Below are 57,671 nucleotides of genomic sequence, written 5' to 3'. Positions count from 1 at the left end.
GTTATAAAATGGATTTCGTGACCACGTCTTGCCAATTCAAGACCTAATTCTGTAGCGACAACACCACTTCCTCCAAAGGTAGGATAACAAACTATTGCAATTTTCATCTATGTATTTTAATGAAACGAAATTAATAAAAATAGGAATGTGTTTTATGGAAATTTAAGTTAAATCTTTAAAGTCTAAAACTTAATACGTTGGATTCTTACCGCATTTAAAATCGCTAATAAAGCGACGCCAACATCAGCAAAAACAGCTTCCCACATCGTAGCTAATCCTCCTGCTCCCATTACCAAAACAATCAATTTAACGGTAAAAGCTAAAAAAATGTTTTGCCAAACAATTTGTTTTGTCTTTTTTCCAATATTAATTGCAGTATAAATCTTAGTGGGTTGATCATTTTGAATAACAACATCAGCAGTTTCAATGGTGGTGTCACTTCCTAAACCACCCATTGCGATTCCTACATTTGCCAAAGCAATTACCGGAGCATCATTTACCCCATCACCAACAAATGCAACGCTTAAATTTTGCTTCAATACAGCCTCTAGTTTTTCAACTTTGTTTTCAGGCAATAAATTTCCGAAAGCCTGATCAATATTCAACTCTTTGGCAACAACAGAAACTATTGATTGATTATCGCCAGAAAGCATAATGGTTTCGACATCTAATTTGTGTAAGTTCCGAATTGCCTCTTTTGCATCTTCTTTAACTTCATCAGCAATAATAAAATAACCAGCATATTTTTGGTTAACAGCAACAAGTATAATTGTAAATGGAATCGCATCAATTTCAGCATGATAAGTGATATTATAATTTTTCATCAACTTAGCATTTCCAACTAAAATCTCTTTTCCATCCACAAAACCTTTTAATCCCAATCCTGGAATTTCCTTTACTTCAGTTACACTAGTAGCTTTTGTATGGTCTTTGGCAAATTCTATAATTGCCGAACCCACGGGATGTGTGGATTTAGTTTCAATTGCGGCTGTATATCGTATCAAATCGGCTTCTGGAATTCCTACAGCTACTACTTTTTGAACTTTGAAAACCCCTTTAGTCAATGTTCCTGTTTTATCAAAAACGACTACTTTGACTGATGCTATTATATCCAAAAACGTAGATCCTTTGAATAAAATTCCGTTTTTACTTGCTGCGCCAATTCCCCCAAAATAACCTAACGGAATAGAAATTACCAATGCGCAAGGACAAGAAATCACTAAGAAAACCAATGCTCTGTACAACCAATCCTTAAAAACATAATTGTCTATAAATACCATTGGAAGCACACAAATTGCTATCGCCAGATAGACCACAATTGGCGTATATATTTTAGCAAATTTCCGGATAAACAATTCGGTTGGTGCTTTTTTTGCAGTAGCTTCCTGAACCATTTCCAGAATTTTCGATAATTTACTATCGGTGAAAGCTGTAGTTACTCCTACTTGAGAAACCGTATTGAGATTAATCATTCCTGCCAGGATTGTTTCTCCTTTAGATTTGGTATCAGGTTTGCTTTCTCCTGTTAATGCTGCAGTATTGAAAGTGGCATGATCAGAAAGTAGTTTTCCGTCTAAAGCTAATTTTTCACCTGGTTTCAATTCTATGATTTCTCCAATGGTTACTTCCGAAGCTTTTTTGGAAACAATATTCACTCCTTCAATTACATTTGCAACATCAGGTCTTTGGTCTAATAATGATTTTATATTCGATTTTGCTCTTCTTACGGCTAACATCTGGAATAATTCACCAATGGCATAGAATAACATTACAGCCACACCTTCGGCATATTGACCAATTCCAAATGCGCCTAACGTAGCAATTCCCATCAAGAAAAATTCAGAAAAAACAGCTCCTTTGCGGATGCTTTCATACGCTTCCTTCAAAACTGGAAAACCTACCGGAATATAAGCTATAACATACCAAACGATTCGAATCCAACCATTAAACCAAGATTGTGGAACATAATTATCAAACAATAATGCAATCAGCAATCCTATAAAACTAATTATGGAAGGTAAAAACATTCTGAAAGTGCTTTCGTTTCCAGTAGAATGATCGTGATCTTCCTCATCATGATGTTCTGACTCACTGTGAGAAGAACAACATCCTGCATCTAGCTCTGCTTTGTTTACTTTTTTTCCTTCTAAAGCACAGCAAGCTTGTTTATCATTCATATCCTGTTTGTGTGTCATTTTAGATAATTTATTTTAAAAAAAGAAGAACTAATAACAATCAAAAGTGGTACTATTACTGTAAAGTTAGTTGAATTTAGTGTTTTATCTTTTGATATAGCACATAAAATTACCGTTAATAATAGCCTGATAATTATTTGTTTACAATAAAATGTTTCAGAATTGAATTCTTTTCGTTTTCAAACAATAATCATAGTGTTTAAAGTACTATTTGTCCTTTTTAGTACTTTTTTTATTAATCCATTTATTCACTTTATAACTAAGATAAGCCGAGCCAGTGCCGATAATTGCTCCTGCAAATACATCACTTGGATAATGAACCCCTAAATGTATTCGAGAATATCCCACTGCTCCTGCCCAAACAAATGATGGGGCAATAACATACCATTTAGGATAAGCCAAACTCAGTGATGTTGCTGTTGCAAAAACTAAAGAAGTATGTCCCGAAGGAAAGGAATTGCCAACAGACGATGTTGCTTGATCGATATCCGGATAGGTTTCAAATGGCCTGTCTCTTTTTATAGTATGTTTCAATGCAGTGGTAATAAATGCATTTACTAAGAATGCTTCTCCTATAAAAATTGCTTGTTTCTTGATGGTACTGTCTTTCTTAATTAAAGCAACCGAATATAGAATAATGGGAGTTGCTACACTGATTGGAACCGCACTATTTGTTACTAATTTAAAAGTAGGATCTAAATTCTTATTTCTATGAACATTGATATCCCGTAAAATATTTATATCACTATTTTGAGCATTTACAAAAGTCATGCAAAAAAGCAATACAATTAGATAGACTTTTGTAAAAACGGTATTCCTATTTTTCATCAAACAGTTTTTATCTCAAATATACTATAATACAGGCAAAATTTGTAATGAAATACTGCTAATAAAATCATTTTAACAAAAAAATAGTCCAAATGAAATTGTCTATAATTTCATTTGGACTATTCTATTATTCCGTCAAAGTAAGCTTAATTTATAATCGCTTCATAAATCACCTTTTGGATATCTTCCCGAATGTTTTCTTTGGATAATCTATTTTCACCTGCTATTGGAAAAGTTCTATTCGATAAAAACACATAGACAATTTGCGTTTCGGGATCAGCCCAAGCCATTGTTCCGGTGTAACCGGTATGACCAAAACTAGTCATCGAAGCGCAACCGCACGTAGGTCCTTCAGCACCTAATTGTGGTTTATCAAAACCAACACCTCTCCTATTTCCTGCCGCACAAAAATAACACGTATTAAAATCTTCAAATGTCTTTTCAGAAAAATACTGCTGATTGCCATAATTTCCTTTTTGCAAGTAAAGCTCCATTATTTTAGCCACATCCATAGCGTTCGAAAAAACACCGGCATGCCCGGAAACTCCGCCTTCTAAAGCAGCAGATAAATCATTGACATATCCTTGTAAAAGCTGATGACGGAAATACGTATCTGTTTCTGTTGGTGGAATTCTGTTTTTATCAAATTTTCCTAACGGATTGAAACTGGAATTATTCATTCCGAGTGAGCGATAGAAATTCTCCTGAATCAAAATATCTAATGTTTTACCCGTTGTTTTTTCTAAATAATCTTTCAAAATCATAAAAGTAAGATCGCTGTACTTGTATTCTTTTTTCAAGGAAAGCTTGCTCTTAACAATCATTTTCATAATGGTGTCGCTAAAATCATTTCTTATAAAAAGACTGTCTGTCATTCGTTTAGAAAACTGCTCTTCGGATGTTTTTCTAAAATAAACTTCCGAAGGAAATTTAGATTTATCCATTGTCGCTTTATAAAATGGAATTCCTGCGGCAAGACCTGCATAATGAGACAATAAATCTTTAAAATTAATATTGGCTTTATTGGAATCTTTAAAAATGGGAGACATGGTTCCTAATGTAGTTTCCAGATTTATTTTTTGCTGATCGTATTGCAACATAACATTCGGCAACGTAGCCAGAATTTTTGTCAACGAAGCAACATCATAAATATCTGAATCTTGAACTTTAATCGTTTTATCATACGTATGGTGCCCGAATGATTTTTGATAAATAACTTTACCTTTTCTGGCTACCAAAACTTGAATTCCAGGTGTCATTTTACCATTAATAGCTTTATTGGCAATGGCATCAATTTTGGATAAAATTTCAGCATTCATTCCCACATTTTCAGGAGTTGTAAATCCTAAACGATTTAATTTTTCAGTTGCTAAACCATCATTTACTTTGAAGCTTGTATTAATAGAAACCGGTAATTTTCCTTTGGCTTCAATCGCTCCAAAAATTAGTTCTGCAGAAACTATTTGTGCAATCGTACTGTTTTGATAAGAAACAACCAATCCTTCGAAATCATCAAAATTTGTAATGGGTAATAACGAATACGGTTTTGCAAAAACATCCAGAATTACATTATTGTTTTTAGCTAAAAAATTGATTTTAAACAATTCATTAGATTTTAAATCATCGTTTCTAAAAGCTACATCTGATTTATGATATCCAATGATTACAGTTGTAAACGCTTGCAATTTTACTTGTAAACTATCTAAATTAGTATCTGCAACTACAGTTACGTCAGCGTATTTTTTTAAAGTCGAAACAAAAGCATCATTACTGTCATCTCCTATTTTTACATAAGCTATTTTTTGTTTGTCCAAATTTTTTATTGGTAAAACAGCAGCCGTATTTTTTAGAACAGTAATTGCGTTTTCATACAACTCATATTGTAAAGCATCATTTTCAGATGAGTTTAAATCGTTATATAAATTTTCTGTTGCAATAGGTTTATAAGAGTTTAAACCTGCTTTGTATTTAAATTTCAAAATTTTCTTTACTGAAAAAGCCAATCTTTCGTCAGAAAATAAATTAGCTGAATACGCCAGCTTAAATTTTTCAATTGCTGAAGGAACATCTTCAGGAAATAACAGCACATCATTTCCAGCCATAAAAGCTTCAAAATTAATTTCGCTTGGTAATTTAAAGTTACTTACACTTTTCATATTCAAAGCATCGGTAAAAACAAGTCCTTTGAATCCTAATTCTTTTTGAAGAATATCAGTTACGACATTATAGGAAATCGATGAAGGATAATTAGGTCTTGACTCTAAACTGGGAACGTTTAAATGCGCCACCATAACAGAAGAAAGTCCTTCACGAAACATTTTTTTATACGGATAAAACTCTACATCCATTAATCTTTCTTTCGAAAAATTAATCGTTGGTAATCCTTTATGTGAATCCGTTTCAGTATCGCCATGACCAGGAAAATGCTTTCCTGTGGAGAAGATTCCTTGACTCTGAACCCCTTTCATTAAAGCAATGGCGCGTTCTGTAACTTTGAATTTATCTTCGCCAAAAGAGCGAAAACCTATTATAGGATTTCTGGGATTTGTATTAATATCAAGAACTGGAGCAAAGTTAAATTGCAAACCCAATCGTTTGCTTTGTTTTCCCATCTGAAGACCAACTCTCTCCAATAATTTCATATCCTGGATGGCTCCAAGTGTCATATTCCAAGGATAACGATAGGTAGAATCTAATCGCATGCTCAATCCCCACTCAGCATCACTACCAATAAACAAAGGGATTTTTGACTTCGATTGAAAACGATTGGATAATTTAACTTGACGAACAGGACCACCTTGAAAGAAAATCAATCCTCCAATTTTGCTTTCCTGAATCAGTTTATCAATGCCCTTGAAGTGTACAGTATCTTTATTAGAATAAGCGGCAACCATAAATAATTGCCCAAATTTCTCCTCTAAAGTCATAGCATTGTAAACACTATCAACCCATTTATTTCCTTCAGGAGATAATTCAAAAAGTGTGGGTGTATTACTCGATTTGATACTGTCCAAATTTTCAATTTTGGACGGAATGTTGGCTACAATTACTTTATTCTTATTAATTTTTGTCCCAACACAACTTGAAGCAACAAAGAAAATTAAGACATAAAATAAAACAATTTTGATGCCTATTTTTCTCATTGAACTGTTTTGTTTAAAAAAAGCGACTATGCCAGCTATCGATGGCAGGAACTTCCCAAGATTCATTGTATTCTTCTATATTATTAACTAAATTATTGAAAACTATAGTGTTTTCAGTAACCGCTTTATCTTTTACCATTTTCTTGAAATCAATCAAAGGCTTGTGGGCTATATGCTCTCCAAGTTTGAAAGTAACATTCATTTTATCCAATAAATCAACCGTGTATTTTTGTTCTAAACTTTGAATAAATTCCACAGATGAATCTATAGAACAACCTGTAGCTGCTTGTACATCCTGATTTACGGCAATAATGATAAATCGGTTGTATTTTAATTGATACGATGATTCTAAACTGGTACCGTGTGCAGCCCAACCTTCAAGAAAGGATTGCAAAGCGGTTTCTATTTCAGAAAACTCGGCATCCGAAAATTTTCTGTTTGATTGATAAATCCAGATTCTGGATTCTTCGGGTAAATTTTCAAATGGAACGTACATAATATTATTTTTTTCTAGATTTTCAGAAAATTAAAAATTTACTTTTTTGCTAAATCAGTTATAACTTTAAAATATCTAAATTCTTTATTTTTTGGATCAAAGAGTTCAATTTCAGTATAACTCACTTTTATACTATCTTTTTTATTAATCTCATTATTAGTTAATAAAGAGGCTGTTTCAAAGTAATCTAATAACAGAAAACTAAAATTTCTTCCATTTTTATCTTTTACCTGAAGTGTGATAAATTGTTCGGTTTTTATTTCGGTTACTTCACCTTCAATAAAAGCAATCTCTTTTACTTCCTCTATAGAATCATCTTCATCAATAGATCTTTTGCCCATTTCCATAATAATTTCGGGACAACTAACCATCATTTTCATTGCTACTTTTTCTCCTAAGTTTTGCATTCCTTTTTCATCATCAAAACTTATTTTATCTTCCGATTTAAATTCTGAAAGATGAGAAGAATAACTTTGTATCATACACACTCCAACTTGGGTCTGCATCTCCTTTTTATTCATCTTAAAATAATCTATCTTTTTTGCATTTAAACATTCACAAGTTTCTTTTCCAATAACATCAAAAATATCCTGAGAATATGACACTGAATTACAAAGTACAATTAGAATAAAAAATATTTTTTTCATAATTACAAATCTTGTGCATTAGCAATTAATTCAGCAATATCCATAACTTTTACTTCGCCTTCCTTTTCTTTGTTTTTAATACCGTCAGTCATCATGGTATTACAAAAAGGACAACCCGCAGCAATAATTTCTGGTTTTGTTTCTAATGCATCTTCGGTTCTTTCAACATTGACTTCCTTGTTTCCAGGTTCAGCATCTTTAAACATTTGGGCACCACCGGCACCACAACATAAACCGTTAGCTTTAGAACGTTTCATTTCTACTAATTCAGCATCCAATTTAAGAATCAAATCTCTTGGCGCTTCATACACATTATTGGCTCTTCCTAAATAGCAAGGGTCATGAAAAGTAATTCGTTTTCCTTTAAATTGTCCTCCTTCAATAGTCAATCTTCCGTCGTCTAACAACGATTTCAAAAACTCAGTATGATGAACAACTTCATATTTTCCGCCTAATTCTGGGTATTCGTTTTTTAGTGTATTGAAACAATGCGGACAAGCAGTAACAATTTTTTTTGCTTCGTATGCATTCAAAACCTCGATATTCATCATGGCTTGCATTTGAAACAAAAACTCATTTCCGGCTCTTTTTGCAGGATCACCGGTACAACTTTCTTCAGTACCCAAAACGGCAAAAGGAACATTGGCACGATTTAAAATTCGAACAAATGCCTTCGTTATTTTCTTTGCTCTATCGTCAAAACTTCCAGCACAACCTACCCAAAATAAAACTTCTGGTTGTTTCCCTTGAGCTAACATTTCGGCCATAGTTGGCACTATTAAATTCTCTGACATACTATTTTGTTGATTCGGTTATTTGCTTATTTGATTAATCACAAATTCTTAATTTATAAATCGGTTATTCGTTAAACAAATAACCAATTAAACGGTTTAACGACTATTCGTTTTTCCAATTCAATCGATCTTGCTGATTGTATTGCCATGGCGCACCATTATTCTCTATATTAGTCATCATCGCATTAATTGGCATTGGTGCAGCACTCTGCTCCATTACTAAATAGCGTCTCATATCCATGATAATTGAAAGCGGACTAATATTTACAGGACATTCCTCTACACACGCATTACATGATGTACATGCCCAAAGTTCTTCAGGAGTGATATAATCGTTCAATAATGTTTTATTATCCGGAATAAAAATACCTTTATTAGCATCAATATTTCTTCCTACTTCTTCCAATCGATCTCTTGTATCCATCATGATTTTACGTGGAGACAATTTTTTCCCGGTTATATTCGCAGGACAAGATGAAGTACAACGACCACATTCGGTACAGGTATAAGCATTCAATAACTGAACCCAATTTAAATCCTGAACGTCACTGGCTCCAAATTTACTTGGAACTGCATTTTCATCTACTGGTGCTGCTGCAAAAGGATCAGCATTTGGATCCATCATTAGTTTTACTTCCTTGGTAACGGATTCTAAATTGTCAAATTGTCCTTGAGGATTTAGATTCGCAAAATACGTATTTGGAAACGCTAACAGTATATGTAAATGTTTAGAAAAATAAAGATAGTTCATGAAAATCAAAATTCCGGTAATATGCAACCACCAGAATATTTCGGAAAGAAGCATCACTAATTCATTTGACATTCCATTGAATAATGGCTCAATAAATTGACTTATTGGAAATGAACCTGCCTTAATAAAATGAGAAAAACCTCCAGGCACATGCTGTAAATGCAAATCAGAAGCATTCATCAATAAAAACAATGTCATTAAAACTACCTCAAAATACAAGATGTAATTAGCATCGTTTTTAGGTGCTCCAGCCAAATCAGGATTAGCAAATCGCTTTAGTTTGATGATATTTCTTCTTATCCAAAAAGAAGCAACTGCAACTAAAACTAAAAGAGCCAAAATTTCGAAAGAAGCAATCAGTACATCGTACGTAATTCCTAAAAAAGCAAAAACACGATGCGTCCCAAAAAGTCCGTCAATAATAATTTCTAATAATTCTATGTTTATAATTACAAAACCTACATAGACAATAATATGCAATACTCCAGCAATAGGTCTTTTCACCATTTTAGATTGACCAAGAGCAATCATGGCCATATTAGTCCATCGTGCTTTGGGGTTATCTGAACGATTTACATCGGTTCCAAGATTGATATTCCTTCTAATTTTTTTAACACTGTTGAAAAAATATCCAAAACCAATTACCAATAGAATGGCAAATAAAATATTGTCTAAATAGCTCATAATTGCTAATTTTTTACATTAGGTATAGAATCGTTTACAGGAGCAACATAAGGCTTGTTTTTCTTTCCAAACAAAGAAATATTTACATATCTAGTTGGGTAAAGTCGAACATCCTGCAATAATAATTCTAATTCTTTTGTGGAACTTTTAATATTCTGGTAGAAAGCTTCATCGTTCAATAATTTGCCCATAGATCCTTTACCAGATTCTAAACCAGTCATAATACCATCGACTCTGGCTAAAGTTGCATTTAGATTTTTAACCGTTTTACCCAAATCAGCTTTATTCAGCGAATCAGATATTTTAGAAAAATTTCCGGATATTTTATTAAAATTAGTAACAACTCCATTGATTTGAGTTTTGTTAGCATCTAATAATGTATTAACGCTTAAAGAAGCTTTATGAAATTGTTCAATAGTCTTACTCAATTCCGCTAAAGTAAGTTTTAAATCCTGCTGTCCTTTTTGGTCTAAAACATTATTCAATCCTGAAATTAATTTTTCAGTACTTCCCAATAACTTTTCTAATTTTTCCTGAAGTGGTGCTAATTGATCTCCAACTTTATCTGTTAGTCCTAATTTTACTCCGCCTTGTAATTTTTGACCATCAATAGCTAATGTTTTATCATCAAAATTAGGAATGATTGCAATTTGTTTTCCTCCAATAAATCCTGGCTCATAAATAGAAGCTGTACTCGATTTAGAAATTGGAAAATCAGTTTTTAATTGTAATTCAACTAATAATACACCTGTGTTTTCATCAATTGTGATACTGCTAACTTTACCAATAACTAATCCGTTTAGTGTAACCGGCGCAGATGTGGCTAAACCTTCTACACTTTTATATTCGACATAAAATGTTTTGTAATTGGTAAAAAGGTCTCTTCCTTTCAAAAAACTGTAGCCCCAGATAAACAATAAAATAGATGCAATTACTAAAATAGCAGTTTTAATTTCTCGTGTTATTTTCAAAATTTAAGTATTTTTTACAAATTTAATATAAAATATTTGACTTGTTGTAATTATTTAAGTGCTTCTTGAATACTAATATTCTTTCCATCTTTAATTGCAATTATATACGCTGAAGTATACCCTTTGGATTTCACAACTTTCAAATCCTCTTTTGCAGTGTTATAGTCTGATGTTAAGCCATATGCATACTTATATAAAGATCCATTGCTTGTTGTCATCGAAACATTTTTTAATCCTTTAAAATTTGAAGGATTTAATTTAATATTTTTATTTCCGGCGGCAAATTGAACTTTAAAAACTACATCAGAATTTTGTGTTTTCGACTCTTGCTTTTGCGAAACTTGTTTTTCTATAACTCGTTTTGATTTAGTACTCTTTGAAGTATCTTTTATCTCATTTTCGACTACTTTTTTAGATGGCAGCTCTTCATAATCATCATTGGATGGTGTTCCAAAATATTCTTTCTTGTAAGCAATAATAGCTGATGCAATAGCTTCTGCCATATTATTTTGTCCTTCCTCTGAATTTAAATAAAGACCTTCTTCGCTATTGGATAAAAAACCCAATTCAATCAATACACTTGGCATATAAGCCGCATCCAAAACCCATAGCGGAGTCTGTTTTATACCTCTTGATTTTCGATGTAATTTATTTTTAAAATTACTCTCAATTTTTGAAGCCAGATTTATGCTTCGATCTAAATAATCTTCTTGCAGAATTTTTAATCCTATCAAGGTTTCAGGATTCTTGGGGTCAAAACCTTTGTAGGTTTGCTTGTAATCCTTCTCCAGTAATATCACCGAATTTTCTTGTTTTGCAATTTCTAAATTACCTTTACTTCTTGCCAAACCCATTACAAAAGTTTCTGTGCCAAAAGGAATTGGATTATCAACAGAATTACAATGGATAGAAACAAATAAATTAGCATCGATACTATTTGCTTTTTTTGGTCTATCCTTTAATTCTATAAAAACATCTGATTTTCTGGTATAAACAACTTGAATATTATTATCTTTTTTGAGGTATTTTTCTAATTTCAAAGTCGTTTTAAGAGCAATTTCTTTTTCAACAAAGCCATGATAGGAATTCCCCGGATCTTTACCTCCGTGACCCGCATCTAAAATAACCGTAAACTTTTGATTGGATTGAGAAAACGTGTTTGAGCAGAAAAATAGAAATAGAGCTAAAGTTGTGGTTTTGAATCCTACGGTTATTTTCAAAATATAAGTATTTTTTTACAAATTTAATATAAAAAAGATAAGCTATTACTATTTAATTACGTCTTGGATATTAACTTTCTCTCCATTTTTAAATGCAATCAAAAACGCAGAATTATATCCTTTTTCTTTCGCCTCGTTGAGTTGCTTTTTTGCTTCATCATAATCTGAGGTTTCACCATACATATATTTGTAAACCCTGTTTTCATAGGCTACAGAAATATTTTTAAGTCCATTAAAATTTCTTGGAACTAAATCTAATCTTTTACTACTGGCAGAAAGTTGCACTTTGAATAAAGGCTTAGCATTATCAACAGCTTTTTTTACTTGCAATGATTCTGCTGCGGCTTGTGGAATCATTTTTGGTTTCGCAGGAGAAACTGTATCTCTTATAGGTTTTTCGTTGATTTTTTGCGAAGGCAACTCTTCAAAAATTTCAGTTTCACCATTGCCAAAATATTCTTTTTTATAACTGATAATTGCATCAGCGATAGCTTTGGCAATTTCATTTTGACCGTCTTCAGAATTTAATATATTTCCTTCAATAGAATTCGAGATAAATCCCATTTCGATTAATACTCTAGGCATGTAAGCTTTATGAAGTACCATAAAAGGTGCTTGCTTTACTCCTCCTCCTCTTATTTTTTTTCCTAAATCTGCAAAAGAATCTTCTACCTTACTTGCTAATGAAATACTATTGTCTAAATATTCTTCCTGCATCAAAGTCATTCCTATCATAGTCTCCGGAGAGTTTGGATCAAATCCTTCGTATTTTTGTTTGTAATCTTTCTCTAATGTTATTACAGAGTTCTCTTTTTTAGCAGCTTCAAGATTTGACGCTACTTTACTTAAACCCATTACGTAGGTCTCAGTTCCATCGGCAGCGGTATTTCTATTGGCATTACAATGAATCGATACAAAAATATTAGCGTTAAATCTATTGGCAATATTCGCTCTTTCAATTAAATCAATAAACACATCTGTTTTTCGGGTGTAGTTGACATTAATCTGTGGTGTTGCTTCTAATATTTTTCCAACTTTCAAAACTACTGCCAAGGCAATATTTTTTTCTACACGCCCTTCATAAACAGCACCAAAATCATGTGCTCCGTGGCCTGCATCTAAAGTTACCTTGAAAATATTGGATTGACTAAAGCTCGATAAAGAAATTATCGTCAAAATAAAAGTTAATATTATTTTTATTTTATATGTAATACGCATAAATCCAAAAGTTAATTTAATTAAAACACTACCCTCATAAAATTTTTTATTTGGCTATTTTTGACAAAAAATTATATGTAAGTTTGACATGTCAAAAAACAGGCCATAATTTTACAAAAATAGCATTTAAACCTTTGCATACAAACTTATTTAATATCGTTTTATTATCATTTTTCCTGTCATTGGGGTGTGGTAAATTATATTCTCAAGATATAACAAAAAAAAAGACGGCTATATTCGCAAAAAAACAAGCAGACACTACCAATTTAGATACTAGTAAAAAAAATACTGCTCCTTTATCAGTTAAAAAAGAAGCTGACTCCATAAAAAAAGACAGTGTAAAACCTCAAAAAGCGTTTCTTGATGGAAAGGTTAAATACAAAGCAGATCAATATGCTAAAATTGACCAAAAGAAAAAGCTCATCACATTGTATGATAAAGCGGAACTGTATTATCAAGATGTCGAATTGAAATCTGGTATAATCGTAATGGATTATGAGAAAAACGAAGTCTATGCGGGCCGTATTAAAGACTCCACTGGTGCTTATACTCAATACCCAAATTTCAAGCAAGGCGCAAATGTAGTAGAACCAGATTCTATTCGTTTTAATTTTAAAACAAAAAAAGCTTTAATCTGGAATTCCAGATCAGATCAAGGAGAATTTAAAATTAAAGCTTCTATAACAAAAAAAGAAAATGACTCTGTTTATTTTTTAAAAGGAGCTCGTTTTACCACTTCAAAAGATGTTGACAACCCTGAATATTATTTCCAAACCAACAAAGTAAAATTTATTCCGGGCAAAAAAGTAGTTACCGGATTGACTAATATGGTCATTGCAAATGTTCCTACTCCTATAGCTTTACCGTTTGCTTTTTTTCCAATGAGTAAAGAAACCAGCATTTCAGGATTGATTTTACCCAGCTATAACGACTCTAACAATCGTGGATTTTCTCTTCAAAATTTAGGATATTATTTTGCCCTTAGCGACAATTATGATTTAACCGTTTTGGGAGATTATTATACTAATGGAAGTTATGGATTGCGTTTTGAATCCAGTTATGCCAAAAGATATAATTATAGAGGAAACTTAAACGTTCGATTTGAAAATTTGATTACCAGCGAAAGAGGATATCCAGATTATTTGAAACAAAATATTTATAACATTCAATGGTCTCATTCCAAAGACTCTAAGTCAAATCCTAATTCGAGTTTTTCAGCATCTGTGAATCTTGGAAGCAGTAAATACTTCAAGCAATCCATCAATCAAGTTAATATTGGATCGAATCTTAATAATACATTAAGCTCTTCCATTTCATATTCAAAAACATTTACTTCAGTTCCACAGGTTAGAATGTCTTTGACAGCATCACATTCACAAAATACTCAAACGGAAGAAATTAATATGACTTTACCAACACTACAATTGAGTGTGGACAGAATTTATCCTTTTGTAGGTAAGGACGGTGTCAAAAAAGGTTTTTTCAAAAACATCAATTTACAATATAATTTAAACGGTAGAAACAGTATAGTAACAACTGATTCTTTATTCTTTAAACCGCAAATGTTTAGAGATGCAAAAGTTGGTTTTCAACACAGCATTCCATTAAGCACCAATTTTAAATTATTTAAGTATTTCAGTGCATCAACCTCTATGAATTATGAGGAAATTTGGTATACCAAAACAATTGAAAGAAGCTATGATGTTGACCAAAGTAAAGTTGTTGATAAAACCATAAATGGATTTGACGCTTTTAGAACATACTCCTTTTCATCCAGTATAGGAACAACCATATATGGAACTTTTAATTTTGGCAAAGACAAAAAAATAAAATCCATAAGACACGTCATGAGACCATCTGTTTCGTACGGCTACACTCCTAGTTTTGAAAAGTATTATGATACTTATGCTTCTGATGCAACCGGGACCATGATAAAGCAATATTCAAGATTCGAAAGTGGAATTTTTGGTGCTCCGGGATTAAATAATTCCAATACGTTAGGTTTTGATTTGAGTAATACTTTTGAAGCAAAAGTTACAGACAAAGACAGTACCAAAGTAGAACCTAAAAAAATAATGCTGCTAAATAACTTGAACCTTTCCACTAGTTATAATCTTGATGCAGATGGCGTAACTACACTTGCTTTTTCTCCAATAAGAGTTAGCGGTGGTACAACATTATTAGACAATAAAATGAATGTGAATTTTGGAGCTACATTAGACCCTTATGCCATTGACAATTCAGGAAACCGAATAAATGTGTTCAACATTGATAATGGCGGAAGTCTTTTTAGAATGACCAGTTCTAATATGACTTTAAATTACTCTATTTCGAGCCAGGGCAAAGACAAAACCGATAAGGACAAGAATACCCAAAGTCAACGAAATGGTGGTCGTGAAGATGATTTATTTGGGACAAATACTGATTTAGGTGACAGCCGAAGAAGTCAATTTGATGAAGAGGATGAAGACGAAGGCGAAGATAAAATCTCAGAATTTTTCAATTCAAAGTTACCTTGGGACATGACATTTGCTTATTCCCTGACATACGGAAATAATAATAGAGAAAATAAAATCATTGGTAATTCTATAATGATTTCAGCAAATGCTGACATAACTCCAAAATGGAAAGCCGGTGTATCTACAGGTTATGATTTTGTACAAAAAGGAGTTACTTTCACACAGCTTCGTTTTGAAAGGGATTTATTGAGTTGGAGAATGGATTTCAACTGGTCCCCATTTGGAACAAATGCAAATTGGGGTTTCTTTATCGGAATAAAATCTGGTGTTCTTAGTGATATCAAATGGGACAAACGAAGCACAATAAACCGATAATTCATTCTTAACCTTTAACTAAATAAAAAAACAACTGTTTTATGAAAAAAATAATTTTTACAGAAAATGCTCCGGCACCAATCGGGCCTTATAACCAAGCTGTTCTTAAAGGAAATACGCTATATACTTCCGGTCAGATTGCAATTAATCCTGCAACTGGAGAATTGACTACGGAAACTATTGAAGCGGAAACTGAGCAAGTAATGCAAAACATGAAAGCCGTACTTGAAGCAGCAGGAATGTCATTTGAAAATGTTGTAAAAACAACCATATTCATCATGGATATGAATGATTTTGGAAAAATAAATACCGTTTATGGTTCTTATTTTAACGAAAAAACCGCTCCAGCTCGTGAAACGGTTCAAGTAGCTTGTTTGCCAAAAAATGTAAATGTTGAAATTTCAATGATTGCAATACTTTAGTTAAGTATTCAATCATTTAGATTTTTATTTGTTGGCAATATGATACGCAATAAGTCCATCAATTGGTCTTCTAAGTACATTACCTAATTGTAATTCATATTTATCGAAAGTCTCTTGCAATTCATCTTTCAAATAAAACGCAATAGATCCAACAAAGTGAACAGGTACTTCCTTGCAATTATCAAATTGTTTAATATAATTTTTTACAAAAGATTTCATTCCTTTTAAAATTATTTTTCTACAGAACTCAGTGTCTTTATGTTGAATTAAGAACTTTGCAAATGTTGCTAAGTAAGCATTAGGATTTGCTTCTTTGTATAATTTACTTTTAATAGCATCAGGATCTAAATCGTATTCTTTCTCAAATTCTACTGCCAATTCTTTTGGCATTTTATTGAAATAATACTTTCTGATTAATTCTTTTCCAAAAACATTACCACTACAATCATCCATAACGATATATCCTAATGATTGTACTTTTTGATGCAATTCTTTTCCATCAAAATAACTACAGTTAGATCCGGTTCCTAATATGCTGACAATAGCTTTTTCACCTTTAGGCGTTGTAGCGTAAACTGCAGCGTAAGTATCCTCTTCAACTACAATAATTGCGTTAGGAAAATAGTTTTGAAAAATTTGTGAAAGTGAAATTTTCATTCTATCAGTTCCACAGCCTGCACCATAGAAAAATAAATGAGTGGCCTCTTTTTTATTTTGCAATATATCAAAACGATCATTTAGACGTTCAATAATTTCATCTCCATCTAGAATTTCTGGATTTAATCCTAATGTTTGTGTGGTGAACAATACTTTTCCGGCATCATCTATCGCAATCCAATCGGCTTTAGTAGAACCACTATCAACTAATAATCTCATTTTTTTTGGTTTTTTTGGTTTTTGTGTTTCGTTTTCTAGTTTAAAATGTGAGCAGTATAAAATTTACATTCAAAAAAGTAAACAAAAAATAAAATCCCGTTAAATATGATATAACGGGATTTGTAAATATAAAGAATTATTTTAAACCTGCAATATGTACAGATAAATCAATTAACTTGCTAGAATAACCATATTCATTATCATACCAAGAGATGATTTTGAAAAAAGTAGAGTTCAATCCAATTCCTGCATTAGCATCAATGATAGATGTTCTTGAATCAGATACGAAATCTTGAGAAACAACTAAATCTTCAGTATATCCTAAGATACCTTTCATTGTAGTTTCAGAAGCATTTTTCAATACAGCCATAATTTCTTCGTAAGTAGTTTCTTTTTCAACTTTAACAGTTAAATCAACTACAGAAACATCAGTTGTAGGAACACGCATTGACATACCTGTTAATTTTCCGTTCAATGAAGGAATAACTTTTCCTACTGCTTTAGCAGCACCTGTAGAAGATGGGATGATGTTGCATGAAGCAGCACGTCCACCTCTCCAGTCTTTTCTAGAAGGGCCATCAGTAGTCATTTGAGTTGAAGTTGTTGCGTGAACAGTAGTCATCAACGCTTCAACAATTCCAAAGTTATCATTGATAACTTTAGCTAATGGAGCTAAACAGTTAGTAGTACAAGATGCATTAGAAACAACCATATCAGTTGCTAAAGCTTCCTCATGGTTTACTCCCATTACAAACATTGGAGCATCAGCAGAAGGAGCTGAAATAATTACTTTTTTTGCACCACCTTTGATGTGCTCGTTTGCAGTTTCAATAGTTGTAAAGAAACCTGTACATTCAGCAACTACATCAACATCAACTTCATTCCATTTTAAATCTGCAGGATTTCTTTCAGCAGTAATACGAATGTTTTTTCCGTTTACAAAAAGTTTTCCATCTGTAACTTCAACAGTTCCATTGAAACGACCGTGAACTGAATCATATTTTAATAAGTAAGCTAAGTGATCTACATCTAATAAATCATTGATTGCTACAACTTCTACATTATCTCTGTTGAAAGACTCTCTAAAAACAATTCTTCCAATTCTTCCAAATCCGTTTATTCCTAATTTTACTTTTGACATTTTACTTTAATTTTTTTGTTTATTTTTATTAACTCAACCTAAAGTCTAATTTCCTCACAATAAACTTTAACCACTTATGTAGACATAATGTCTGAAACTCTCAATAATTCTCTATCAATCATTGTTTTTCCTTTAATTGCTTGTTCTAAAGGCGTTAACGCTACTTTATCATTTTGCAATCCAACCATATAATTTGACTTTCCTTCCAATAAAGATTCAACGGCTTTTACACCTAATCTACTGGCTAAGACTCTGTCAAAACAAGATGGGGAACCACCTCGCTGCATGTGACCTAAAACTGAAACTCTAACATCATATTCAGGCAAATTGGCTTCAACATAATCTTTTAATTCGAATACATTTTTCCCAATTTTATCTCCTTCAGCAATAACAACTATACTGGATGATTTTCCTGAAGCTTTACTTTTTTGCAGTGACTCTAATAATCGGTCTAAACCTAAATCTTCTTCAGGAATTAAAATTTCTTCGGCTCCTGCACCAATACCTGCATTCAAAGCGATATGCCCAGCGTCTCTTCCCATTACTTCTACAAAGAATAATCGGTTGTGAGAACTTGCAGTATCTCTAATTTTATCAATTACATCAACTACAGTATTTAAAGCAGTATCGTACCCTAGAGTATGACTCGTCCCAAAAATATCATTATCAATAGTTCCTGGGATTCCCATTACTGGAAAATTAAATTCGGTATTGAATAATAAACCTCCGGTAAAAGTTCCGTCACCTCCTATTACCACTAAAGCGTCAATTCCTGCTTTAGTAAGATTTTCGTGTGCTTTCTTTCTTCCTTCTGGAGTTTTAAATTCTAAAGATCGAGCCGATTTAAGAATCGTCCCTCCTTTATTTACAATGTTGTTTACACTTCGAGGTCCCATTTCTTTGAAGTCTCCTTCAATCATTCCTTGATATCCTCTATAAATCCCTATGCATTCTATATTATGATAAGCACATGTTCGAACAACTGATCGAATAGCTGCATTCATTCCTGGCGAGTCTCCTCCCGAAGTTAGAACGCCAACTTTTTTTATTGTTTTTGGCATTATTTAAGTATTAAAGTGTAAAATTAGCAAACATTCAGCACTTTTAAAGCTGTGTTTTTAATAAATTAGTAAACCGTTTCAAATTCAAACGTTTTCGTTGATAAGTTTTTGGGAAAACAAAATAAAAAGGATTTTATTTAACAAAATTGAAAAATAATCGATTTTTATTTGATAATTAACAATTCGCTTGTTTTTTTCATTAAGAATCAAGACAATACATTAACTATTTGTTACTAAGATACAAAAAGAGCGTTTTCTTCTGTAAACTTTAAAAAATAATTATGATTTTATGCAGCGATGACTGTTCGAAATATTAATCGCCAGCAACATTAAAATGCATTTTTATTCAGAATTCGTAGTTTTTATATTCAAAAAGACCAACTATTAGTTTTCCTCAGGAAGCAAACCTTCTTGGTTTTTCTTGACCTTTTTGGGAACGGATTTATTTGATTTAGAAAAATTAATATAATCCGGAGACATATCAGAATCTTGATCTTCGGCAACAGGAACAGTAGCTCGGTCTATTTTTAGATTTTTAAAAATTTTATTGACTAGCTCTTTAAAAGTATCAAAATCGACCTCATAAGAAACCCCTAAACCTTGTGTATATCCAATTCCTTGACCTATATAATTAATATCATTCTCTTTATTAAAAAGACGTAAATTAAGTGTTCCGTCTTCATTTACTCTATACAAAACTTCAACATCTCCTACGATTGCTGATTCATTAATCCCTCCAAAAGGAACTCCTAGTTTTCCATTGATAGTAATTCTTTCATTAATTTTTGATGAAATTGTAGCAACAAATCGTCCGTCAGTCTCTTTTCCTATTCTTCTGTCGGCGCCAATAAAATTAAGACCTACTTTAAATTTCTCATCATCCGATTGTATGATTCCACCAAGTATACTAGAAGCTGTCTCAAATAAACTTCCTGAAAAATCAGATTGACTCACTCCTTCCGGACTTAAAAATCCACCAGATGACAATAAATACAAAGCTTGAGTTTGTCTTACATCTTTATCGTTTAATTTATATTGAATTTCTGATTTCAAAACATTACTTACTGTTGGGAATTCAATATTAAAATCAGGTTCCGGACTGGTCAAATCGCCTCGAATACCAATCACTACTTCAACAGGAACTTTAGTGTTAAACGATGAATTATCTAACAATACAGCAGGATTTGCTGTAGTTTTATATACCGCTTCAAGGTTTAATTGTGCTCTCATCGGATTTCCTTCCCAAGAAATAGAACCACCTTTTCTAACAGCAAATTTCTTATCAATAAGTCCTCCATATTTAAAATTATAGGTTCCCTCATACGCCTGGAAATCCCCCCACATATTGAATTTTCCTAAAGTATTTATTTTAAACAATAAAGATCCAAAACCTTTCCCTTTCATTCCATGACCAGTATTTCGATCCAAAATTACTTCTACTTCAGCATCTGGTGTAATATCTAAATCAAACTCTAATTCCAGTCCGTTATAGTTTCTGGAATTATCCGTAATTCCGTTTTCTAGATTGTATTTTTCTTGAGCGGTCACAAAATGTAGAAAAACATTATCACTTACGCTTTCGGCATTATTAATAGGGATTTTAACGGCTGTTCCTTTTTCAGATTTTGCGTCAACTTTTATAAACAAAGAATTTGTTGGACCTTTTATAGTGGCTATACCGTCAATAAAAGCAGTTCCGTAATAAGCGGCATCTTCACTGTCTTGAGTATCTAACGCTAAAAGCCTTTTGGAATTAATGGCTAAATCCAGCTTCCAATCTGCAAAATTATTATGTTCAATACTTCCGTTCAATTTCCCTATCGTTCCGTATTTTGTATCCGTAAGGGTATTATTTCTAAACAGAAATTTTTCATCGGTAAGGTCAATAATGGTATTGTTGCTCAATGCATAATCAACATTCAAATACGGAATAGTTATACCGGCATCGTCCAAAAATAAACGCCCATTAATATTCGGTTTTTTAAGATTTCCTTCAATAGTGGCATTACCGGAAATAGAACCCCTAATATTCGATAAAACCTCCCCGCCAAGCGAGTTAAGAGTTGCAATGTTAAACTTTTCGAATTTTAGTTTTAAATCCAGAATAGTTTCTTTGTTAACTATTTCAAAGCTTCCATTGGCATTAAAAGATTCAAAATTTTTATTTTCTAAATTAGAATTTATGGTAAACTTTCTAAGGCTTTCATCCCCTTCAATTTCAAAATTCAAAGTACCTAAATCTGTTTTATTGACATTCAAATTATCGATTACTATAGAAGATGTAGGCTGATAAACATTATTATTTTGCTTGAAATTTACCTCGCCATTTATATTTCCATGCGTAACAAACTTGTTATTGGCGGGCGTAATTTGGTTTAGATCTACATCTTTAAAGCTTAATTTCAAATCCTTAATATTTGAGCCTTTAAAAGCTCCCATTAACGAAATAGATTGATTTTCATGCGACAATATTATATTGTCAATGTCAAAATTCTTAAATGATTTATCAAAAACAATTTGATTATTTGGCGTTTCATTTTCATTCAAAAACCAAAGATAATCCTTGAATTTAACTTCTGATTTGCTGATTCCAACAACGTTATTATTGTCTTTATTGATGGTATGATATAAATTCAGATTATAATAATCTTCCCCTTTTGAACCGCCTTTAAATTCTGAACGAAAGAACAAAGTATCTTTCATGGTCACATTTATCACACTAAAATCACGAATTTTATAATATTTCGTTTTTATGCTATCCAATTCAATGTAAGCATTATAAAGTGGATTTTTATTATCTACCGTAACTCGGATATTATCAAATGTATTATCAGAAGCTATGATTTGAGGCGAATTAAAATTAAGCTTAAACTCTTGATTATCAGAATTTATATTTCCTTTAATTATAGTATTAGAACCGATTGAAATATCAGGATAAAATATTTCGATGATTTTATTATAAATCGAGAAATTGAATTTAAGAAACTGCCCTTTTTTGACCTTACTTGGTTTGAAATTTGTATAAAGACTTCCCAGAGAATTTTTTACTAAATTCTCCAACTGATTGAATTCATATTTACCTACAATTTCACCTTCAACAATATCCGGAGAATTTACTGTTATGGTTCGGATTCTGTTCTGGTCAAAACTGGAAATTATTGTAAAATCATCAAAGTTGTAAATTCCCTTTGTATTTTGATAAGACGTTTTATTAATGTAAACATTTCCTTGAAAATTCTCTATATTATTTCCCGAAGCTTGCACCACAACGTCCCCTTTGAAAATAGAAACAGAATCTTTTACTAATTTCAATTTAGTTAAATCGGCGTTTTCAACATTTATATGAAAATCGTATCGGCTGTCTTTTTTACTTAAATCCAATAAACCATCAAAAGTCATGCTTAAATTAGGGTCATTTACAGATATTTGACCTTTATAATTAGGACTTTTAAGCGTTCCATTGACAACAATATTGGTATAATTATAATTTTTATAATCGATTTGACTAATATCTCCTTTTATTGCGGTATTAAGATATTCCCGTTTAAAACCTTTTCCGTCTACATCAATATTCAAACTTACACTACCTAACTCCTTTTGATCAAATAATGTCCCGATATCAAAATTTTCTAAAATAACATTCCCTAAATAGGAAGCCTTATCAATTACATCAATATTTTGTATTGCTAAATTAGAAGTCACTTTTCCCAATGCGGTAATCATAGAAAAATCAGCTTCAACTGCAGTAGTTGAAACATTAGAAGTACCTATAGCGGTAAATCTTCCTAATTTTTTTAAAGAAGTAGGTAATTTATTTCCTAGAATATTGGGAAGTATTACAATTAGATCATCATAGCTGGAAGTTAGCTTATCAAATTTGGCATACATCGAAAATTTTTGTCCTTTTTTGGCAAACAAATTTTTAAAATTGATATCACCATTGATTCGCGTTTTACGGTCATCAACTAATTTTAAGTTTTTAAACCTTAAATCATTTAAAGTCCCTTTTATACTTGCTTTGGTATAAAAATGTTGGTTTTTGCCTAATTCTTTATAAAAATAACGAATGTCATTTGAAGCAATTGATGCTGCATCTAATTTTATATCAAACTGAACTTTATCGGTAAAATTAGAAAAATCTTCAATTTTATATTTTAATAAAACAGTTCCTTTCAGCGTTGATTCTTTGGTCAACAAATCAAGATTTTCCAGTTTTATATTCTTTTTCGAATAACTGAATTTGGAACTTAAATTTTTAACATACAAACCACGGAAATCCAAAAACGACATTCTATTAATCATTGTGGTAACATCCGGACCGTATATTTTGAAATCAGTTACTGAAGCATTCAGTTTAGTAAAATCTAAATCCTTAGGATTCTCACGATTGTCATCAGTCAAAATAAAATGACCATCATAAATTTTTAAAGTATTTACTTTTAATAAAAATTTCTTGGTTGATGGCTTTCCAGTTTCAAAAGCTGCAATAAACTTATCGAGATTGGATTGTTTTTCGTTTTTGTACGTTCTCAAATTAAAAAGTAGCCCATGTAAATCTAAATCATCAAAGATTAAATCTCCATCGAGCATTTTTTTACCTTCTAAAATAGTGGTTGAAATTCTATTGGCATAAATTAAAGTATCTTTATGATGATCACGAATCAATACTTTTTTAAACTTTACACCTCCAAAAACTGAAATGGCAACTTCATCAATATTAATATTAGTGCCAAAATCTTTATTAATGCTATTTGTAAAATATTGAGCAATTTTTGTTTGAACAAATGGCATGGTGAGAGTAATACCGAGTACCAACAAAAGTAGGATTAGTCCAAGCAGAGAACGAAATACTATTTTTTTAATTTTTTTGATACCTATATATAATTTAAATTTTCTAATATTTCATTTTGCCTTTGGAAACGGAAGCACCTTAAATAAAAATTCTTTAATTTTGGCTGCTACAAAACGATTTTTACAATCGACTTGTCAAATGTAATTCAAAATCTGTGCCTTTTTATGCAAAATTCCGAGGTTTTTATTCTTGCCATCGAAAGTTCCTGTGACGATACCGCTGCTGCTATTTTACAAAACGATAAAGTGTTGTCAAATGTTGTTGCAAATCAGCTTATACACAATCAATATGGCGGCGTGGTTCCTGAACTGGCCTCTCGCGCGCACCAACAAAACATAGTTCCGGTAATCGATGCCGCACTTCGTAATGCAAATATACAAAAAGAACAGCTATCGGCAATTGCCTTTACACAAGGTCCTGGACTGATGGGGTCGCTTTTAGTAGGAAGCTCATTTGCAAAATCAATTGCTTTGGCCTTGAAAGTTCCATTGATTGCTGTAAACCACATGCAGGCGCACGTTTTAGCTCATTTTATAGATGAAGAAGGATATGAAAAACCTACTTTCCCTTTTTTGGCGTTGACCATAAGCGGAGGACACACTCAAATTATAAAAGTGGACAACTATTTTGAAATGACCGTAATTGGAGAAACCACTGATGATGCGGTTGGCGAAGCTTTTGATAAAAGTGCAAAAATACTGGGTCTTCCCTATCCTGGCGGTCCTTTAATTGACAAATATGCACAATTAGGAAATCCAAAAGCTTTTGCATTTACTAAACCAAAAGTCCCAGGATTGGATTTCAGCTTTTCGGGTTTAAAAACAGCTATTCTGTATTTTATTCAAAAGAAAAAATTAGAAAACCCCAATTTTGTTGACGAAAACCTCAATGATATTTGCGCATCCATTCAACATACGATTATTGAAATTTTAATGGACAAAATAAAATTGGCAGTAAAGGAAACTGGAATAAAACAAATCGCTATCGGCGGAGGAGTTTCTGCAAATTCTGGAATTCGAAACACATTAAAAGAAACAGAGAATAAATACGGTTGGAAAACCTTTATTCCTAAATTTGAATACACTACCGATAATGCTGCAATGATTGGAATTGTAGGTTATCAAAAGTTTTTATCGCAAAAATTTGAAACTTCTTCTGTTGTTTCTAAAGCAAGAATACAATTATAAATTATGCAATTATTTTACAATCCAAATATTACAGAATCTACCAAAACTTTTTCTTTTGATAAAGAAGAAAGCAAACATATTATTAAAGTATTACGAAAGAAAGATACTGATATATTATTTGTAACCAATGGCTTGGGTTTTTTATTTAAAACAGAAATCACATTAGCTTCGGATAGCAAATGCACTGTTAAAATCCTTTCTTTCGAAAAAGCACCAGCCACAAAATTTCATTTGCATTTAGCCGTAGCGCCTACTAAAATGAATGATCGTTACGAATGGTTTCTTGAAAAAGCAACCGAAATAGGCATACATGAAATCACGCCTATCATTTGTGATCATTCTGAGCGAAAAGTCATCAATAATGAACGATTTGATAAAATTTTGTTGGCTGCCATGAAGCAATCTAATGAATTGTATTTACCAAAATTAAATAATGCCATAACCTTCAAAGAATTCATTAAACTTGAAAGAGAAGGTTTAAAACTGATTGCACATTGCGAAGAAACGGATAAAAGAACACTGAAATCAGTTTTGAAACCCAATGAAAATATAACGCTACTCATAGGTCCGGAAGGTGATTTTTCCGAAAAAGAAATTACTTTAGCTCTTGAAAATAACTTTATCCCAGTTTCATTAGGAAATACCAGATTAAGGACTGAAACCGCTGCAATTGTTGCCTGCCATAGCGTAGTTTTTGTCAATGAAGAAGAATAATAACTGATTTTATGCAATTATGAAACAACTATTTTATCTCCTGTTATTGTTTTCAATACCAACATTTTCACAAGAAATTGCTCTGGTAAAATATAGCGGCGGCGGTGATTGGTATGCAAATCCTACCTCTTTGCCCAACTTGATAAAATATTGTAATGCCAATATCAATACCCGAATAAAAACAAAACCATCAACTGTTGAACCCAGCAGTCCTGATTTATTCTCCTATCCCTATGTTCACATGACTGGACATGGAAATGTTGTTTTTAGTGATGCTGACAGTAGTAATCTTAAAAATTTTTTACTCGCCGGAGGATTTCTCCATATTGATGATAATTACGGTATGGATCAATACATACGAAAAGAAATAAAAAAAATATTTCCAAATAATAACCTGATTGAAATCCCATCCAATCATGCCATTTTTCAAAAACCGTATTCATTCCCAAACGGATTGCCAAAAATACATGAACATGATGGAAAACGACCGCAAGCCTTTGGGATATTTGTTGAAAACAAATTAGTATTGCTTTACACCTACGAATGTGATTTAGGAGACGGTTGGGAAGATCCAGAAGTGAATAACGACCCAATTGATGTTCGTGAAAAAGCATTAAAAATGGGCGCAAATATTCTTAATTATATTTTTAATAATTAAGAATTCCGTTTTCAAGTTTCATTTTAGACGGCCTATTCAATATTTAGATTTGAATAGGCGTTTTCATTTAAAACCGTTTCAACAAAAATATATTACACACACAGGTACTGAAAAATATGGAAAAATAACCTCCAAAAGGCTATTTACAGCAAAAAATAAAAACATCAATTTCATATACATTTATGAGATTATTTTATTTAATGACAAAATATCTCTTAAATGAATCCATTATCACTACAATTTTGGAATGTTGAAATCTGGTAGAAAAAAATTTGTATGAAAGTACTTGTAAATTGTAAATCTTTAAAATTAACTCAAAGCAGTAAAATCAATAGAATGATTTATTTTTTAATTTTTTTTTTCAATAAAATTTTTTTTGTGAAAAAATTGTTATAAAATTGTGAAATAATTAACCAAATCTATTAATTTATAACAAATTTTTTATGAAAAAAATTCTTTTATCTGCCGTAGCATTATTGATGCTTTTCTCTTGTCAAAATGAAACAACAGAAGTTGCACCAGAAGCCAGTGTATTGGCACGACGCGGTTGTGCGTCTCAAGAAGTTCTTGAAGCACAATTGAAAGCTGACCCAACTTTAGCTTTAAGAATGAACGAAATTGAAGCATTTACTCAAAAAGCAATGCTATCTGGTCGTTTAGTAAATGGAAAAGTTGAAATTCCTGTTGTAGTAAACGTATTGTATAAAACTGCTGCAGAAAACATTTCTAATGCTCAAATTCAATCTCAAATTGATGTATTAAATGACGATTTTAATGCAACTAATTCAGATTTCAGCAGTACACCTGCTTTATTCTCTGGAGTTGCTGCAAATGTTGGAATCACTTTTGTTTTAGAAACAGTAAATAGAAAATCTACTACTAAAACATCTTGGGGAACTAGAGATGCGATGAAAAAAACAAAACAAGGAGGTTTAGATCCTACTTCACCTACAACAAAACTTAACATGTGGGCTTGTACTATTGGTGGTGGAATCTTAGGTTATGCTCAATTTCCTGGAGGATCAACAACTACTGATGGTGTTGTAATCGATTCAAAATATTTTGGATTATCTGGATCAGGAGCTTATCCTTACAACTTAGGAAGAACAGCTACTCACGAAGTTGGTCACTGGATGAACTTACGTCATATTTGGGGAGATGCAACTTGTGGAAGTGATTTAGTTTCTGATACACCTACACACAACACTGCTAACTACGGTGTACCAGCTTACCCACATTACAGCACTTGTACTGGAACTCCAGTAGAAATGACTATGAACTACATGGATTACACAGACGATAGAGGAATGTACATGTTCTCTAACGGTCAAAAATCAAGAATGGCTGCAATTTTTGTTTCTGGTGGATCAAGAGCAGGTTTCGGAATATAATTTAATTCCCTTTAAAACTTAATAAGAGAGGCGACCTAAAAAGTCGCCTCTTTTTTATTTAAAAGCCTATATATGATTTTATTTTTCGTTTAATGCTGAAGTAGATATTAACTCCATAAATCTTATTTAATAGCATTATATGCTAAAATTGTAAGGTTGAACTATTTAAAGTTCATACCTTAAAAGCATAATTTCAACATCTTTTAAATTATTTTTTAAATAAATGTTTAAAAAATTTGTTTTTAGTAAAAATTGTTATAAAATTGTGAAACAATTAACCAAAACCATTAATTTATAACAAATTTATTATGAAAAAAATTCTTTTATCTGCTGTAGCATTATTGATGCTTTTTTCTTGTCAAAATGAAACAACAGAAATGACTCCATCTGCTGATGCAGTTACAAAACGCGGTTGTGCATCTCAAGAGGTTTTAGCGGCCCAAATGAAGGCTGATCCAACTTTAGCCTTAAGAATGAACGAAATTGAAGCATTTACACAAAAAACAATGTCTACTGCACGTTTAGTAAATGGAAAGGTTCAAATTCCTGTAGTTGTAAATGTTCTTTACAGAACTACTGCCGAAAATATTTCATTAGCACAGATTCAATCACAAATTGATGTATTAAACAAAGATTTTAACGCAGCTAATTCTGATTTCAATAGCGTTCCTGCATTATTTTCTGGAGTTAAAGCGAATGTAGGAATCTCTTTTGTTTTAGACCAAGTAATCAGAAAATCAACTACTAAAACATCTTGGGGAACAACAGACACTATGAAGAAAACTACTTATGGTGGTTTGGCTCCAACATCTCCAACAACAAAATTAAATCTTTGGATTTGTACTATTGGTGGTGGAATCTTAGGATATGCTCAGTTTCCTGGAGGATCATCTTCAACAGATGGTGTTGCAATTGATTCTAAATATTTAGGAACTACCGGAACTGCTATTTATCCTTACAACTTAGGAAGAACAGCTACTCACGAAGTTGGTCACTGGATGAACTTACGTCATATTTGGGGAGATGCAACTTGTGGAAGTGATTTAGTTTCTGATACACCTACACACAACACTGCTAACTACGGTGTACCTGCTTACCCACATTACAGCACTTGTTCTGGAACTCCAGTAGAAATGACTATGAATTACATGGATTACACAGACGATAGAGGAATGTATATGTTCTCTAACGGTCAAAAATCAAGAATGGCTGCTTTATTCGTTTCTGGCGGATCAAGAGCTAGTTTTGGAATATAGTTTTTTAGTTTTTTTAGATTTTAAAACTCGCTACTTGTTAGCGAGTTTTTTTTATCTTTATAACCTAAAATAGCAATATGATTACATCTAAAACCATTTCAAATGGCATTATCAGAGCATTATTAACAACGGTTTTCGTTGGTTTAATTTTGTTCTTCTTCTATAAAATTCAATCGGTTCTAATTTATCTAGTGGTATCTTTTATACTTACACTGATTGGAAATCCTATTTTAGACTTTTTCAAAAAAAGATTGAAATTCAACCATCTATTTGCAACTATTACCACTTTATTTATTTTCATATTGATCATATTAGGGTTTATAATGATGTTTATACCTTTAATTTTATCACAAGGGGAAAACTTATCGCTGCTTAACACTGCTGAAATTGAAAAAAACATAGTTCAGTTAATCAATCAAATCACTGTGTTTTTGGACAATCACCAAATTGATTCCGCACAAGTTTTAAAAGAAGCAAACATTACCTCTAAAATAAATTTCAATATTATCCCTAATTTTTTAAATGCAATTTTAGGTACCATCAGCAGTTTCGGAATGGGATTGGGATCGGTTCTGTTCATCACTTTTTTCTTTTTAAAAGACCGATTAATGTTTATTATTGGTGCTGAAAAATTAATTCCAGACAGTCATGAAGATCAAATTTTGAATTCATTGGAAAAAATAAATCATTTACTGTCGCGTTATTTTATTGGTTTACTGCTTCAATTATTTATTGTATTCCTTTTATACCTTATAGTTCTAGTTATTTTTGGCGTTCCAAATGCCATTGTAATTGCTTTTTTATGCGCGGTGCTAAATATCATTCCGTATATTGGTCCATTGATTGCCTCTTTTTTAGCCGCAATTTTAACTATGATGAGTAATTTAGGAAGTGATTTTCAATCTGAAATTTTACCTACAACAATTTATGTATTAATAGGTTTTTGGATTGTTCAAGTAATTGATAATAATCTATCGCAACCTATAATTTTTTCCAAAAGCGTAAGTTCACATCCTTTAGAAATATTTCTAGTAATCCTAATTGCAGGTTTCCTTTTTGGAATAGTAGGGATGATTGTGGCAGTTCCTTTATACACCATAATAAAAGTGATTGGAAAAGAATTCTTTCCTGAAAACAAAATCATTCAACTATTAACTAAAGATATTTAATTTTGGATTTAAGGATTCTAAATGCCGAAATACAGGCGTTTATCGATAATAATATTGGCAAAAGCATTTCAAAGTTAGCTCTTCAAAAAAATCCCTTTCAAGAAGTGGATTGGATTTCTATTTTGAACCAAATAGAAGCCAAAACAAAAGCTAAAGAAAAACTCCCAACTTGGTTTTCGACAAAAAATATTATTTATCCAATTAAAATTTCAATAGAACAAACTTCCTCTGAAAAAACCGCAGCCTATAAAGCTTCAATTATATCCGGAGAATCTCTAATCGATTTAACTGGAGGCTTTGGAGTTGACGATTTTTACTTTGCAAAAAAAATAAAAACAGTTGTTCATTGTGAAATTAATCCAGAACTGTCAAGTTTGGTAAAACACAATTTTGAGCAATTAAATGTTTCTAATATCACCTGCTATGCTGGAGATAGTTTAGCTACATTAAACACTTTAAATGCAAAATGGGACTGGATTTACATTGATCCTTCCAGACGAAATGACATAAAAGGCAAAGTATTCATGCTAAAGGATTGTTTACCAAATGTTCCTGAAAATATTGATTTTTATTTTACGCATTCAAATGCCGTTCTAATAAAAACAGCACCTATTCTTGATATTTCTGCTGGCTTATCCGAATTAAAACACGTAAAAACGATTAATATCGTAGCTTTAGAGAATGAAGTAAAAGAATTATTATGGGAATTACACAAAGATTATTCTGGAAATATAAACATTAAAACTGTCAATATTTTAAAAGATAAAACAGAAACATTTGATTTTGTTCTGAACGAAAATTGTAAATTCCCGAACTTAAGCTTGCCTCAAAAGTATTTATACGAACCCAACAGCGCTATCATGAAATCGGGTGGATTTGATGAAGTAAGCTCGTTTTATGCTCTAAATAAATTACAAAAACATTCTCATTTGTATACATCAACAGCTTTACTATCTTTTCCGGGGCGCGTTTTTGAAATTCAAAATACATTTCCTTACAACAAAACGGAAATGAAAAGTTATTTAGAAAAAAGTCAAGCAAATATCACTACCCGTAATTTTCCTGACAGCGTAGAAACCATTCGAAAAAAATGGAAAATAAAAGATGGAGGAGATGTATATTGTTTTTTCACAACTGATGAAAATAATCATAAAATAGTTTTAATTTGCACCAAAATATCATAAAAATGAAATACGTTATAACAATAACTTTATTATTCCTCAGCTTGAATATATTTGCTCAAAAACCATGTGAATATAACGCAAATGTTACCGATTCTTTAGGTACTTACAAATCGACAAAAGAATACATGATTAGCGAGAAAAATTTTGCCGGAAATTCCAGTTATATTTTTTATTCTTTGGCATTAACAGATGGAATACCAACATTGAGTGTGCAATTAATTCAAAAAAGCAAAGATTTTTTGAAAGCGAATTGTTTTGATAAAAATTCTAAATTATTTCTACAGTTAAACAATGGAAAAATAATCACATTAATACATATCGATCAAGAAAATTGCGGTACTATGTTACGCGACGATAAAGGATTTGATAATAGGGTTAATTCAGGTATTTTCATGTTTATGAAAGATAGCTTTAAAGAATTAAAAAGCTCTCCAGTGTCCATGATGCGAATTAAATATTTGACAGATACCGAAGATTATGTCTTTAAAAAAGAGTTTAAATCAGAATTAACCAATGAAATTTACAATCCGGAAAACTACTTCATCAATTACTTAAAATGTATTGAATAAAGGCTATTTACATTCCCATTTAGCATTAGAAACTTTATCATTCAAACCTGACTTCAAATTGTAGTGCCACCATTCTGAATCAAAAGAATTAAAACCGCTGCTAGTCATAATTGTTTTTAATAGTATTCTATTTTGTTTTACTACTTCTGAAAGATTTGGATAATTGTGGCCCGCCTCAACTCCAAAAAAATCGAAAGAAGTTCCCATGTCTAATTCTTTTCCATTTCTGTCTACCAAAGTAATATCTACGGCTCCTCCTCTATTGTGAATAGAACCTTTGGCAGGATTTGCAACATATTCAGGGTTAGATACAATTTTCCACATTTTTTTCTGAATGTCCAAAGGGCGGTAACAATCAAAAATTTTGATTTTGTATCCTTTTTCCAAGAATTTTTTATTCACATCAACTAGTGCATTAACAGTTTTTAAACGTAAAAAACATTCCGCACAATCATACACTTTTGCTTTCAGGAAATTATCAGACGTTGCATACTTCATATCATACACAAAATCTTGACTATACTCTTTTAAATTTACAAATGTAGTATCATTGATACTTGTAGAATTCCTTTCTTGACCAGCAGAAACAATAGTTTGCGATTTACAGGAAACAATACATAAAAAAGAAAGCAGAAGTACAAATGGTTTGAAGTAGGAAGTCATAAATGCTATTTTTTATAAAAATAGAATAAATAAAGGGATTTCAGGAACTATAAAAACAAAAAAAACGATACTATTTCTAGTATCGTTTTAAGTGAAGGCAGAAGGATTCGAACCTTCGACCGCCTGCTTAGAAGGCAGGTGCTCTATCCAGCTGAGCTATGCCTCCATTGCTCATGTAAAAAAAATTAGTCGGGGTGGCAGGATTCGAACCTGCGGCCTCCTGCTCCCAAAGCAGGCGCGATAACCGAGCTACGCTACACCCCGAAAAGAAAATTAAAAAGCGGAGGGACAGGGACTCGAACCCTGGCACCGATTACTCGATGACAGTTTAGCAAACTGCTCCATTACCACTCTGGCACCCCTCCAAGCTCAAAGAAACGTGTCCTGTTTTGCGGTTGCAAATTTAAGACATCTTTACGTTTCTCACAACTATTTAAGACCTTTTTTTTAATATTTTTTATCATTTTTACAAAAACACTTCACAATCAAATATATAGAATAGAAATAAATTTAAAAAAAGATAATGGCAAAATCAAAATTTGAAATTGTTTAAAAAAGATTAAATTTGCTTCATAAACCAACATTATAAAAAAGTCATGAACAAAAGAGTTGTTATCGTTTCTGCCGTTAGGACACCTATCGGAAGTTTTATGGGGGGATTATCTACAGTTACTGCTCCAAAATTAGGAGCAATCGCTATTAAAGGTGCTTTAGATAAAATAAAGTTAGATCCAAATTTAATTGATGAAGTATTCATGGGCAATGTAGTTCAAGCCGGTGTAGGACAAGCTCCTGCAAGACAAGCTGCACTATTTGCCGGTTTACCAGATTCAGTTGCCTGCACCACAATAAATAAAGTATGTGCTTCAGGAATGAAAGCAGTTATGTTAGGCGCACAAGCTATTCAATGCGGTGATGCCGAAATTGTAGTTGCCGGTGGAATGGAAAACATGAGTTTGATTCCACATTATATGAATTTAAGAAATGGAACTAAATTTGGCCCTGCAACCATGATTGACGGAATGCAGAAAGACGGGCTTACTGATGCTTATGATAACAGCGCTATGGGAGTGTGTGCTGACTTATGTGCTTCAGAATATAATATTACAAGAGAAGATCAAGATAACTACGCAATTCAATCGTATGAGCGTAGTGCAAAAGCATGGGATTCAGGAAAATTTGACAATGAAGTTGTTCCTGTTCCTGTTCCACAAAGAAAAGGAGATCCTATCATCGTTTCTAAAGATGAAGAATTCACGAATGTGAAATTAGATAAAATACCATCATTGAATGCCGTTTTCACAAAAGATGGAACTGTAACAGCAGCTAATGCATCAACAATAAACGATGGAGCAGCAGCAGTAATATTAATGAGTGAGAAAAAAGCAATCGCTTTAGGACTAAAACCTTTGGCTTACATCAACGGATATGCTGATGCCGCTCAAGAACCTAAATGGTTTACTACAAGTCCTGCAAAAGCAATTCCTAAAGCATTGGAAAAAGCTGGAATAACGATTAATGATGTAGATTATTTTGAATTTAATGAAGCATTTGCCGTTGTAGGTTTGGCTAATTCACAAATTCTTGGATTAGAAGACAACAAAGTAAATGTAAATGGTGGCGCTGTATCTTTAGGACATCCTCTTGGTTGTTCAGGAGTTAGAATCATTGTTACGTTATTAAATGTTTTAGAACAAAACAATGCTAAAATTGGTGCTGCTGCAATTTGCAATGGCGGTGGCGGTGCTTCAGCAATTGTTATTGAAAGAGCTTAAATAATTATAGATTAAGAGTTATAGTTTTTTTCAAGTCTATAACTCTTAATTCTTAACTCATAAAAGAACCTAAATGTTCGGAATTTGTAATCTAGCCATAATCCCACTTCGCTTTGAACCTAGTGACAGAAGCGAAATCGTTTCTCAAGTTTTATTTGGTGAACATTTTGAAATTTTAGAGCAATTGAGACAATGGTCCAAAATCAGAATGCAATATGATGATTACGAAGGTTGGATAGATTCTAAACAATTACAACTGATTTCCGAAGCCAGTTTTAATCAACTATCTTCTGAAGCTATCATTTTAAATGCTGATTTAATAGAATATATTACCGCACCAAATAATTTATTGATACCCATTCCGCTTGGTTCCTCTTTATCTTTTATACATCATAATGAGATAAATATTTCGAATTTTGATTTTGAAGGAACTAAAACCAGTGGAGAAAAAAGCAAAGAGAACTTAATAAACACTGCTTTTATGTATTTGAATGCTCCTTACCTTTGGGGAGGAAAAACTCCTTTTGGTATTGATTGCTCGGGTTTTACCCAAATGGTATACAAACTCAATGGATACAAATTATTGAGAGATGCCTCTCAACAATCAACACAAGGGGAAGCATTAAGTTTTATTGAAGAAAGCGAACCTGGAGACTTAGCATTTTTTGATAATGAAGAAGGCAACATTATTCATGTAGGAATCATAATGGCCGATAATTACATCATTCACGCCAGTGGAAAAGTACGAATTGATCGCATAGATCATTTAGGAATATTTAATGCTGAGACAAATAAGCATACTCATAAATTAAGAGTCATCAAAAAAATAGTATAAAAAAAAAGCCTGTCTTAACGAGACTGGTTTCTATTTTAATTTTTATCTTCTAATAAAGGAACGAATCGAAATTCACCAAACTCATGTTTTTCAAATTGTGTTTCATTTTTTCTGATTAGCAAAGTCATAATTTGCACCTCTTCCCCTAATGGAATAACCAATCTTCCTCCTATTTTTAGCTGTGCCATCAAAGGCTGGGGAATAAACGGAGCACCGGCAGTAACAATAATACTATCAAAAGGTGCATAACCTGGTAACCCTTTATAACCATCTCCAAAAGAGAGATGTTTAGGACGAATACTCAATTTTGGAAATAATACAGAAGTTTGCTTGAACAATTCTTTCTGTCTTTCAACACTAAAAACCTTGGCTCCTAACATGCATAAAACTGCTGTTTGATATCCTGAACCTGTTCCTATTTCTAAAATTTTATGTTCTTTTTTTACTTCTAATAATTGGGATTGAAAAGCTACAGTGTAGGGTTGTGATATCGTTTGACCTGCTCCAATGGGAAATGCTTTATCTTGATAAGCATAATCTTCAAAACTGGAATTTAAAAATAAATGTCTTGGAATCTTTTTTATCGCATCCAAAACACTTTTATCAGTAATCCCTTTTTGCTCTAAAACGCTTACTAATTGATTCCGAAGTCCTTGATGCTTGGCTGTGTCTTTCAAAATTTACTATTTTATTTTGGTAAAAATAGAAAAGAATTTCTGAATTCAAATGTTGGATTTTAAATTTTAAATTAACTGAATAATTGTCCCACATCAATAATAGATTAATCATTTTATTGCTATTTTTGTAAAAATTACATCGTTATGCTGAAAATTGGAGTATTAGGTGCTGGTCATCTAGGAAAAATACATTTGCGTTTATTACAACAATCTGATAAATATGAATTAGTTGGTTTTTATGACCCAAATCAAGAGAATGCTGAGAAGGTTTCTAAAGAATTTGGATATAAACATTTTAGCACAATTGCAACTCTTATTCATGCAGTTGATGTAATTGACATTGTAACACCAACTCTTTCTCACTACAAATGTGCTAAAGTAGCCATCAAATCCGGTAAGCATGTTTTTATTGAAAAACCCATTTCAAATACGGTTGAAGAAGCCGAAGAAATTATCGCTTTGGCAAAAGAGTACAATGTAAAAGGTCAAGTTGGACATGTTGAGCGTTTCAATCCAGCGTTCATTGCTACCAAAAACATGATTGAAAATCCCATGTTTATAGAAACCCATCGTCTTGCTGAATTTAATCCTCGTGGAACCGATGTTCCTGTAGTATTGGATTTGATGATTCATGATATTGATGCTATTTTGAGCGTTGTAAAATCTAAAGTAAAAAATATAAATGCCAGTGGCGTTTCGGTTATCAGTGATACACCGGATATTGCCAATGCAAGAATAGAATTCGAAAACGGTTGTGTTGCCAATTTAACGGCGAGCCGAATTTCGATGAAAAATATGCGTAAATCTCGTTTTTTCCAGAAAGACGCTTACATCTCGGTGGATTTCTTAGAAAAGAAATGTGAAGTAGTAAAAATGAAAGATGCCCCTGAAGTTCCCGGCGATTTCGATATGATTTTACAAAATGCCGAAGGTGTAAAAAAACAAATCTACTTCTCTAATCCAGATGTAGAACAAAACAACGCAATTCTTGATGAATTAGAATCATTTGCAGATGCTATAATCAATGATACAGAACCTGTTGTAACATTGGAACAGGCTACAGAGGCGCTAAGAGTGGCGTATCAAATTATAAATTGTTTTAAAAAGTAAATAAAATTTGTTTAAAGTTTAAAGTCTAAAGTTGCTCGAGAGAACTTTAAACTTTAAACTTTTAAACTTTAAAATAAAAAATATGAAAACAATAGCCGTAATCGGAGCAGGAACAATGGGGAATGGAATCGCCCACACCTTTGCACAAAGTGGTTTTACCGTAAAATTAATAGATGTTTCAGAGAAATCTTTGGATAAAGGAATGGCAACTATCGCCGCAAATTTAGACCGAATGATTGCAAAAGGGAGCATTACCCAAGAAGATAAAGCCAAAACGATTACCAATATTATCACTTACACAGATATCAAAGATGGTGTTGTAGGTGCAGATTTAGTGGTTGAAGCTGCAACTGAAAATGTTGAATTGAAATTAAATATCTTCAAACAATTAAACGAGGCTTGTTCTCATAATACGATTTTAGCAACCAATACTTCTTCGATTTCAATTACTCAAATTGGAGCAGTTGTGGCACATCCAGAACGTGTTATCGGTATGCATTTTATGAATCCGGTGCCAATTATGAAATTGGTGGAAATCATCCGCGGTTATAATACTTCTGACGAAGTAACAAAAATCATCATGAATCTTTCTGAGAAATTAGGAAAAACTCCTGTTGAAGTAAACGATTATCCTGGTTTTGTTGCCAATAGAATTTTGATGCCAATGATTAACGAAGCTATCGAAACATTATACAATAAAGTGGCCGGTGTTTATGAAATTGACACAGTTATGAAACTTGGAATGGGTCACCCAATGGGACCTTTGCAATTAGCAGATTTTATTGGTCTTGACGTATGTTTAGCCATTTTAAATGTAATGTACGACGGTTTCAAAAATCCAAAATATGCTCCTTGCCCATTATTGGTAAATATGGTTCGTGCAGGAAAAATGGGTGTAAAATCCGGTGAAGGTTTCTACGATTATTCTGAAAGCAAAAAAGCAGAGAAAATTTCTAAACAATTTATTTAATGTCATAAAGTTTGAAAGTCAAAAGTCTTAAAGTCCGCTTCTTTAGACATTCGACTTTTGACTTTTGACTTTTGACATAATTATGGCTAAAATAGTTCCTTTCAAAGCAGTTCGTCCTACTCGTGATAAGGTTTGCCTTGTTACTTGCCGTTCTTATGAAGAATATGTAAATGCTGAATTAGCGGCGCAATTGGATTTCAATCCGTTGTCTTTTTTGCATATTCTAAAACCAGCTTACACCAATCAGGAAAGCGTTTCTTTTGAAAAAAGATACCGACAAGTACATCAAAAATACGAGGATTTCAAAAATGAAATCATTTTAGTAAAAGATAAAAAACCTGCTATTTATATTCATAAAATTGTTACCAAAACTCATTCATTCACTGGGATTATTGCGGGGACAAGTGTGGCAGATTATTGTAATAATATCATCAAAAAACATGAAGATATTATTGCTTTCAGAGTCCGATTACTCAAAGACTACATGAAATATTCAGAGTTTAATACAGAACCGGTTTTAATGACCTATCCTGATAATAAAACAATCGAAAACTGGATTTTTAATTGTACCCAAAAATTAGCCGATTTTGAATTTTCAACTACAAAAAAAGAGATTCATTATCTGTGGAAAATTGAAGATGGATTAGAAATCAATTGGCTGCAAAACATATTTGAAAAGACTAATAATCTTTATATCGCTGACGGTCATCATCGTACTGAAGCACTGAAATTATTATCTGAGGAAAATGATGATCCGGAAAACACTGCAAAAAATCACATCCTGAGCTATTTAATTTCCGAAAACAACGTCAAAATATATGAATTCAATCGTTTAGTAAAAGATTTAAACGGTTTCTCAAAAGAAGATTTCTTAAAGGAGTTAGAAAAGAATTTTATTCTTGAAAATAAATTTCAGCAACCTTTTCAGCCTTCTCAAAAACATCAATTCGGAATGTATCTGGACAATGCATTTTATAGCTTAATTTTACGGAAAGAAAATGAAGTTTTCCAGACAGCTTTGGATAGTCTAGACACACAAATTTTATACAAAAAAGTGTTGTTGCCCATTCTAGCCATCGAGGATTTACGCAATGATGAGCGAATAGAATACCTTTCAGGAAAACAATCTGTATTGGAAGTAAAGAACAAAATTGATCAAGGAGAATTTGAAATCGGTTTTATACTATTCCCTTCAAACATTGGAGAAATAAAAGCCTTGGCTGATGCCAATCTAATAATGCCTCCAAAAAGTACATATATTGAGCCAAAATTTAGAAGCGGATTAGTCGTGTATGAACTTTAGGTTTTAGTAACGCTTTAAAATCAAAATATTAAAATGTCAATAAAAAATAATTTACTCCAAATAAAATCCACTTTACCGGAACATGTAACCTTGGTTGCGGTTTCAAAAACTAAACCTGTTTCCGATTTAATGGAAGCCTATGAAGCCGGTCAACGCATTTTTGGAGAAAACAAAATCCAGGAAATGTCCGAAAAATGGGAACAAATGCCCAAAGACATTCAATGGCACATGATAGGTCACGTTCAAACAAATAAAGTCAAATTTATGGCACAATTTGTGAGCTTGATTCATGGTGTAGATAGTTTGAAATTACTACAGGAAATCAATAAACAAGCGCTAAAACAGAATAGAATTATTGATTGTTTATTACAAATGCACATTGCCGAAGAAGAAACTAAATTTGGTCTTGACGAGCAAGAACTGGCTTCACTCCTATCCTCAAGTGAATTCGAGGAAATGAAAAATATTCGAATTGTTGGACTAATGGGAATGGCAACTTTTACAGACAATAAAGATCAAATCAAGAAAGAATTCTCACATTTGAAATCGATTTTTGATCAACTCACAATTCATAATTCCCAATTTACCATTCTTTCTATGGGAATGTCCGGCGATTATCAACTTGCAATTGAATGCGGAAGCACCATGGTTCGAATTGGAAGTAGTATCTTTGGAGGAAGATAATTTGATTTTTGATTTCAGATTAACGATTTTTAATTTCAGATGTTTCGTAACTTGAGACATTAAACATTAAACAAAAAATTTGTACGCAATACTAGACATAGAAACCACTGGAGGACAATTCAACGAAGAAGGAATCACTGAAATCGCTATCTATAAATTTGATGGTCATGAGGTGGTGGATCAATTTATCAGTTTGGTAAATCCGGAAATTCCAATTCAGCCATTTGTAGTGAAACTTACTGGTATTAATAACGCCATGCTACAATCTGCACCCAAGTTTTTTGAAGTTGCGAAACGCATCATCGAAATGACAAACGACTGTGTTATTGTAGCCCATAATGCCTCTTTTGATTACAGAATACTACGAACTGAATTCAGACGATTAGGGTATGATTTTGAAGCCAGAACACTTTGTACGGTTGAATTATCAAAAAAACTATTGCCTGAGCAACCTTCCCATAGTTTAGGGAAATTGGTCCGTGCTCTTGGAATCCCAATGGCAGATAGGCACAGAGCCAGTGGTGATGCTTTGGCTACAGTGAAATTATTTAAAATTCTTTTAGAAAAAGATTTAGAAAAAGAAATTGTAAAAGATTTTATAAAGCTTGAAATCGAAAAAGGAATCGCTCCAAAATTACTGGATATTGTTTCTAGTTTACCCGCTAAAACAGGCATCTATTACATTCACAATGAAAAAGGAAATCTGATTTATATTGGCAAAAGCCGAAACATAAAAAAACGCATCAACCAGCATTTTACGGGAACTTCTACTAAATGCAAGAAAATCCAAGCCGAGGTTTTCACGGTAACCTATGATGAAACCGGAAGTGAATTGATCGCTTTATTGAAAGAAAGTGAAGAAATAAAAATCAACAAACCCATCCACAATAGAGCCCAGCGGAAAAGTATTTTTCAATTGGCTTTATACGCAGAAAAAGATAAAAATGGATATCTCAACCTAAAGCTTCAAAAAGCGGATGGTAGAAAGAAAGAAATCACCTCATTTACTTCTTTACAAGAAGGCAAAAATGCGTTGTTCAGAATAACTTCTCATTATAATTTGTGCCAAAAACTTACCGGTTTATATGTTTCTAAAACAAACTGTTTTCAGTACAGCATAAAAGAATGTGACGGGGCTTGCATTGGCGAGGTTTCTGCCGAAGAATATAACGCAAGAGTTCAAGCATTTATAGATAAAAACAGTTTCGAAAATCAAAATATGGTACTGGTCGACCGAGGAAGAACCATCAATGAGCGCAGCGCTGTTTTGATTGAAAACGGAATCTATAAAGGCTATGCTTTCTATGACTTAAATTATCAAATCAACAACATCGAAATTCTTAAAAACATTATCATCCCCATGCAAAGCAATAGGGATGTACGCAATATTATTCAAGGTCATGTTCGAAAAAGCAAAACGTTGAAAATCGTAAAATTCTAATCGCATGCTAATAATTACAACATAATTATGCAAAGATTAAAGTCAAAATTTGACACTTTCAGACATAGAACCAATGTCGTAATTTACGGTACAAATACCGCTTCAGGAAGATTATTTGACCTTATTCTTTTAGGCGTTATTCTGTTGAGTGTCATTATAGTTATGCTCGAAACGGTCAAAGGTTTTGATACAAAATACCATTATGAACTCATAGTATTAGAATGGATTATAACCATTTTTTTCACCTTAGAATACCTTCTTAGAATTATATCCATCAAAAAGCCATTGAAATACATCTTTAGTTTTTATGGAATAATTGATTTGATAGCAACATTACCCATGTATTTCTCTTTATTTATTGTTGGAACCAGCGTTTTAACCGTTGTCAGAGCTTTACGATTGTTGCGATTATTTAAGATTTTAAAACATCCAAAATTCTCAAGTCAATCCACTCATCTAAAAGAAGCCTTGATTGCCAGCCGAGGAAAAATACTTATTTTCATTTATTTCATGTTAATCAGCAGCATCATCATAGGTTCTATAATGTATATTGTCGAAGGAAAAGAAGGCGGTTTTACCAGTATTCCCATCAGTATTTATTGGACCATCGTGACACTCACAACAGTAGGATATGGAGATATTTCGCCCATAACCCCGCTAGGTCAGGCCATTGCTTCGATAGTAATGATTATGGGTTACGGCATCATTGCCGTTCCTACAGGAATTGTTTCAGCTGAATTTGCAAACAACAATCGCAAAAAAACAAGAGAAGAAAGAATTGATCCGTGTGCTAATTGTGGTACCGAAGGACATGAACATAATGCAAAATACTGCTATCATTGCGGTAAGGATTTAAAATAATATTAATTTGAAGCAATTCCAGCTGTACACTTTAACTCCTCGTTATTCCAGTTGTTTTTCTAAGGCATAAAAGGAGCTTATCCCGAGACTTCGGGATAAGCTCTTTTACACCAAGAAAAACTAACTTTCATAAATCCGGGGTTTTCGTTTCCATCTGGGCTAAAAAACATGAAATACTTAATCACCATTATCGGACCCACAGCCATAGGCAAAACTTCCCTGAGTATTGTATTAGCTAATTATTTTAAATGTGATATTATTTCCTGTGACAGCCGACAGTTTTTCAAGGAAATGACCATTGGAACAGCTGTACCAAACAAAGCCGAATTAGCCGCGGCTACACATCATTTTATACAAAACAAATCCGTATTCGAGAATTATACCGTTGGTGATTTCGAGAAAGAGGCTATTGCAAAACTTGACGAATTATTTTTGACCAATGATTACGCCATTTTAGTTGGTGGTTCCGGATTGTATGTTGATGCAATTCTAAAAGGTTTTGATGAATTTCCCGAAATAGACGTTTCAGTCCGTACTGAAATAAATACGAATTATGAGAAACTGGGAATTGGATATTTACAACAAAAACTCGAAGTTTTAGATCCAGATTATTATAAAAGCTTGACTACCGAAAATCCACAAACCTTGCAAAACCCACAACGAATGATGCGTTTCGTGGAAGTGTGTATTGGTGCTGGGAAACCGTATTCTTCTTTTTTAAACCTGAAAAAAAACAGTCGAAACTTCACTCCTATTTTAATTGGTCTGGAAGCCGACAGAAAAATCATTTACAACCGAATCAATCAACGCGTTGATATTATGATGAATGAAGGACTTCAGGCTGAAGCAAAAAAATTATTCCCAAATAAAGAGTTGAATGCACTGCAAACCGTGGGTTACAGAGAGCTATTCAGCTATTTTGGCAGAGAAATTTCATTGGAATTTGCCATTGAAGAAATAAAGAAAAACACGCGACGATTTTCAAAACGTCAATTGACTTGGTTCAAAAGAAATGAAAATACGAAATGGTTTGATTTTGAAACTCCGTATGAAACTATTGTGGATTACATCAATTCAAAAAAATAAAACAATACATCTTATATCTAAGAATACAAATTCATAATTCATAATTATTTATATGCCTATCTCTCCAAATTTCACTTCTGTTTTAAGCAAAGATTGGGAAATCAATTTTACACAATGCGCGCCAAATGGATTTTTAAAATACACTGATTTGTGTAATATCTTGCAGTTAACTGCTTCTGCACATTCAGAAACTGGTGGCATTAGTTTTACTGATATGCAAGAATTTGACCAAGCATGGGTTTTGAGCAGAATGCGTGTTGAAATCACTAAATTACCCAAATGGGGAGATACTGTAACCGTAAAAACCTGGATCAATTCCTTAGAAAACTCCCGTTCAGTACGAGCACTTGAAATGCATGTAAATGGAGAAAAAATTGTGGGTTCTGAGACTTTCTGGGCTGTATTTAACACTAAAAAACGTCGTCCGGAAGGATTGGCTTTGCCGTTTGAACATTTTGAATTATATCCCGAAAAAAGAGCTACGCTAGAGGGTTTTTCTAAAATCAATTTCAATCATGAGAAAGAAATAGTTTTCGAAAAAAGTGTGTTTTTATCTGATTTAGACATTGTGAATCATGTCAATAATGTCAAATATCTGGAATGGTGCTTGGATTTGGTTGATGAACAATTAATCCTGAAACAAAAAATTAAAAGTTTTGAGATGAATTTCTTAAAGGAATTATCACTAAAAGATAAAGTGATTATTCATGAAAGTATTTCTGAGAGCGAAACAGTTTTTAGCATTACAAAAGATGATAAGACGAGTTTTGCTTTACAATTGAACTGGAAATAGAACACCTACTTTTACTCCAAAAAAAAGCCTCAATTTCTTGAGGCTTATATCTATTTATTCTGCTACTTTATTCTTAACCACTAATCTGAATCCTTCTCCGTGGATATTTAAAATTTCTACATCCTCATCAAGTTTCAAATATTTTCTCAACTTAGCGATGTACACATCCATACTTCTTGAAGTAAAATAGTTATCATCTCTCCAAATTTTTGTCAAGGCCAATTCTCTTGGCATCAAGTCATTTTCGTGAAGAATCAACATTTTCAATAATTCATTTTCTTTCGGAGATAACTTTATTGGTTCATCATTATTAAAAGTTAAAAAACGAAGTTTTGAATTCAAATGAAATTTACCAATATTAAATTCAAATTGTACTTGTTCAGCTTTAGTATCCGATGATTTTCTTTGGATTATTGCCTTGATTTTCATCAACAATACTTCAGAATCAAAAGGTTTATTCAAGTAATCGTCAGCACCTGCTTTATACCCTTTCAACACATCTTCTTTCATAGATTTTGCTGTCAAGAATATAATTGGCACTTCATTATTTTTTTCTCTGATTTCTTTTGCTAAAGTATAACCATCTTTGTAAGGCATCATTACATCCAGAATACATAAATCATAAGTATCCTTTTTGAATTTTTCGAATCCTTCCATTCCGTTTTTGGCTAAAGTAACATCAAAATCATTTAGCATTAAATAATCTTTTAAAACTGCACCAAAATTAAGGTCATCTTCGACTAGAAGTATTTTTTTATTTACATTTTCCATATTCTAATTTATTAATGGTAATTTTATTATGAAGGTACTCCCTTTTCCCTTTTCACTTTCAACATATACTTGACCGTTATGGTCGTCAACAATTCTTTTTACGTAAGCTAATCCTAACCCGTGTCCTTTGACATTATGAATGTCTCCGGTATGTTCTCTGTAGAATTTTTCGAAAATTCTTTTTTGAGCTATTTTACTCATTCCCAAACCACTATCTTTCACTTTAATAATGACCATATCTTTGATATTTTCAGTGAAAATTTCAATTTCAGGAACATTAGGCGAGTATTTTATCGCGTTTTCTAAAATATTCACAATAACATTGGTAAAATGAACATCATTGATTAAAACTGTGGTTCTAATGGCTTTAAAATGGCAGGTAATTGTTCCTTGCCTGTCCTCTAAAATCAAATTCACATGATCTATTGCATCTTCAATAATTTCATGAATATTATTTGATTCCTTAGTAATATCTAATTCTTTCTTTTCTAATTTAGAAATTCGAAGCACATTTTCTACTTGTGCATGCATGCGTTTATTTTCATCCTTAATCATTTGAAGGTATCGCAAAACCTTCTCTTTGTCATCTATTATTTTTGGATTTCTAATCGCATCCAAAGCTAAATTGATAGTTGCAATTGGAGTTTTAAATTCATGTGTCATATTATTAATGAAATCATTTTTGATTTCAGAAATTTGACGTTGACGTATCAATTGATTCAATGCACTTGTATACGCAATTAAAATAATCAGTGTAAAAACAATAGAAAGAACTGTTATACTAACGAGTTCTGACAATAAAAATTTCTTTTTGAGCGGAAATGTAACCAGCAATTGGTATTTACTATTTCCTTCATTATCTGTAAAAATAGGAATTGAATACGTTGCTTCTTTATCATATTTAAAGGCATTTGATTTAATTTTGGTCGCTAAATTATTGCTGTAAATACCAAACTCAAATCTTGTTTCAATACCATATTCTCCTAATTCTTTTTTAATCAGTTTCTGTAAAACATCACTAGTAACGCGTTCTTCGAGCGGCATTGCAGACAGCACATCCTTCGCAGAAATTTCAAAAAGAGCGTCATCCAAAATATCAAGGTTACCTGATTTTTCAATTCTAACATCAGGAATCAAACTTTGACTCACTCCTGATTTATCCATCGAATTATTATTATAAACTTCAGTAACCCTTTTGGAACTAAAGCTTTTAAATTTTTCACTATCAAATTTTTTATCAAAGAACGTTGGTGAAATATTATAATCTTCAGAAATTATACTGTTAGAATATATAATTGTTTTATTTGTTCTTGGATTTTTTTGAACATAATAAAACTCTAATATATCATCCTTTTCAGGCACTTTTCCGGTGCTGTCTTTATAATGATTTATTTTATCATAAAAACTATATGTTTCTTGCTTTTGAATCTTATCTGCCACATTACCAATTACTTGCTTAACATGGAATTTAAACTGCTCATCATTGTTTTTGAATGAAGTATTAAACCAATACACTTGAACAAGAATTATCCCTATTAAGGACAGACTCATCAATAAAACAAGTAATCTAAAAAAAAGTTTATTCATCGAAACAAATTTAGTATTTTAACAATATATTAAATAATAGATTAACCAAACATTAACACCTATACCACATTTTGTTTAATCTTTAAAATTTTAAGAATTTTAACAACTTCTAATTTTGTAGTTTCCATAGAAGTATTTTCTATGATGAAATCGCTTTTTGAGATGCGTTGTTCATCAGTCCATTGTGCATTTATTCTTTTCAAAACAAGTTCGCGTGTCGTTTTATCACGTTCAACAACTCTCTTGATCCTTGATTCTATTGGTGCTGTGACAGTTATGATCAAATCACAATTTTTATAACTTCCACTTTCAAATAAAATTGCAGCTTCGTAAATAACATAAGGAGCTGCAGTATGTTGTAAAAGCCATTGCTCAAAATGTTTTTTTACAGCAGGATGAACAATATTGTTAAGTTTTTCTAATTTTTCGGGGTTATTAAAAACAATTTTGGCTAATTCTTCTCTGTTCAACTTCTCATTTTCAAAAACTGTATCACCAAATACATCTTTAATAGCGCTTATAATCTCTACAGATTGCATGATTTTTCTGGCTTCGTCATCAGCAATGTACACTGGAATGCCAAATGATTTAAAATAATTTGCAATGGTGGTTTTCCCACTTCCGATACCGCCAGTTAAACCAATTATTTTTGTCATATTAAACTTTGAAAAATAATTCAGGGAAAGCTTCTTGAGGTTTTTGCTTCAAAATGATAATTTTAAAAAAGGATACAATAAAACCAGTTCCGTAACCGTAAAATTGTTTCCAAACAGCTATCAATGATAAATACCCAATTTTCAAGCTTTTATTTTGATAAGAAGACACCAAAAACAGTACCAAAAAGTAAACAAAATACAATTGAAGCAGTAAATCAAAATTAAAAATCAACATCAATAAAAAGGAAATAAAAAATCCAATTATAAATACCGAAGGAAAGAAAAAAGTAAGCTTATTGTATTTAGGATACCAACTATTTAGAATTGGTCGTGCTTTTCCAAATTTGTTTACTTGAGTCGAAAACTTATCCCAATCAATTCTTCTCTTGTGATATACAAATGCATTAGGAAACAGTTTAGTCTCAAAACCTAAATTCCACAGTCGAATTGACAAATCCGGATCTTCACCGGGATGAATATTTCCAAAACCTTTTGATGCTTCAAAAGCTTTACGAGACAATCCCATATTAAAACTTCTTGGCTGAAACTTATCTATTTTTTCAGAACCACCTCTGATTCCTCCCGTGGTCAAAAAAGAAGTCATCGCAAAATTAATTGCTTTTTGTATATCCGAAAAACTGTCTAAAGCCTTATCAGGCCCACCAAAACAATCTACATAATTCTGCTTTAAAGCTTTATCAACCTCTGATAAATATTCTTTTGGAATAATACAATCCGAATCGAAAATGATAAAATAATCACCTCTGGCTTTTTTCATTCCGTAATTTCTGGAATCCCCAGGCCCCGAATTTTCCTTGAAATAATAGGAAATATCAAGTCTGTCACCATATTTTTGAGCTACATCTTTGCAAACTATGGAAGAGCCATCTTCAATAAGAACAATTTCAAAAATTTCGTTAAACGTTGAATGAGACAAGCTCTCTAAAAGTTCATCAACTTCATCCGGGCGATTGTAAACTGGTATAATTAGGGAAAATAACATAAATTGTGACTGTGGTATTAAAGATCTTTTTTTAGGCTCAAAAAATTTTAACAAATATAATCTTTATCCATAAAAAAACCATCAACTATTAATTGATGGTTTTATAAATATTTAATTTAGTAATTGGGATTAAGCAATACTTTCGATGTTTACCAGTTCGTTAGCATCTGCTTTATAATCTACTCCTGCAACGTCAAAGCCAAATAGATTGTAAAAATCTTTTCTGTATCCTTCTAAATCTCCTATTTCAGATAAATTTTCAGTTACAGCTTCAATCCATAATTTAGCTACTTTCTCTTGAACATCAGGACGCATTTCTAAATCGTCAATACGGATTCTTCCTTTTTCATCAACCGGAACTTCATTTCCAGTATATAATCTTTCTTGATACAAACGTTGAATTTGTTCGATACAACCTTCGTGAATTCCTTCTTCTTTCATTATTTTATACAACAAAGAAATATACAATGGAATAACCGGAATGGCCGAACTTGCTTGTGTAACCAATGCTTTATTTACCGAAACGAATGCTTTACCATCAATAGCAGCTAAACTGTTAGTGATAGCAAATGCTGTCGCTTCAAGATGATCTTTAGCACGACCAATTGTACCTTTTCTATAAACGGCTTCAGTCAATGATGGCCCAATATAAGAATAAGCAACAGTTGTAGCCCCTGGAGCCAGTAGATTTTGAGCTTTTAAAGCATCAATCCACATCGCCCAATCTTCACCACCCATTACGGCAATAGTATTTTCAATATCGTCACCACTACAAGGCTCAATTGAAATTTCTGAAACTTTACCCGAATGAAAATCAACTGTTTTATTGGTAAAAGTTCCTCCGATAGGTTTCAATACTGAGCGATGCAAAACACCGGTAACCGGATGCATACGAACAGGAGAAGCCAAACTGTAGATTACTAAGTCTACTTGCCCTAAATCAGCTTTTATAAGATCTAAAGTTTGTTGTTTTACTTCATTCGAAAACGCATCTCCATTGATACTTTTTGCATATAAACCCGCTTTATGCGCTTCAGTTTCAAAAGCTGCAGAATTATACCAACCTGGAGAAGCTGTTTTACCTTCTGTTGGAGGTTTTTCAAAAAATACACCAATAGTTCCTGCATCAGAACCAAAAGCACTTGTAATTCTTGAAGCCAAACCAAATCCGGTTGAAGCTCCAATTACCAATACTTTTTTAGCCCCGTTAATAGGTCCTTTTGATTTAATATATTCTATTTGATTTTTAACATTTTGTTCGCATCCTTTTGGGTGAGATGTCGTACAAATAAATCCTCTCATTCTAGGTTCTATAATCATATTCTTGGTTATTCGTTTTTTATTTATTCGTGTAATCGTTTTATTGCTCCTGCAAAAGACTTGCTTTTAAAGGAAACAAATATAAAGTAAAAAATTAGTTCAGCAAGGCTTTAGCATGATTTAAGGCCGAATCAGAAACAACAGTTCCAGATAACATTTGAGCAATTTCAACCAGTCTTTCCTCTCCGTTTAATAACTTCAATTCAGACAGTGTGTCTTCGCCAACAGTTGATTTGAACACTTTGAAATGTGCATTTCCTTTTGCTGCAATTTGAGGTAAATGGGTAATGGCAAAAATTTGCATTTCCTTACTCATCTCTTTCATGATTTCCCCCATCCTAATGGCGATTTCTCCGGAAACACCAGTATCAATTTCATCAAAAATTAAGGTTGGTAATTTTGAATATTGTGCCAATATCGCCTTAACAGCAAGCATAATCCTTGACATTTCTCCACCAGAAGCTACTTTCTTCAATAAACCAAAATCAGTTCCTTTATTAGCCGAGAATAAAAACTGAAGCTCATCTTTTCCATTTTGAAAATAAGTTTCAGTAGTAGTAATGTCTATATTAAAGCGAACATTTGGCATTCCCAAAGTTTCTAAAATGGTAATCAACTTTTGAGATAAAACTGGAATCGAATCCAATCTATTCGTATGAATTGTAGTCGAAAAAGCATCCAATTCAACTGTTTTTTGTTCGATAGAAATCGTCAGTGCCGCAATTTCTTCTTCCATATTGCCTAATGCTAAAACTGAATTTTCCAGATTAGCTTGAATTTCCAGTAATTCCTCCACAGAGGAAACCTGATGTTTCTTTTGCAAATTAAAAATCACTTGCAATTTTTGACTGATTAAATCCAATTGCTCCGGATCATTAATCAGTTTCTCTGAACAGCGATTCATTTCATCTGAAATATCATCAAACTCAATTGTTAAGCTTGAAATTCTCTCTAACAAAGAATGATATTCCGTCGAAAAAGATGCAATTCTTTGCAATGAAGCCTTAATTTCATTCAAATTATGCATGACACCTATTTGCTCTTCATTGGCGATAGCCAAAGATTTATCGATAGATTCTTTAATAATCTCAACATTGTTCAACTTCTCAAAATCAGCTTCAAGAGTTTCTTGTTCTCCAGCTTTTAATTGAGCCGCAACTAATTCATCCAATAAAAAAGCATTGTATTCCTGTTCTTTCTTAGATTCACTTTGTCTTTTCAACAGCGAATTTAATTTGGATTTATCCGATTTATAGCTTTTTAAAAGAGATTGATATTCCAGAATTGTTTCTTTATTATTGGCAATTGCATCAATAATTTCGAACTGTACAGTTTCATCCGAAAGTTCTTGAGTTTGCTGTTGCGAATGAATATCTATCAAGAACAAGCTCAATTCCTGCAATTCCTGAAGATTCACAGGACTGTCATTTATAAAAGCCCTGGATTTTCCCGAAGGAAGAATTTCTCGTCTAATTATGGTATCATTTTCATAATCTAAATCATTTTCTTCAAAAAAAGGAAGCAAATTATATTTAGAAATTTCGAAATGGGCTTCAATGACACACTTTTCTTCTTTATTTTTCAAAGAAGTTAAGTCAGCTCTTTTTCCTAAAACCAAACCTATTGCGCCTAATATTATCGATTTTCCCGCTCCGGTTTCTCCTGTAATTATTGAAAATCCTTTTGAAAAATCAATAGACAATTTTTCTATTAAGGCATAGTTTTTTATCGAAAGTGACGTTATCATTTACTATATTGTTTTGTGATGTGAGGCTGAATTAAACTAAAAATTGAAAAATCAATTAATATTTCATCAGCATCCATTTACTTGAATTCAAAGGAGAAATTTTATTCAGATTATCGACTAAATCTGAGATTGTAATACTGGGTCCGCCAGAAAATATAGAAACTATTTCATCTGATTTAGCATCGAAAAAAACGCGGGTTAAAAATGCATTGGGTCTGGAAGCATTTAATTTACTCAAATCTATTAGTGATACTTTTATTTTTTCTTTAGACGCCTTTAAATCCTGGTTCATTACATCTAAACCAGTATGATAATCAAGCATGGTTTGACGTATTTGTTTGAATGCCGGGGATAAAATATCATTTATCAAAAAGTAGCGATTTTGGTTTCCATCAGCTTGACTCCATCCTTTAGAACCGCCTTGTTGAGCAACATTTGAAATGTTTTGAGCTGTCTCAAAATAAGAATTTCCCGATTCAGAAACAAAAGTATCTGCATCCATTCCTAAAATCATATAACTGTAAAAAGCCAAAACTGAAACTAAATTAGAATCGAATGTAGTTGGGTTAAAAATTAGATTTTCAAACTCAGTATATCTAAAATTAAAGTCTTTATCGTTATAATTTAATACTGGAGAGGAATAGGAGGAATTAAAAATAGGTCTTGAAGATTGCACTTGAATAGTTGCAGTAAATTGGTCTGAATTGTTTGAAGAAACAGTAATATACATCGAACAATTAATTTTTTCATTCTGCTTTACAACTTGTCCGGTCCAATCCGTTTTATTTACAAACTCACTTATTGAAGTTTGCAATGTTTTAAAAACTTGCTGATTTGTAACACTCAATTTTTGTGAATCAACCGTTACCGTACAGTTTAATTGTTGCGCTTGTGTAAGCCCATAAGTAAAAAGCAGAAAAAAAATAATTATTTTATTCATCTGTAGATTTGTATTGTTTCTTAACGGTTAACAATAATTCAAAAATTGCATTTGTATTACAAATCCGTTACCCTATTTCATAAAATGTACTTTCACCTTTTCTAGAATATCATCAGCAACAGCTTCTTTCGATTTCAATTCCATTGGCTCAATATTGAAATACTTATCAATAAAGGTAACTTTATTCGTTGCTTTACCAAAACAAGCACCTTGATCTTGAAGCGAATTTAAAACAATCAAATCTAAGTTTTTTTTCTGAATTTTCAAGATTGCATTATCAATTTCATTTTCTGTTTCTAAAGCAAAACCTATCAAAAACTGATTTTTCTTTTGTTCACCCAAAGAAGCTAAAATATCCTTCGTTTTTTCGAGTTCTATTGTAAAATCATCAGCCGCTTTTTTTATTTTTTGATGCGCAACATTCTTGGGTTTATAATCTGCAACGGCCGCAGCTGCAATCGCAACATCCACATCAGCATAAAACTGATGACAAGCTACATACATTTCTTCTGCAGACACAACATTAATCACATTTATCAATGGATTTGAAACTTTACAATTTGTAGGTCCCGAAACCAAAATCACCGAAGCACCCAGATTTGCAGCGCTTATCGCTATATCAAAACCCATTTTTCCCGAAGAATGATTTCCTATAAAACGCACAGGATCTATTGCTTCGTATGTGGGACCGGCAGTAATTAATATTTTTTTCTCTTTAAGAGGCAATTTACTGTTTAAATCTGCTTCCAGAAAAGCGATAATATTTTCAGGTTCCGCCATTCTTCCTTCACCGGATAATCCGCTTGCCAATTCACCGCTTTCAGCAGGAATTATGACATTGCCAAATTGGGTAAGAGAAGAGAAATTAGCAATAGTAGAAGGATGTTTGTACATGTCTAAATCCATTGCAGGAGCAAAATATACTGGACATTTTGCTGATAAATAAGTCGCAATCAGAAGATTATCACAAGTACCATTTGTCATTTTAGACAAAGTATTTGCAGTTGCTGGAGCAATAACCATCAAATCAGCCCAAAGTGCTAATTCAACATGATTATTCCATTTTTCATTCTCGTCGTCTTGATTATAAAAACTGGAATGAACAGGATTTTTGGATAACGTAGATAACGTAAGAGGAGTTACAAAATCCTTAGAAGCAGGTGTCATTATCACTTGGACATGTGCACCTGCTTTTATGAAAAGTCGTACTAATGTGGCTGTTTTATAGGCTGCAATTCCACCAGAAACTCCAAGTAGAATTTTCTTACCGCTTAAAACTGACATAGTAACTATTATTTATTTGAATCTCTGTGGTAGATTTTTCCGTCTAACCATTCTTGAACTGCTAAAGCGTGTGGCTTAGGTAGTTTTTCGTAAAATTTTGAAACCTCAATTTGCTCTTTGTTTTCAAAAACTTCTTCAAGACTGTCATTATATGTAGCAAATTCTTCCAATTTCTCAGTCAATTCTTTTTTAATTTCAGAATTGATTTGGTTTGCTCTTTTAGCCATAATGGTTATCGCTTCATACACATTACCAGTAGGTTCTTCAATAACAGTTTTGTTGTATGTTATTGTATTTACTGGAGCATTCGTCTTCTTTAAATCCATGACTTTATTTATTAAATTGTTGTAAATCTTTGTCTATTCGAGCTAACATTTCGTTTGCTACTTGCTTGTATTTAGTATCCGCTTTAAATTTAATCAAGCTCAATTGAGCTGCTTTTGCAACATTTAATCGGTCTTCCATTTTTGATGGAATACTATTAATTGCCAATTGATAGGCTGAATCTAACTTGTAATATAAAGCATCTTCTTTAAACGGAGTTCCCGGATAATCTGCTACAAAATTGTCTAAAGCAACAATTGCTGATTTATAATCAGAAATCGTATTGTATCCTTTAGCATTCTCGAAAACCTTTTGTTCTATTTTCTCGCTCAAAACTTTTACAGTTGCATTTGCTTCTGCCAAGTACTGAGAATTAGGATTATTATCAATAAATGTTTGTAATTTATCTAATGCTTTAGTAGTATCCGTTTGATCTAAACTGTAAACTGGCGATAACATAGAATAGCTTTTTGCTCCCAAATAAGCTGCTTCTTCCAGTTTTTCACTTTTTGGATATCCTGAAACAAAACTCTCAAATTGATATCCTGCCAAGTAATATTGTTTTGTTTTGTAATACGATTGAGCAAACATGTAAAACAATTTTTCAGCTTGAGGTTTCCCTCTGTACGCTGGAGCAATTTGTTCAAAAATACGAATCGCTTTAGAATATTTCTCTGCGTCGTATAATTTAGTGGCCATTTCAAATTTAACAGCGACATCTTCGGTTTTTAATGCTTTTTGGTATTCACTACAAGAACTGAATAAAGCTACAAGAAGCAATAGAGATATTATTTTTTTCATTTTTTTACTTTTTTTATGATTTCTTGGTTGAAACAACCCATAAAATCATACCGAAGTTTCGGTGGCAAATTTAGTTATTAATTTAGCGACTTCAAAATATATTTTTTGTTTAAAAAAAGACTCTTTTTTTATCCTTGTTTATTGACTTTTTTGACAAATTGATCAATTCTTTCTGCTAATGAATCATCTACTTTTACTAATGGTAAACGTACTGTGTTTTCTGAAATTCCCAGTGATAGAAACACTTGTTTGATTCCTGCTGGATTTCCTTGCTCAAAAATCATATCAATACAATCTGCTAAAAGGTATTGTGATTTGAATGCTTCATCCACTTTACGATTCAATCCTAATCGAATCATTTCAGAAAACTCTTTAGGAAAACCTTGCCCAATTACAGATATAACGCCTGATCCTCCTGCCAAAACCATTGGCAAAGCAATCATATCATCTCCTGAAATTACCAGAAAATCTTTTGGTTTGTTTTTTAACAATTGCATGGCTTGAACGATATCACCTGCAGCTTCTTTTATCGCTACGACATTTTCAAAATCATTAGCCAAACGGATAACGGTTGAAGGCAACATATTGCTGGCTGTTCTTCCTGGAACATTATATAAAATAACCGGAATTGGAGATGCTTCGGCTACAGCTTTAAAATGTTGGTAAATACCTTCTTGTGTAGGTTTATTATAATACGGAGAAACCGATAATATTGCTGTAAATGCAGACAAATCTCTTGTCTTCAACTCCTCTACCACTTTTAAAGTATTGTTTCCTCCTACTCCAAGCACTAATGGCAAACTTCCATTATTAGCTTCGATTACGGTACTAATAACTAATTCTTTTTCGTCTGGAGACAATGTTGCATTTTCGGCAGTTGTACCCAAGACTACAAGATATTCAATTCCTCCGTCGATTGAAAAATTCACAATTCTTTTTAATGCTTCGGTGTCAATTGAAAAATCTTCTTTAAACGGGGTTACAAGAGCAACACCAGTACCTATTAATGATTGCATATTAGATTTATATTTTGTTTAATATTTTTAAATATTTGAATAGCTCACTTACAAAAAGTGTATAATTATCGACATCAGTTTTAATCATAAAATGATTTAGTCTTTTGTCTATTGATGAAAAACCAACTTTAAATTGCGCTTTTGAAATATGAGTGATTTTTAATAAAATTGCTTTTTCTATGTCGTAATAACTGATTAACAAATCAAATTTTTCAGAGACAAAATCATTTACTTCCGAAGAAGAAATTTCTCCATTCCAATTTAAATTTCCTGAATTAAATACAGGATATGTTTGCTCTACTGTTTTTTTAAGTTTATCTCTGTATGCAATTGTTGTTATATTTTCTGGTGCAATTCCGTTTGCTATGAGCTGTTGAATTAATAATTCCGTTTCAGCAAAACGAGTGGCATCAACCAGTAAACCAATTGTTTTTACAACATTAACTGACTCAATATTTTTTAAATTTTGAAAGCTTTTTTTTAATGTTTTTTTTACAAAAAAATCCTTTATATAATTCAAAAACATATTACTTTTACTTGATTACAAAATTAATTAATTAAGTCGCATTTAAAATGGTAAATCTAAAAAAGTATAACGATGTTTCTAAACTTTTTGTTATATTCTTAACATTTTTTTTTGTTGCTTCCTGCAGCAAACAAAATTACTACGTTACTAAGATAGAAGGCAAACGAATTCCTATCACCGAAAAGGAAATTCAAGTCCCTCAAATTGAAAATTTTATCAAACCTTACAGAGAACACATCAATAAAGATTTAGACAGCGTTCTAGCGTATTGTCAGGAAACATTAGACAAAAGCACTGGGAAATGGCAAACTACAATTGGTAATTTGATGGCTGATGTTACTTTAATGAGAGGAAACACTGTGTTTCAAGCGAGAGAAAAAAAGAACATTGATATTTGCTTGCTCAATAGCGGGGGAATTCGTTCCATACTTCCAAAAGGAAATGTAACAGCACGAACGGCTTTTGAAATTATGCCTTTTGAAAATAGTTTGGTTGTAATTGCTTTAAAAGGAGAGCAAATTCTTGAAATGGTCGATTATTTTATCGCCGAAAAAAAACCACATCCTCTGGCTGGAGTAACTTTTACAATTGACAAAAATAATCTTCCAAAAAACATATTAGTACAAGGGAAACCTGTTCAAAAAGAGACTATTTATTACGTAGGAACCAATGATTATTTGTCTAATGGTGGTGACAATATGAATTTCTTTAAAAAAGGAGTTCAGAAATTTGATTTAAACTATAAACTACGAAATATTCTTATTGATTATTTTAAAGAAGTAGATACAATTCCTGTGATAAATGATGTTAGAATTACTGTTGAATAAGAAATTTAAATAACAAAATAGTTTTAGAAAACATAAAGCCCTAGCCCCGAGTGAAGTGAAAATCATTTTTTATCGTTTTTCTCGATAAAAAATATTGCAACGAAAAGCGGGAAATAGCTCCTGATTGCTTCGTTCCTCGCAATTATAATCGAATAATCAAAATTTCCACTTTGATAAAACAAAATTTCCTTTTTTGGGCGGATATAATTATAATTTAAACACTCTTTAATAAACATTTAATAAGTGCAAAAATATAAATTATAAGCTAGATAATAAACAAAAAAAGCCCCAAAATAGACTGCACCCAAAAGTTTAGACAAATTTATAATTAATTTTGATAATAATGAGCTCGATATTGTATCGGGCTCATTTTGTTTAAATTAGACTTGATTCTATCGTTATTGTAATAA

At 32.2% G+C, this 57,671-nt stretch carries 50 protein-coding genes and 3 tRNA genes (1 of these 53 running past the window's edge); 21 read left to right on the top strand and 32 right to left on the bottom strand.

Annotation, left to right across the window (positions count from 1 at the left end):
* From bshA to QLS31_RS09710, 11 genes are all read right to left on the bottom strand, one after another.
* A protein-coding gene (gene bshA, locus QLS31_RS09760) for an N-acetyl-alpha-D-glucosaminyl L-malate synthase BshA (RefSeq protein ID WP_099715661.1) crosses the window boundary here: on the bottom strand, window positions 1-107 show its start. Its footprint begins 1,027 nt before the window's first position; 107 of the gene's 1,134 nt are visible here — the first part of the coding sequence; the start codon lies at window positions 105-107; its stop codon lies off the left edge, out of view.
* A 75-nt stretch (window positions 108-182) separates the two neighbouring features.
* Window positions 183-2,195 (bottom strand): heavy metal translocating P-type ATPase, encoded by a 2,013-nt coding sequence (locus tag QLS31_RS09755; protein WP_282743692.1) that lies wholly within the window; start codon window positions 2,193-2,195, stop codon window positions 183-185.
* 207 nt (window positions 2,196-2,402) lie between these two features.
* Window positions 2,403-3,023: a phosphatase PAP2 family protein gene (locus tag QLS31_RS09750; protein ID WP_282743691.1), complete on the bottom strand. Its 621-nt coding sequence runs from the start codon at window positions 3,021-3,023 to the stop codon at window positions 2,403-2,405.
* Window positions 3,024-3,169: 146 nt separating this feature from the next.
* Window positions 3,170-6,166, bottom strand: a complete 2,997-nt coding sequence (locus QLS31_RS09745) for a glycoside hydrolase family 3 N-terminal domain-containing protein (protein WP_282743690.1) — start codon at window positions 6,164-6,166, stop codon at window positions 3,170-3,172.
* Window positions 6,167-6,179: 13 nt separating this feature from the next.
* On the bottom strand, window positions 6,180-6,662 hold the full coding sequence (locus QLS31_RS09740; RefSeq protein ID WP_099715664.1) for an ABC transporter ATPase: 483 nt from the start codon (window positions 6,660-6,662) through the stop codon (window positions 6,180-6,182).
* Between the two features lie 38 nt (window positions 6,663-6,700).
* Window positions 6,701-7,309: a hypothetical protein gene (locus tag QLS31_RS09735; protein ID WP_282712702.1), complete on the bottom strand. Its 609-nt coding sequence runs from the start codon at window positions 7,307-7,309 to the stop codon at window positions 6,701-6,703.
* 2 nt (window positions 7,310-7,311) lie between these two features.
* The gene (locus QLS31_RS09730) at window positions 7,312-8,103 is read right to left on the bottom strand and encodes a (Fe-S)-binding protein (protein ID WP_196853250.1); all 792 of its coding nucleotides are present in this window, start codon (window positions 8,101-8,103) and stop codon (window positions 7,312-7,314) included.
* A gap of 103 nt (window positions 8,104-8,206) precedes the next feature.
* Window positions 8,207-9,538: a (Fe-S)-binding protein gene (locus QLS31_RS09725; protein WP_282743689.1), complete on the bottom strand. Its 1,332-nt coding sequence runs from the start codon at window positions 9,536-9,538 to the stop codon at window positions 8,207-8,209.
* 5 nt (window positions 9,539-9,543) lie between these two features.
* Window positions 9,544-10,509, bottom strand: a complete 966-nt coding sequence (locus QLS31_RS09720; RefSeq protein WP_282743688.1) for an MlaD family protein — start codon at window positions 10,507-10,509, stop codon at window positions 9,544-9,546.
* Between the two features lie 50 nt (window positions 10,510-10,559).
* Entirely contained in the window at window positions 10,560-11,729 is a 1,170-nt protein-coding gene (locus tag QLS31_RS09715) for an N-acetylmuramoyl-L-alanine amidase (RefSeq protein WP_282743687.1), read from the bottom strand.
* Between the two features lie 48 nt (window positions 11,730-11,777).
* A complete protein-coding gene (locus QLS31_RS09710; RefSeq protein WP_282743686.1) occupies window positions 11,778-12,947 on the bottom strand; it encodes an N-acetylmuramoyl-L-alanine amidase in 1,170 nt (389 codons plus the stop codon).
* Between the two features lie 83 nt (window positions 12,948-13,030).
* Here QLS31_RS09710 and QLS31_RS09705 point away from each other — a divergent pair, with 83 nt between their 5' ends.
* A complete protein-coding gene (locus QLS31_RS09705; RefSeq protein ID WP_282743713.1) occupies window positions 13,031-15,781 on the top strand; it encodes a putative LPS assembly protein LptD in 2,751 nt (916 codons plus the stop codon).
* Window positions 15,782-15,822: 41 nt separating this feature from the next.
* Window positions 15,823-16,203: a Rid family detoxifying hydrolase gene (locus QLS31_RS09700; RefSeq protein ID WP_099715670.1), complete on the top strand. Its 381-nt coding sequence runs from the start codon at window positions 15,823-15,825 to the stop codon at window positions 16,201-16,203.
* A 24-nt stretch (window positions 16,204-16,227) separates the two neighbouring features.
* On the opposite strand, the gene QLS31_RS09695 is transcribed toward QLS31_RS09700, so the two are convergent.
* From QLS31_RS09695 to QLS31_RS09680, 4 genes are all read right to left on the bottom strand, one after another.
* Window positions 16,228-17,079, bottom strand: coding sequence for an N-acetylglucosamine kinase (locus tag QLS31_RS09695; protein ID WP_099715671.1), 852 nt, complete (start codon window positions 17,077-17,079; stop codon window positions 16,228-16,230).
* A gap of 136 nt (window positions 17,080-17,215) precedes the next feature.
* A complete protein-coding gene (gene gap / locus QLS31_RS09690) occupies window positions 17,216-18,220 on the bottom strand; it encodes a type I glyceraldehyde-3-phosphate dehydrogenase (RefSeq protein WP_099715672.1) in 1,005 nt (334 codons plus the stop codon).
* Window positions 18,221-18,294: 74 nt separating this feature from the next.
* Entirely contained in the window at window positions 18,295-19,281 is a 987-nt protein-coding gene (gene pfkA / locus QLS31_RS09685; RefSeq protein ID WP_099715673.1) for a 6-phosphofructokinase, read from the bottom strand.
* A 384-nt stretch (window positions 19,282-19,665) separates the two neighbouring features.
* Window positions 19,666-24,072 carry a translocation/assembly module TamB domain-containing protein gene (locus QLS31_RS09680; RefSeq protein ID WP_282743685.1) on the bottom strand — a complete coding sequence of 1,469 codons (4,407 nt, stop codon included), beginning with the start codon at window positions 24,070-24,072 and terminating at the stop codon, window positions 19,666-19,668.
* Between the two features lie 225 nt (window positions 24,073-24,297).
* Between QLS31_RS09680 and tsaD the strand changes: the two genes are divergently transcribed.
* The 8 genes from tsaD (at window position 24,298) to QLS31_RS09640 (ending at window position 32,261) form a co-directional block, all read left to right on the top strand.
* Window positions 24,298-25,320: a tRNA (adenosine(37)-N6)-threonylcarbamoyltransferase complex transferase subunit TsaD gene (gene tsaD, locus QLS31_RS09675; RefSeq protein WP_121343302.1), complete on the top strand. Its 1,023-nt coding sequence runs from the start codon at window positions 24,298-24,300 to the stop codon at window positions 25,318-25,320.
* A gap of 3 nt (window positions 25,321-25,323) precedes the next feature.
* Window positions 25,324-26,034 carry a 16S rRNA (uracil(1498)-N(3))-methyltransferase gene (locus QLS31_RS09670; protein WP_282718459.1) on the top strand — a complete coding sequence of 237 codons (711 nt, stop codon included), beginning with the start codon at window positions 25,324-25,326 and terminating at the stop codon, window positions 26,032-26,034.
* A gap of 19 nt (window positions 26,035-26,053) precedes the next feature.
* The gene (locus QLS31_RS09665; protein WP_282743684.1) at window positions 26,054-26,692 is read left to right on the top strand and encodes a DUF4159 domain-containing protein; all 639 of its coding nucleotides are present in this window, start codon (window positions 26,054-26,056) and stop codon (window positions 26,690-26,692) included.
* 443 nt (window positions 26,693-27,135) lie between these two features.
* Window positions 27,136-28,083, top strand: a complete 948-nt coding sequence (locus QLS31_RS09660; protein ID WP_282743683.1) for a zinc metalloprotease — start codon at window positions 27,136-27,138, stop codon at window positions 28,081-28,083.
* A 308-nt stretch (window positions 28,084-28,391) separates the two neighbouring features.
* Complete coding sequence (locus QLS31_RS09655; RefSeq protein WP_121341936.1) at window positions 28,392-29,339, top strand: zinc metalloprotease; 948 nt, start codon at window positions 28,392-28,394, stop codon at window positions 29,337-29,339.
* Window positions 29,340-29,416: 77 nt separating this feature from the next.
* Complete coding sequence (locus QLS31_RS09650) at window positions 29,417-30,508, top strand: AI-2E family transporter (RefSeq protein ID WP_282743682.1); 1,092 nt, start codon at window positions 29,417-29,419, stop codon at window positions 30,506-30,508.
* Between the two features lie 2 nt (window positions 30,509-30,510).
* The gene (locus QLS31_RS09645; RefSeq protein ID WP_282743681.1) at window positions 30,511-31,692 is read left to right on the top strand and encodes a class I SAM-dependent methyltransferase; all 1,182 of its coding nucleotides are present in this window, start codon (window positions 30,511-30,513) and stop codon (window positions 31,690-31,692) included.
* 2 nt (window positions 31,693-31,694) lie between these two features.
* The gene (locus tag QLS31_RS09640; protein ID WP_282743680.1) at window positions 31,695-32,261 is read left to right on the top strand and encodes a hypothetical protein; all 567 of its coding nucleotides are present in this window, start codon (window positions 31,695-31,697) and stop codon (window positions 32,259-32,261) included.
* 3 nt (window positions 32,262-32,264) lie between these two features.
* Here QLS31_RS09640 and QLS31_RS09635 read toward each other — a convergent pair whose 3' ends face one another.
* From QLS31_RS09635 to QLS31_RS09620, 4 genes are all read right to left on the bottom strand, one after another.
* Window positions 32,265-32,924, bottom strand: coding sequence for a M15 family metallopeptidase (locus QLS31_RS09635; protein ID WP_282743679.1), 660 nt, complete (start codon window positions 32,922-32,924; stop codon window positions 32,265-32,267).
* Between the two features lie 92 nt (window positions 32,925-33,016).
* A tRNA-Arg gene (locus tag QLS31_RS09630) sits at window positions 33,017-33,090 on the bottom strand.
* Between the two features lie 23 nt (window positions 33,091-33,113).
* A tRNA-Pro gene (locus tag QLS31_RS09625) sits at window positions 33,114-33,188 on the bottom strand.
* A gap of 17 nt (window positions 33,189-33,205) precedes the next feature.
* Window positions 33,206-33,289: transfer RNA gene (locus QLS31_RS09620), tRNA-Ser, on the bottom strand.
* 231 nt (window positions 33,290-33,520) lie between these two features.
* Between QLS31_RS09620 and QLS31_RS09615 the strand changes: the two genes are divergently transcribed.
* Window positions 33,521-34,699 carry an acetyl-CoA C-acyltransferase gene (locus QLS31_RS09615; RefSeq protein WP_282743678.1) on the top strand — a complete coding sequence of 393 codons (1,179 nt, stop codon included), beginning with the start codon at window positions 33,521-33,523 and terminating at the stop codon, window positions 34,697-34,699.
* Between the two features lie 73 nt (window positions 34,700-34,772).
* Entirely contained in the window at window positions 34,773-35,534 is a 762-nt protein-coding gene (locus QLS31_RS09610) for a C40 family peptidase (protein WP_282743677.1), read from the top strand.
* A 35-nt stretch (window positions 35,535-35,569) separates the two neighbouring features.
* On the opposite strand, the gene QLS31_RS09605 is transcribed toward QLS31_RS09610, so the two are convergent.
* Window positions 35,570-36,211: a protein-L-isoaspartate(D-aspartate) O-methyltransferase gene (locus QLS31_RS09605; protein WP_099715114.1), complete on the bottom strand. Its 642-nt coding sequence runs from the start codon at window positions 36,209-36,211 to the stop codon at window positions 35,570-35,572.
* A 144-nt stretch (window positions 36,212-36,355) separates the two neighbouring features.
* Between QLS31_RS09605 and QLS31_RS09600 the strand changes: the two genes are divergently transcribed.
* The 8 genes from QLS31_RS09600 (at window position 36,356) to QLS31_RS09565 (ending at window position 44,459) form a co-directional block, all read left to right on the top strand.
* On the top strand, window positions 36,356-37,321 hold the full coding sequence (locus QLS31_RS09600; protein WP_282743676.1) for a Gfo/Idh/MocA family oxidoreductase: 966 nt from the start codon (window positions 36,356-36,358) through the stop codon (window positions 37,319-37,321).
* Window positions 37,322-37,403: 82 nt separating this feature from the next.
* Window positions 37,404-38,291, top strand: coding sequence for a 3-hydroxybutyryl-CoA dehydrogenase (locus QLS31_RS09595; RefSeq protein WP_282712596.1), 888 nt, complete (start codon window positions 37,404-37,406; stop codon window positions 38,289-38,291).
* An 82-nt stretch (window positions 38,292-38,373) separates the two neighbouring features.
* Entirely contained in the window at window positions 38,374-39,594 is a 1,221-nt protein-coding gene (locus tag QLS31_RS09590) for a DUF1015 domain-containing protein (RefSeq protein WP_282743675.1), read from the top strand.
* Between the two features lie 33 nt (window positions 39,595-39,627).
* Window positions 39,628-40,278, top strand: coding sequence for a YggS family pyridoxal phosphate-dependent enzyme (locus QLS31_RS09585; RefSeq protein ID WP_282743674.1), 651 nt, complete (start codon window positions 39,628-39,630; stop codon window positions 40,276-40,278).
* A 79-nt stretch (window positions 40,279-40,357) separates the two neighbouring features.
* The gene (locus tag QLS31_RS09580) at window positions 40,358-41,719 is read left to right on the top strand and encodes an exonuclease domain-containing protein (protein ID WP_282743673.1); all 1,362 of its coding nucleotides are present in this window, start codon (window positions 40,358-40,360) and stop codon (window positions 41,717-41,719) included.
* 27 nt (window positions 41,720-41,746) lie between these two features.
* The gene (locus QLS31_RS09575; protein WP_099715108.1) at window positions 41,747-42,580 is read left to right on the top strand and encodes an ion transporter; all 834 of its coding nucleotides are present in this window, start codon (window positions 41,747-41,749) and stop codon (window positions 42,578-42,580) included.
* Between the two features lie 168 nt (window positions 42,581-42,748).
* Complete coding sequence (gene miaA, locus QLS31_RS09570) at window positions 42,749-43,666, top strand: tRNA (adenosine(37)-N6)-dimethylallyltransferase MiaA (RefSeq protein ID WP_282743672.1); 918 nt, start codon at window positions 42,749-42,751, stop codon at window positions 43,664-43,666.
* A 52-nt stretch (window positions 43,667-43,718) separates the two neighbouring features.
* Window positions 43,719-44,459, top strand: a complete 741-nt coding sequence (locus QLS31_RS09565; protein WP_282743671.1) for an acyl-ACP thioesterase domain-containing protein — start codon at window positions 43,719-43,721, stop codon at window positions 44,457-44,459.
* A 54-nt stretch (window positions 44,460-44,513) separates the two neighbouring features.
* On the opposite strand, the gene QLS31_RS09560 is transcribed toward QLS31_RS09565, so the two are convergent.
* From QLS31_RS09560 to QLS31_RS09505, 12 genes are all read right to left on the bottom strand, one after another.
* A complete protein-coding gene (locus tag QLS31_RS09560; RefSeq protein WP_099715105.1) occupies window positions 44,514-45,230 on the bottom strand; it encodes a response regulator transcription factor in 717 nt (238 codons plus the stop codon).
* A gap of 3 nt (window positions 45,231-45,233) precedes the next feature.
* A complete protein-coding gene (locus QLS31_RS09555; protein ID WP_099715104.1) occupies window positions 45,234-46,817 on the bottom strand; it encodes a HAMP domain-containing sensor histidine kinase in 1,584 nt (527 codons plus the stop codon).
* A 59-nt stretch (window positions 46,818-46,876) separates the two neighbouring features.
* Entirely contained in the window at window positions 46,877-47,473 is a 597-nt protein-coding gene (gene coaE / locus QLS31_RS09550; protein ID WP_282743670.1) for a dephospho-CoA kinase, read from the bottom strand.
* Between the two features lies 1 nt (window position 47,474).
* The gene (locus QLS31_RS09545; protein ID WP_121343335.1) at window positions 47,475-48,476 is read right to left on the bottom strand and encodes a glycosyltransferase; all 1,002 of its coding nucleotides are present in this window, start codon (window positions 48,474-48,476) and stop codon (window positions 47,475-47,477) included.
* Between the two features lie 129 nt (window positions 48,477-48,605).
* Window positions 48,606-49,796, bottom strand: coding sequence for an enoyl-ACP reductase FabV (fabV, locus tag QLS31_RS09540; RefSeq protein WP_282743669.1), 1,191 nt, complete (start codon window positions 49,794-49,796; stop codon window positions 48,606-48,608).
* Window positions 49,797-49,890: 94 nt separating this feature from the next.
* A complete protein-coding gene (gene recN / locus QLS31_RS09535) occupies window positions 49,891-51,543 on the bottom strand; it encodes a DNA repair protein RecN (protein ID WP_282743668.1) in 1,653 nt (550 codons plus the stop codon).
* A 55-nt stretch (window positions 51,544-51,598) separates the two neighbouring features.
* Window positions 51,599-52,483, bottom strand: a complete 885-nt coding sequence (locus tag QLS31_RS09530; protein ID WP_282743667.1) for a DUF4835 family protein — start codon at window positions 52,481-52,483, stop codon at window positions 51,599-51,601.
* 72 nt (window positions 52,484-52,555) lie between these two features.
* A complete protein-coding gene (gene coaBC, locus QLS31_RS09525) occupies window positions 52,556-53,767 on the bottom strand; it encodes a bifunctional phosphopantothenoylcysteine decarboxylase/phosphopantothenate--cysteine ligase CoaBC (protein ID WP_282743666.1) in 1,212 nt (403 codons plus the stop codon).
* 8 nt (window positions 53,768-53,775) lie between these two features.
* Window positions 53,776-54,093, bottom strand: coding sequence for a DNA-directed RNA polymerase subunit omega (locus QLS31_RS09520; protein ID WP_026709525.1), 318 nt, complete (start codon window positions 54,091-54,093; stop codon window positions 53,776-53,778).
* A gap of 4 nt (window positions 54,094-54,097) precedes the next feature.
* Entirely contained in the window at window positions 54,098-54,892 is a 795-nt protein-coding gene (bamD, locus tag QLS31_RS09515; RefSeq protein WP_121343336.1) for an outer membrane protein assembly factor BamD, read from the bottom strand.
* A 128-nt stretch (window positions 54,893-55,020) separates the two neighbouring features.
* Complete coding sequence (dapA, locus tag QLS31_RS09510) at window positions 55,021-55,908, bottom strand: 4-hydroxy-tetrahydrodipicolinate synthase (protein ID WP_282743665.1); 888 nt, start codon at window positions 55,906-55,908, stop codon at window positions 55,021-55,023.
* Window positions 55,909-55,915: 7 nt separating this feature from the next.
* A complete protein-coding gene (locus QLS31_RS09505) occupies window positions 55,916-56,434 on the bottom strand; it encodes a hypothetical protein (RefSeq protein ID WP_282743664.1) in 519 nt (172 codons plus the stop codon).
* Window positions 56,435-56,481: 47 nt separating this feature from the next.
* On the opposite strand from QLS31_RS09505, the gene QLS31_RS09500 reads away from it, so the two are divergent.
* On the top strand, window positions 56,482-57,261 hold the full coding sequence (locus QLS31_RS09500; protein WP_282743662.1) for a 5'-nucleotidase: 780 nt from the start codon (window positions 56,482-56,484) through the stop codon (window positions 57,259-57,261).
* The last annotated feature ends 410 nt before the right edge of the window (window positions 57,262-57,671 follow it).

This window comes from Flavobacterium sp. XS2P24 (genome assembly GCF_030010285.1).
Taxonomy (GTDB): domain Bacteria; phylum Bacteroidota; class Bacteroidia; order Flavobacteriales; family Flavobacteriaceae; genus Flavobacterium; species Flavobacterium algoritolerans.
This window is presented reverse-complemented; position numbering and strand designations above follow the sequence as displayed.

Bases quoted from the DNA above. Each gene is read 5' to 3' on its own strand.
- fabV (WP_282743669.1), bottom strand. From the start codon at position 49,796: ATGATTATAGAACCTAGAATGAGAGGATTTATTTGTACGACATCTCAC.
- QLS31_RS09755 (WP_282743692.1), bottom strand. From the start codon at position 2,195: ATGACACACAAACAGGATATGAATGATAAACAAGCTTGCTGTGCTTTA.
- QLS31_RS09660 (WP_282743683.1), top strand. From the start codon at position 27,136: ATGAAAAAAATTCTTTTATCTGCCGTAGCATTATTGATGCTTTTCTCT.
- QLS31_RS09730 (WP_196853250.1), bottom strand. From the start codon at position 8,103: ATGTCAGAGAATTTAATAGTGCCAACTATGGCCGAAATGTTAGCTCAA.
- QLS31_RS09600 (WP_282743676.1), top strand. From the start codon at position 36,356: ATGCTGAAAATTGGAGTATTAGGTGCTGGTCATCTAGGAAAAATACAT.
- QLS31_RS09500 (WP_282743662.1), top strand. From the start codon at position 56,482: ATGGTAAATCTAAAAAAGTATAACGATGTTTCTAAACTTTTTGTTATA.
- QLS31_RS09520 (WP_026709525.1), bottom strand. From the start codon at position 54,093: ATGGATTTAAAGAAGACGAATGCTCCAGTAAATACAATAACATACAAC.
- QLS31_RS09635 (WP_282743679.1), bottom strand. From the start codon at position 32,924: ATGACTTCCTACTTCAAACCATTTGTACTTCTGCTTTCTTTTTTATGT.
- QLS31_RS09575 (WP_099715108.1), top strand. From the start codon at position 41,747: ATGCAAAGATTAAAGTCAAAATTTGACACTTTCAGACATAGAACCAAT.
- QLS31_RS09725 (WP_282743689.1), bottom strand. From the start codon at position 9,538: ATGAGCTATTTAGACAATATTTTATTTGCCATTCTATTGGTAATTGGT.
- QLS31_RS09590 (WP_282743675.1), top strand. From the start codon at position 38,374: ATGGCTAAAATAGTTCCTTTCAAAGCAGTTCGTCCTACTCGTGATAAG.
- QLS31_RS09670 (WP_282718459.1), top strand. From the start codon at position 25,324: ATGCAATTATTTTACAATCCAAATATTACAGAATCTACCAAAACTTTT.
- coaBC (WP_282743666.1), bottom strand. From the start codon at position 53,767: ATGTCAGTTTTAAGCGGTAAGAAAATTCTACTTGGAGTTTCTGGTGGA.
- recN (WP_282743668.1), bottom strand. From the start codon at position 51,543: ATGATAACGTCACTTTCGATAAAAAACTATGCCTTAATAGAAAAATTG.
- QLS31_RS09680 (WP_282743685.1), bottom strand. From the start codon at position 24,072: ATGCCATTTGTTCAAACAAAAATTGCTCAATATTTTACAAATAGCATT.
- QLS31_RS09695 (WP_099715671.1), bottom strand. From the start codon at position 17,079: ATGAGATTATTAGTTGATAGTGGTTCTACTAAAGCCGATTGGATTGCG.
- QLS31_RS09750 (WP_282743691.1), bottom strand. From the start codon at position 3,023: ATGAAAAATAGGAATACCGTTTTTACAAAAGTCTATCTAATTGTATTG.
- QLS31_RS09655 (WP_121341936.1), top strand. From the start codon at position 28,392: ATGAAAAAAATTCTTTTATCTGCTGTAGCATTATTGATGCTTTTTTCT.
- QLS31_RS09700 (WP_099715670.1), top strand. From the start codon at position 15,823: ATGAAAAAAATAATTTTTACAGAAAATGCTCCGGCACCAATCGGGCCT.
- QLS31_RS09505 (WP_282743664.1), bottom strand. From the start codon at position 56,434: ATGTTTTTGAATTATATAAAGGATTTTTTTGTAAAAAAAACATTAAAA.
- bamD (WP_121343336.1), bottom strand. From the start codon at position 54,892: ATGAAAAAAATAATATCTCTATTGCTTCTTGTAGCTTTATTCAGTTCT.
- QLS31_RS09710 (WP_282743686.1), bottom strand. From the start codon at position 12,947: ATGCGTATTACATATAAAATAAAAATAATATTAACTTTTATTTTGACG.
- tsaD (WP_121343302.1), top strand. From the start codon at position 24,298: ATGCAAAATTCCGAGGTTTTTATTCTTGCCATCGAAAGTTCCTGTGAC.
- QLS31_RS09560 (WP_099715105.1), bottom strand. From the start codon at position 45,230: ATGGAAAATGTAAATAAAAAAATACTTCTAGTCGAAGATGACCTTAAT.
- QLS31_RS09585 (WP_282743674.1), top strand. From the start codon at position 39,628: ATGTCAATAAAAAATAATTTACTCCAAATAAAATCCACTTTACCGGAA.
- QLS31_RS09735 (WP_282712702.1), bottom strand. From the start codon at position 7,309: ATGAAAAAAATATTTTTTATTCTAATTGTACTTTGTAATTCAGTGTCA.
- QLS31_RS09530 (WP_282743667.1), bottom strand. From the start codon at position 52,483: ATGAATAAAATAATTATTTTTTTTCTGCTTTTTACTTATGGGCTTACA.
- QLS31_RS09615 (WP_282743678.1), top strand. From the start codon at position 33,521: ATGAACAAAAGAGTTGTTATCGTTTCTGCCGTTAGGACACCTATCGGA.
- dapA (WP_282743665.1), bottom strand. From the start codon at position 55,908: ATGCAATCATTAATAGGTACTGGTGTTGCTCTTGTAACCCCGTTTAAA.
- QLS31_RS09650 (WP_282743682.1), top strand. From the start codon at position 29,417: ATGATTACATCTAAAACCATTTCAAATGGCATTATCAGAGCATTATTA.
- QLS31_RS09740 (WP_099715664.1), bottom strand. From the start codon at position 6,662: ATGTACGTTCCATTTGAAAATTTACCCGAAGAATCCAGAATCTGGATT.
- miaA (WP_282743672.1), top strand. From the start codon at position 42,749: ATGAAATACTTAATCACCATTATCGGACCCACAGCCATAGGCAAAACT.
- QLS31_RS09640 (WP_282743680.1), top strand. From the start codon at position 31,695: ATGAAATACGTTATAACAATAACTTTATTATTCCTCAGCTTGAATATA.
- QLS31_RS09610 (WP_282743677.1), top strand. From the start codon at position 34,773: ATGTTCGGAATTTGTAATCTAGCCATAATCCCACTTCGCTTTGAACCT.
- QLS31_RS09555 (WP_099715104.1), bottom strand. From the start codon at position 46,817: ATGAATAAACTTTTTTTTAGATTACTTGTTTTATTGATGAGTCTGTCC.
- gap (WP_099715672.1), bottom strand. From the start codon at position 18,220: ATGTCAAAAGTAAAATTAGGAATAAACGGATTTGGAAGAATTGGAAGA.
- QLS31_RS09745 (WP_282743690.1), bottom strand. From the start codon at position 6,166: ATGAGAAAAATAGGCATCAAAATTGTTTTATTTTATGTCTTAATTTTC.
- QLS31_RS09595 (WP_282712596.1), top strand. From the start codon at position 37,404: ATGAAAACAATAGCCGTAATCGGAGCAGGAACAATGGGGAATGGAATC.
- QLS31_RS09565 (WP_282743671.1), top strand. From the start codon at position 43,719: ATGCCTATCTCTCCAAATTTCACTTCTGTTTTAAGCAAAGATTGGGAA.
- QLS31_RS09545 (WP_121343335.1), bottom strand. From the start codon at position 48,476: ATGTTATTTTCCCTAATTATACCAGTTTACAATCGCCCGGATGAAGTT.
- pfkA (WP_099715673.1), bottom strand. From the start codon at position 19,281: ATGCCAAAAACAATAAAAAAAGTTGGCGTTCTAACTTCGGGAGGAGAC.
- coaE (WP_282743670.1), bottom strand. From the start codon at position 47,473: ATGACAAAAATAATTGGTTTAACTGGCGGTATCGGAAGTGGGAAAACC.
- QLS31_RS09665 (WP_282743684.1), top strand. From the start codon at position 26,054: ATGAAACAACTATTTTATCTCCTGTTATTGTTTTCAATACCAACATTT.